We start from the raw sequence: 54,966 nt of genomic DNA on the forward strand, positions 1-54,966 counted from the left end.
GACGGCTGGCAGTCTGCCGCCGTCCATAACTACCACTGTGTAAAACAACCCGGCGCCGCCTGCGGGAGGCCCGGAAATGAAGTGACAACGCTGCACTGGCAGGTTGTCTGGAAGGCTGAGGGTAGGTGCAGGGAATGGCCGGTCGAACGTCTGACCCCGCCCTGTATCTGTCACCGCATCTATGAATTTAGCTCAAGGGCATACGCGGGGCTGTGTTCAAGCCACCGGTACTGGAGAAAGAAAGCATGAGCAACTGGTTAGTAGACAAGCTGATCCCTTCGATCATGCGTTCCGAGGTGAAGAAAAGCTCGGTTCCTGAAGGTCTGTGGCACAAGTGCCCATCCTGCGACGCGGTGCTGTACCGCCCAGAGCTGGAAAAGACCCTGGATGTTTGCCCCAAGTGCAACCACCACATGCGTATCGGCGCCCGCGCCCGCATTGATATCTTCCTCGATGCCGATGGCCGCGCCGAGTTGGGTGCTGACCTGGAGCCGGTTGACCGCCTGAAGTTCCGTGATGGCAAGAAGTACAAGGATCGCCTGATCGCTGCGCAGAAGCAGACCGGTGAAAAAGACGCGCTGGTTTCCATCAGTGGCAAGCTGCTGGACATGCCTGTAGTGGTTTGTGCATTCGAATTCTCCTTCATGGGCGGGTCCATGGGGGCTATTGTCGGTGAGCGTTTTGTACGTGCCGCCAACTATGCGCTGGAAAACCGTTGCCCGATGATCTGCTTCGCCGCCTCAGGTGGTGCGCGGATGCAGGAAGCCCTGATTTCCCTGATGCAAATGGCCAAGACCTCTGCGGTACTGGCGCGTCTGCGAGAAGAAGGTATTCCGTTTATCTCCGTCCTGACCGATCCGGTCTACGGCGGCGTTTCCGCCAGCCTGGCGATGCTGGGTGACGTGATTGTCGGTGAGCCCAAGGCCCTGATCGGTTTTGCCGGCCCACGCGTGATCGAGCAAACGGTTCGCGAGAAACTGCCGGAAGGCTTCCAGCGCAGCGAGTTCCTCCTGGAGCATGGTGCGATCGACATGATCATCGCCCGTTCCGAGTTGCGTCCACGGCTGGGTAATCTGCTGGCGCAAATGATGGGCCTGCCGACGCCTGAATATGTCCCGGCTCCTGTCGAACCAATTGTCGTGCCTCCGGTGCCTGCAAACCTATGACCCAACGTACCCTTGGCGAATGGCTCGCCTACCTTGAGCAGTTGCATCCGTCCGCTATCGACATGGGGCTGGAGCGCTCGCAACAGGTAGCGGCCCGCCTTGGGTTGGGCAAGCCTGCGCCGCGGGTGATCACGGTCACCGGCACCAACGGCAAGGGCTCTACCTGCGCCTTGGTCGCAGCCTTGCTGCAGGCCCAGGGCTTGAAAGTCGGCGTCTACAATTCACCGCATTTGTTACGTTACAACGAGCGCGTACAACTCAATGGCGTCGAGGCCACTGACGAGCAACTGTGCGAAGCCTTCGCTGCACTTGATGCCGGGCGTGGCGACATTTCCCTGACCTACTTCGAAATGGGCACCCTGGCGGCGCTCTGGTTGTTCGAGCGTGCGCAATTGGATGTGGTGGTGTTGGAGGTTGGCCTCGGCGGGCGTCTGGATACAGTCAACGTGGTGGATGCCGACTTGGCGCTGGTTACCAGCATTGGCGTTGATCACACGGATTACCTCGGTAATACCCGTGAGTCCGTGGCCTATGAAAAGGCCGGGATCTTCCGTCAAGGCAAGCCGGCGCTGTGTGGTGACCTGGATCCGCCCCATACCTTGCTCGATAAGGTGCAGGAACTGGATTGCCCATTCTTTCTGCGGGGTCGTGAATTCAGTCTCGAGGTTGGCGACCGGCACTGGCAGTGGCGTGGGCGCGATGCGCGTGGCCAGGCCGTTGAACTGCACGACTTGCCGTTGCTGAGCCTGCCGATGGAAAACGCTGCGCTTGCCCTGCAAGCTTATCTTTTGTTGGATTTGCCCTGGAACGTCCCGCAGATTGCCGCGACATTGCAGGCAACCCAGGTGGTCGGTCGTCTGGACCGCCGAACCTTCGAGTGGGGGGGCAGGCGCCTGAACCTGCTGCTGGACGTGGGGCATAACCCCCATGCCGCGCAGTACCTGGCCCAACGCTTGTCGCGCACGCCACCGGTCGGACGTCGCCTGGCGGTATTCGGGCTGTTGTCCGATAAAGACCTGGACGGCGTGGTTGCGCCGTTGTTCGATAATATCCAGGCTTGGGCGGTGGCGCCGCTGGATACGCCTCGAAGTCGCCCGGCCGCCGAGTTGGCAGACGCGTTGCAGAACCTTGGTGCGTCGGTGACGTCGTATGCAAGCGTAACGATGGCCCTTGAGGCCCAGTGTGCTGTTGCGAATCCCGACGATGAGATTCTGTTGTTCGGATCATTTTATTGTGTTGCCGAGGCGCTTGAATGGTTGGCTCGGCGCTCCACGGAGGACGCTGCACATGGCATTACTGAATAGCGCGTACAAGCAGCGAATGGTGGGGGCACTGGTTCTGGTGGCATTGGCAGTGATTTTCCTGCCTATGCTGTTTTCCCGTCAGGACGAGCAACGTCAAGTGGTTGTCGACGCTCCGGCGGCGCCTCAAGCGCCGGTGCTACCTCAGGTTCAGGTGGAACCGGTGGTGGTTCCCGAGCCGCAAGTGCTGCCTGAAGAAGAGCCTGTGCCTACTGATGATGAGATTGCCCAGCAGCAAGCGCCTTCGGTGCCGGTCCAGCCAAGCGTTCCGGTGGTGGAGCCTGCTCCAGCGGCACCTGTGGTGGTGGCCAAGCCTGCTCCTGCGCCAAAACCGGTGGCCCCGCAGCCGGCAGCGCCGGGCAAGCCGGATGTCGGGCAGAGTCGTATTGATCCCAATGGCTTGCCGATCAGTTGGTCGGTCCAGCTCGCGAGCCTGGCCAATCGTGAAAGCGCCGAAAACCTGCAGAAAACCCTGCGTAGCCAGGGTTACAACGCTTATATCCGTAGTGCCAATGGCAAGAATCGGGTATTTGTCGGGCCGCTGATCCAGCGTGCGGAGGCCGACCGCTTGCGGGACTTGCTGGGTCGCCAGCAGAACCTCAACGGTTTTGTGGTGCGTTTTCAGCCAGAGCGGGGCTGATTCGGTACTGATTCGCGAATGCGGTCGAATGTGGGAGCAGGCTTGCCGGTTCCCACATTGGTTTTTTGCTGCCCGCGAGACTCCACCCCCCTTCACTGCAACCCATTGATTTCAAATGCACTGCTAATCGCAGCTTACCGATAGCTCGGCGCTCTGCTAAAATGCGCCGCCTTATCCGTCTGTAGGCTGCACTGTGCCATTTACCTGGGTTGACTGGGCGATCGTTGCAATCATCGCCATCTCTGCTTTGATCAGTCTAAGCCGCGGCTTCGTCAAAGAAGCTCTGTCGTTGCTGACTTGGATCGTTGCAGGGGTTGTAGCCTGGATGTTCGGTGGCTCATTGGCCGTTTACCTTGCCGGATACATCGAAACACCTTCGGCTCGCGTCATCGCGGGCTGCGCCATCATGTTCATCGCCACGCTGCTGGTGGGAGCAATGGTCAATTATCTTATCGGCGAATTGATACGTGTCACCGGCCTCTCCGGGACCGATCGATTTCTCGGCATGGCTTTTGGCGCCGCACGTGGCGCGCTGCTGATCGTGGTGGCAGTCGGGCTGTTGAGCCTGGGGCCGGTACAGCAGGATTCGTGGTGGCAGGAGTCGAGTCTCGTGCCAAAATTTCTATTGGTCGCAGATTGGTCCAAGAACCTCATACTGGGGTGGAGCAGTCAGTGGCTGGCCAGCGGAATCAGCGTACCCGCTGATCTTCCGTTCAAGGAACACCTCTTGCCGGCAAGCACGCCGCAGTAAGCTGTGTTCAGTCAAGATTAATCAAGTAGGGGTTGCGTCGCATGTGTGGCATCGTCGGTATCGTCGGTAAGTCGAACGTCAATCAGGCGCTGTATGACGCGCTAACCGTGCTCCAGCACCGCGGCCAGGATGCTGCCGGTATTGTGACCAGCCACGACGGCCGGTTATTCCTGCGCAAGGACAATGGCCTGGTACGTGACGTATTCCATCAACGTCACATGCAGCGCCTGGTCGGCCACATGGGCATTGGCCATGTACGCTACCCGACGGCAGGCAGTTCGACCTCGGCCGAGGCGCAACCGTTTTACGTCAACTCGCCCTACGGCATCACCTTGGCGCATAACGGTAACCTGACCAACGTTGAGCAATTGGCCAAGGAGATTTACGAATCCGACCTGCGTCACGTCAACACCAACTCGGACTCGGAAGTGCTGCTCAACGTGTTCGCCCACGAGTTGGCCCAGCGCGGCAAGCTGCAACCCACCGAGGAAGATGTTTTTGCCGCAGTCACTGACGTGCACAACCGTTGCGTCGGTGGCTACGCTGTCGTAGCGATGGTGACCGGTTACGGTATTGTCGGTTTCCGCGATCCGAATGGTATTCGTCCGATCGTTTTCGGCCAGCGTCATACCGACGAAGGTGTCGAATACATGATCGCTTCTGAGAGTGTGTCCCTGGACGTGCTGGGCTTCACCCTGATCCGCGACCTGGCGCCGGGCGAAGCGGTGTACATCACCGAAGAAGGCAAATTGCACACCCGTCAGTGCGCCCTTAGCCCGAAACTCACTCCGTGCATTTTCGAACACGTCTACCTGGCGCGTCCGGATTCGATCATCGATGGCGTTTCGGTGTACAAGGCGCGTCTGCGCATGGGCGAGAAACTGGCCGAGAAGATCTTGCGCGAGCGTCCTGAGCACGATATCGACGTGGTCATCCCGATCCCGGATACCAGCCGCACCGCAGCCCTGGAGTTGGCCAACCATTTGGGCGTCAAGTTCCGCGAAGGCTTCGTCAAGAACCGCTACATCGGCCGTACCTTTATCATGCCGGGCCAGGCGGCCCGCAAGAAGTCGGTACGCCAGAAGCTCAACGCAATCGAACTGGAGTTTCGCGGCAAGAACGTGATGCTGGTAGATGACTCCATCGTCCGTGGCACCACTTGCAAGCAGATCATCCAGATGGCCCGCGAAGCCGGGGCGAAGAACGTGTACTTCTGCTCGGCTGCGCCGGCGGTGCGTTACCCGAATGTCTACGGTATCGACATGCCGAGTGCCCATGAGTTGATCGCCCACAATCGTTCGACCCAGGACGTTGCCGACCTGATCGGCGCTGATTGGCTGATCTACCAGGACCTGCCGGACTTGATCGAGGCGGTCGGTGGCGGCAAGATCAAGATTGAGCAGTTCGACTGTGCCGTATTCGATGGCAAATATGTGACTGGTGATGTCGACGAAGCCTACCTGAACAAGATTGAGCAGGCGCGCAACGACTCCTCCAAGATCAAGACCCAGGCGGTCAGCGCGATCATCGATCTGTATAACAATTGAGTAAACACCGGCCCTGAGGGGCCGGTTTTGTATCTTAATAAAGAATTGAGTTGAGGAGTGGCAGCATGAGTCAGGAATGGGATGCCGGTCGGTTGGACAGCGACCTCGATGGCGTAGCTTTCGATACCCTGGCTGTGCGCGCGGGACAGCACCGCACACCGGAAGGTGAGCACGGTGAACCAATGTTCTTCACTTCCAGCTATGTATTCCGTACTGCTGCCGATGCGGCGGCGCGTTTTTCCGGTGAAGTACCGGGCAACGTCTATTCGCGCTACACCAACCCGACTGTGCGTGCGTTCGAGGAGCGTATCGCGGCGCTTGAGGGCGCAGAGCAAGCTGTTGCCACGGCAACGGGCATGGCCGCCATCCTGGCCGTCGTCATGAGCCTGTGCAGCGCGGGTGATCATGTATTGGTGTCCCGCAGCGTGTTTGGCTCGACCATCAGCCTGTTCGAGAAGTACTTCAAGCGCTTCGGCATTGAAGTGAACTACGTGCCGCTTGCGGAGCTGTCCGGTTGGGATGCGGCGATCAAGGCCAATACCAAGCTGCTGTTTGTCGAGTCGCCGTCCAATCCCCTGGCTGAATTGGTGGATATCGCCGCGTTGGCCGAAGTGGCCCACGCCAAGGGGGCGATGCTGGTGGTGGACAATTGCTTCTGCACCCCGGCACTGCAGCAACCGCTGAAGCTGGGCGCAGACATTGTCGTGCATTCGGCCACCAAGTTCATCGACGGCCAGGGCCGTTGCATGGGGGGAGTGGTCGCAGGTGCAAGTGAGCAGATGAAGGAAGTGGTGGGCTTCTTGCGCACGGCTGGTCCGACGCTGAGCCCATTTAATGCCTGGGTTTTCCTCAAGGGCCTGGAGACTCTTAGTCTGCGGATGAAGGCCCATTGTGCCAATGCCCAAGCGTTGGCCGAATGGCTGGAGCAGCAGGAAGGGATCGAAAAAGTCCATTACGCCGGCCTCAAGAGCCATCCGCAGCATGAGTTGGCCCAGCGCCAGCAGCGCGGCTTTGGTGCCGTGGTGAGTTTTGAAGTCCGGGGTGGCAAAGAGGGTGCCTGGCGCTTTATCGACGCGACCCGACTGATTTCGATCACTGCCAACCTGGGGGATAGCAAAACCACCATCACCCACCCAAGCACCACCTCCCATGGTCGCCTGGCGCCGCAGGAGCGGGAAGCAGCGGGCATTCGTGACAGTCTGATTCGTATCGCGGTGGGCCTGGAAGATGTAGCTGACTTGCAGGCAGACCTGGCCCGCGGGCTGGCGGCCCTGTGATCGAGTGGTCCATGGAAGCGGCAGGGGCCAGTAACGGTCGGGTCGCATTGGTCACGGGTGCGGCACGAGGCATCGGCCTGGGTATTGCCGCCTGGTTGGTCAGCGAGGGTTGGCAGGTGGTGCTGGCGGATCTGGATCGCGAGCGCGGCTCCAAGGTTTCCAAGGTACTGGGGGAGAATGCCTGGTTTATCACCATGGACGTGGCCGACGAGCAGCAGGTAGCCCTCGCAATTGCCGAAGTGCTTGGCCAGTTTGGACGCCTGGACGCGTTGGTGTGCAATGCGGCGGTGGCTGATCCGCGCAACATTACTTTGGAGAGCCTGGATCTGGCGTACTGGAATCGTGTAATGGCGGTCAATCTCAGCGGGCCGATGTTGCTGGCCAAGCACTGTGCGCCGTACCTGCGGGCCCATGGTGGTGCCATTGTCAATCTGGTGTCGACCCGGGCACGCCAGTCAGAGCCGGACACTGAGGCTTACGCCGCGAGCAAGGGTGGCCTGTTGGCCCTGACCCATGCGCTGGCCATCAGCCTGGGGCCGGAAGTGCGAGTCAATGCCGTCAGCCCTGGCTGGATCGATGCGCGTGACCCTGCTGCTCGCCGTGCCGAGCCGTTGACGGATGCTGATCACGCCCAGCATCCGGCGGGCCGGGTAGGGACGGTGGAGGATGTGGCGGCGATGGTGGCCTGGTTGTTGTCGCGTAATGCCGGGTTTGTCACGGGCCAGGAGTTTGTGGTGGACGGCGGGATGAGCAAGAAGATGATTTACAGCGAGTAAGGGCGGCGACGTTCTTGACGCTATTTTGTCTTTTTCAGAAAAACTTCAAGCGGGCTATTGACTTAGGTCCGCCACCTGCGTAAATTTCGCGGCCTCAACGAAGCAAAGGGTGATTAGCTCAGCTGGGAGAGCATCTGCCTTACAAGCAGAGGGTCGGCGGTTCGATCCCGTCATCACCCACCACTTCTTGAGAGTTTTACCTTCGGGTAAGACGCAACGTTAAAGGTTGCACCGACGCGCAGCGGTAGTTCAGTCGGTTAGAATACCGGCCTGTCACGCCGGGGGTCGCGGGTTCGAGTCCCGTCCGCTGCGCCATATTTCCAGGTCTGAATGTTCAGGCTTGAGATTGAACAGCCAAGGTTGTCCAGTCAGATGTTTGAAGGCCGTTGAAGGTGACACTTCAGCAGTCTGAGCGATACGCAGCGGTAGTTCAGTCGGTTAGAATACCGGCCTGTCACGCCGGGGGTCGCGGGTTCGAGTCCCGTCCGCTGCGCCATATCTGCATCAAGGCCCACTGAACGCCTTGAAGCACAAAGAAAGCCACTGGCTACTTTGATCCGATAGCAAACACCCTGGTCGAAAGACCGGGGTTTTTTGTGTCTGCGATTTGGCAAGCGTGCTCGGTCTGAGCGTGGAGTCGAAGTTGTTGCACCCCACGCAAGCTGTCCTTGCAATCAAAAACCCAGCTTATCCCGCAACCCGTAATACCAGGCTCCCAGCGCTGCAAATGGCGTGCGCAGCAATTGCCCGCCTGGGAATGGGTAGTGCGGCAGGTCGGCAAACGCATCAAAACGCTCTGCCTGACCTCTCAGCGCCTCGGCCAGTACCTTGCCCGCCAAGTGGGTGTACGTCACGCCATGGCCACTACAGCCCTGGGAGTAATAGATATTGTCTCCCAGGCGGCCGACTTGCGGTAGGCGCGATAAGGTCAGTAGGAAGTTTCCGGTCCAGGCGTAATCGATCTTCACATCCTTTAATTGCGGGAAGGCCTTGAGCATCTTCGGCCGGATGATCGCTTCAATATTTGCCGGGTCGCGCGCGCCGTACACCACGCCGCCGCCGAAGACCAGGCGTTTGTCACTGGTGAGGCGGTAATAGTCCAGCAGGTAGTTGCAGTCTTCGACACAGTAATCCTGGGGTAATAGCGTCTTGGCCAACTCATCGCCCAGTGGCGCAGTGGTGATGACCTGTGTGCCGCACGGCATCGACTTGGCCGCCAGTTCCGGCACGAGATTCCCCAGATAGGCGTTGCCGGCGACGATGATGAACTTGGCCCTGACCTTGCCTTGAGCGGTATGCACCACTGGATTGGCGCCGCGCTCAATGCGTATCGCAGCTGACTGCTCGTAGATCGTGCCACCTAGGGATTCCACTGCCGCCGCTTCGCCCAGGGCCAAGTTGAGTGGATGGATGTGTCCACCGCTCATGTCCAGCAGGCCACCCACGTAGTTTTCGCAGGCAACCACTTCGCGAATGCGACGCTCATCCAGCAGTTCAAGCTGGGTGTGTCCGTAGCGCTCCCACAAGCGCTTCTGCGACTCCAAGTGGCCCATGTGCTTGCTGTTGAGCGCAGCGAACACGCCGCCGTCCTTCAGGTCGCACTGGATCTGATATTTGGCCACCCGTTCACGAATGATCCTGCCACCTTCAAACGCCATCTGTCCCAGCAGCTGCGCCTGCTGAGGGCCGACGCTGCGCTCGATCACATCAATATCGCGGCTGTAGCTGTTGACGATCTGCCCACCGTTGCGCCCTGATGCGCCAAAACCCACCTTGGCGGCTTCCAGCACGGTTACGCGAAAGCCGTTCTCCAGTAGGAACAGGGCGCTGGAGAGGCCGGTATAGCCGGCGCCAATCACGCACACGTCAGTTTCGGCTTCGCCTTGCAGTGCGGGTCGGGACGGAACCGCATTGGCGGACGCGGCATAATACGATTGGGGGTAGGGTGCGTTCGACATCCTGTAACCTCTGTTCTATATTTTTTACGAGTGCGCCGATCCTACCTGAGTTGAAATTCCCCTGCCAGCTACCTGGACGCTATGACCCGGAGGGACGAAAGTAAAAAATTCGCATATTCATAGGGTTAGCTGCAAAAAAGAGGTTGACACCCTTGGTGAATTCCGTAGAATGCCGCCTCACAGCAGGCACGTAGCTCAGTTGGTTAGAGCACCACCTTGACATGGTGGGGGTCGTTGGTTCGAGTCCAATCGCGCCTACCAAACAAAATCCGCTCTGCTGGGCGGTCTAGAAGGGCTCACCGAAAGGTGAGCCCTTTTTTGTTGCTTACGATTTACAAAGCCCCTCCAAATGCCCCTCAGGCAGCGTTCAATCACCGACAAACTTTATTGGTTTGCAGCAACAATTTTTCTTGTTGGACACCTCCGGCTCCGAGCAGCAAAGATGCCTCCACTGACGCTCGACCTTCCGGGTCAATAATAAAAACCGAGCCGAGCTGCGCGCCATTTTCGAGAAGTGAGCCTTTTCACTACCTGCTTTATTGGCCTTGCAGCCCGCACTTAAGGACCTCGCCACTATGCAATCTGTTGTGAACCTATGGCCACTGATAGGCGTGCTCGTCATTGTGGTCGGCTTTGTATTGCGCTTCAATCCGCTACTGGTTGTGACAGCTGCGGCGATAGCCACCGGACTTGCCGCTCACTTTCCATTGGAAAAAATTCTCGCCACCATGGGCGATGGCTTCCTCCAGACCCGAGCCTTGCAACTGATCCTGTTGTTGCCGTTGGCCGTCATTGGCCTGCTGGAACGTCATGGTTTGCGACTGCATGCGCAAAATTGGATTGCGCGTTTCGAGCGGGCTACCGTCGGGCGCTTGTTGATTATCTATCTGTTTGTCCGTGAGTCCACAGCCGCCATGGGGCTGACCAGCCTTGGCGGGCACCCGCAGATGGTGCGTCCGTTGCTTGCACCCATGGCCGAGGGCGCCGCTGAAAAGCGCTATGGCAAATTGCCGGACAAGCTTCGCCACAAGGTCTTGGCCATGTGCGCAGCGACCGACAATGTGGGGCTGTTTTTTGGCGAAGATATCTTTGTCGCCTTTGGCGCGATTGCGTTGATGCACACCTTCCTGCTGGGCTCAGGTATTGATGTCGAGCCGTTGCATATCGCCGTCTGGGGCATACCCACCGCCATATGCGCCTTCATCATTCATGCGATCCGCCTGAACCGCTTTGATCGAATGCTTACCCGTGAACTCTTGCCTGTCGCACCGGTTGTCAACCAGGCGGAGTCAGCACAATGATCATCTCCATTCAATATCTGTACTGGCTGGCCGGGGTTTTGCTGCTGATCACCGCTGGCATGATTCTGGTCGACCGAACCCACCCCAAGCGTTGGTCCAGCTCACTGTTCTGGTTGTTGTTCGCAATTCCGTTCCTGGTGGGGGAGCGCCTGCCACCGGTTGCTATCGGCGTCGGGGTTGTATTGATGGCGCTTATCGCAGGCTTTGGTGGCGTAGGTCGTGGGGCCCATGCGCAGTTGCATGAGAAGGCTGCGCGAGCCAGTGCCGGCCGGTTAGGGCATAAGCTGTTTATTCCGGCCCTGGCGATTCCGTTGACTACGGTAATTGGTTCGGTACTGCTCAAGCACACCGAGATCGGTGGTGTGCCGCTGCTGGATCCGAAAAACACCACCTTCGTATCGCTGGGGCTTGGCTGCCTGATTGCCTTGGGGTTGGCCTGCTGGCTGACCCGGGACACCCCGGTGCAGGCCTTGCGTGAATCCCGGCGCCTGACCGAGGCGCTTGGCTGGGCGATGGTGCTGCCACAGATGTTGGCGATGCTGGGGTTACTGTTCAATGAAGCGGGCGTTGGTACTGCCGTGGCCCACGTCACCACCACCTATATCAACATGGACTTCAAGTTGGTGGCGGTGATGGTCTATGTATTGGGTATGGCACTGTTCACCGTGATCATGGGCAATGGTTTCGCGGCTTTTCCGGTGATGACCGGTGGCGTCGGCGTGCCGGTGCTGGTGGGTATTTACGGTGGCAACCCGGCGGTTATGGCCGCTATCGGTATGTTTTCCGGCTATTGCGGTACGCTGATGACGCCCATGGCGGCGAACTTCAATATCGTCCCGGCGGCACTGCTGGAGCTGCCGGATAAAAACGCAGTGATCAAGGCGCAGATGCCCACCGCGCTGATGATGCTGGTAGTCAATATCGTTCTTCTCTACCTGCTGATGTGAGGTGACAATGCGTACTGTATTGCTGACGGGTTTTGAGCCCTTTGATCAGAGCCCGGTCAACTCTTCCTGGGAGGCGGTACGGCAGTTGGATGGGGTGCTGTTGATGGATGATGTGCGAGTTGTGGTCGAGCAATTACCCTGCGCCTTTGCCACTGCGGGCGTTTGCTTGAAAGCGTTGCTGGATGAGCATCGACCGCAGATGGTCATCGCGACCGGCCTGGCTCCGGGGCGCAGTGAGATGTCCATTGAGCGGGTGGCGATCAACCTCAACGATGCGCGGATCCCGGACAACCTTGGCGAGCAACCCATCGACACGCCTGTAGTCCCGGGTGGTCCGGCAGCCTACTTCAGCACGCTGCCTATCAAGGCTATGGTGCAGGCGCTGCGCGAAGCGGGAATACCCGCCTCGGTCTCGCAAACGGCTGGTACCTTTGTGTGTAATCAGGTGTTCTACAGTTTGCAGCATGCTCTTGCCGGGTCGACGGTGCGCAGCGGGTTTATCCATGTGCCACCCCTGCCTGAGCAGGCGACACGTACGGTATCGGGACAGCCTTTGTTGGCGCTGGCAGCACAGGTTGAAGGGCTGCGGATGGCGGTGCTGACAGCGTGGAATACCCGCGTGGATATAGCGCAAACGGGAGGGCAGATCAGCTGATGAGTATACCTCTCATGCTTCCCGATCCATCTGGCATGTTAACTGGGCGACACCCATAGCCGACTAGCAGGACCATGCCCAGGTTGCAATAAAGGGCTTGAGGTGGATGCCCGCAGGATTCGCCTGCCGTGAGTTTACAAGCTGGCGGTCGAGCCGTAGATTGCCTCAAGCAAGTGATTCGCCAGGACCCAGATCGGGTGACGAAAGCAAGAGGAAGCCGAGCAGTGTCCACTAAAGGTTCAGCCGTATTTGATAAGCGGTACCGCGCATTCCTGTTTGACATGGACGGGACCCTCCTCAACTCCATTGCCGCCGCCGAGCGGGTCTGGACCACCTGGGCCGAGCGCCATGGCCTGGATGTACCGGCCTTCCTGGCCACCATCCATGGCGCGCGGGCCATCGATACCATTACGCGGCAGGCCTTGCCCGGTGTCGATGCACGTACTGAGGCCCAATGGATTACCGAGGCTGAAATCGCGGATGTGGAAGGCGTGGTGGCGATTGCTGGTGCCGTTGAGTTTCTGCAGACGCTGCCCGCTGATCAATGGGCACTGGTCACGTCTGCACCCAAGGCTTTGGCTCTGCGGCGCCTGCAAGCGGCCGGTATCACCCCGCCGGCAGCCATGGTGACGGCCGAGGATGTTGCCAGTGGTAAGCCTGATCCTGCGTGCTATGTGTTGGGGGCGCAACGATTGGGTGTGGCGGTGCAGGATTGCCTGGTGTTCGAGGATGCGACTGTTGGCATTCATGCCGGTGAGGCATCGGGCGCGGACGTCATGGTTGTTACGGCTGTGCACTTGACACCCTTGGTGACGGAGCATCCGTCGATTGCCGGGTATGAGTTTGTGCAGGCTTCTCGTGATGAGTCTGGACTCTTGCAATTACAGTGTCCGGTGTCATAGCGGTCTTGGGTGATGGAAAGAAAATCAGGGTGAGGTTTTCTGGTGGTCGTCGCCAAAGGCGCGACGGTACAGTTTTCGATGAATGGCAGACTGGATCGGCTTGAGGCAGAAAAAAAACAAATAGCCACACAACAACAGTGTCAAGTTCAGCCATGAGCGGGCGTCGGGGTTGTCAACATTGTCAATTTCGAGCGTGAGGCTATACCCCACTGCGACGAAGAGCAGCCCGATCAAGAGGACAATGATCCAGGATCTTGAGAAATAAGGCTGTTTGGGGGGTCGCCTCATCAACGTGCTCCTGAGCACTCAGCAGGTTTTAAATGACTTGTAACGAGATTTGGCTGCTAAATTGGCCGCAAGTTCCCTTGGTGTCCTGGCGGCTTTCGTGCGCGATGGCTGGCCTGGGCTAATCGGGTAGACGCTTGCCATTAAGTGAGAGGGGGTGCCCATCATGTTGACTCACTGGTTTCTCGCCGCTGTTCATCTGCTGGCCTTTGCCACGGCCCTGGCGTCAGTGCTGGCCCGCGGCAAGGGGTTACGTGGCCTGGCGAATACTGGGCCCTCGGCGGTACCGAGCGTATTGCTCGCGGACAATGTTTGGGGAATCAGCGCCCTGGTACTGTTGATCACGGGAGGGCTGCGAGCCTTCGGCGGATATGAAAAGGGCACCGAGTACTACCTGCATCAGCCGCTGTTCCACCTGAAGATGACGCTATTGCTTTTTATCCTGTTGCTGGAAATCCAACCGATGATCCGCTTGATCAAATGGCGTATCGCGTTGGCTCGCGGCGGTGCACTGGATTTGCACAAGGCAGGATTTTTTGCACGCATCAGCCATGTGCAGGCATTACTGATTGTGCTGATGCTCGTCGCCGCAACCGGCATGGCGCGTGGCATCGGGCTCGGCTAAGCGGGCAATGAACTTTTTTGAGGGGGGAGAGCAGGTTCCTGTGCTTCGGCCTGGCCAAACCGAAGAGGCTTTCGCCAGCCGTTACAGTGAACGAAAAGGCTGGCTACTGGAGGCGCTTTAAGATGTTTAGTTTTTCTCCGGAGCCGTCAGGCCTGCCTGGATACGTTGGTAAATTTCCTCGCGGTGCACGGCAACATCTTTGGGAGCATTGATGCCGATTCGTACTTGCTGGCCGCTAACGCCCAGAATGGTGATCGTGATGTCATCACCGATGTTTATGCTTTCACCGACTTTGCGGGTGAGTATCAGCATGATCTTCTCCTTGATTACTTTGAAGGACACACGTTCAGACAGTGCAGATGTCGGCTGTGTATAGATTACTGTGGAGTTGCTTCCCTGTGGCTGCTTTTTTCAGACGCATAAAGGCAGTATTAATTCCCATGGCGCCATCATACAGGTCTGCGAAACATCATTTGCATTGTTTAAGGCAGCGTTTATGAGGGTCAGAATAGGTAGTGAATGATAAAGTTGCCTTTTTGATCCTCAAAGGAGCAGGGCAGTGCGTAAAGTAGCGATGGCAGTTGTGGTATTGGCATTGACCGGTTGCGGCGAGGGCCGAAGTGTCGATGCTCCCAAGACCAAGCCTACCGTTACCGAGGCTCAACCCCAGGCTTCGGCGATTGCGGCCCAGGAGTGGGATGTCTGGGTTGGTCCTCCGGACCATAAGCTGCAGGCGTTGACGGACCTGACTGCGTGGTTGCTTGAGCATGGTTTCAGTTTTTATCTGGTCAAGGAAGACGGTAAGGACCAGGTTCTGCTCGGGCCGTTCAGCACCAAGGCCGAGGCTGAGGCGAAGCAGGCGCAATTAACGGAAAAACTGCTCAAGGCCAAGAAAAACGACACGGTATCGCAAGTCATTGAACATAAGGTCTTACAGTAAGAAGGTGGCGAGCGGGATGTTACTGGTCCCGCTCGCTTATCTCCCTTCAGCCGCAGGCTTTCAGGTTGACCGGGCCGACAAACTCATTGCCCCGCCCCATTACGCACGCCACGGTTTGATTGCGTTGGCGTTCCCAGCGTTGCGCCGGGTAAGTCCTGTTCCACACTTCGTACAGGCGGCGGTCCTGTTTTGACAAGCGCAAGCCGTACTGCTTGCTCATGTAAAAGTAAGTGCGGGCGATCATGCCGCGAATGGAGGGCCGAGGCATGACCTTCCTGGCTTTGAAGTCCACCTGGGTCAAGCAAGAGCCATATTGCCCGCTTTGCACCGGCAACCAGCCAAAGCTGAAGTTATTACGGTCCCCGTTGACCTCGCCGATGCTCGGTACCAAGTTGTGCAGGTCAGCTTCGGCACGTTTGTAGACGTCATCGCTACGGGTGCAGTTCTTGCGTCCGCCGTTCTTCCAGCACTGGCGCTGATGACCGATCTGCCAGGCGGGAACAATATGTTCCCACTCGATTCGCGCCGCCCGGTTGGCGTTCTTGCGCGGAATATAGCCACAGGCCTTCAGGTCCACGCGGTTACCCGTGTATTTGCAGCCGCAATAAAATTCTGTGGATTGCGGGGCGTAGAGTTTCCAGGCGACTTTCTTGGCTTCACTGAATGAACGAGGTGCCTGGGCGTTTGCGGTGACAGCGAAAAACAGACAACACAGAGTAATAAAACGCAGACTCATTGACTCAATCTTCCTTCGGCACAACCCAGAAAATTTGCACGCCGCCGTCATCGCGATGGGCGAGGGTGACGTTGTCGTTTTCCGCAATTTCTTCCAGTAGGCGTGCCCATTCGTCCTCCGGCTCATCCGGCAAGCGAAAGATCAAGGCAGCCTTGGCTTTCTGGGCATTGGTCGAGTTGATGATTTTTTGCACACGGATCGCCAGGCGTTCGTAGGCATCGGGTGGGGTGAGTGCTGCAGAGGAAGGCTTTGCCACGGAGTGATCCTTATTAAGCTGTACGAACATACAGTATTTAACTGTGGGTAAATTCGCAACTGCTTAAAATCCAAGAAGCTCCCTTGGACCGTGGTTTATTTGTTTTTATGCAAAGTGGCTTTGTTTTTTAAAGATTTTTTGAGGAACAAGACCCAGGAAGGTAAACCCACTCACGGTACGCCGCGAGTGGGTGGTGGCCCAACCATCAAGGCCAGGTCGAGGGAGGATCAATATTCCCAGAACATCCGTTGCAACTCTTTGCTGTCCTGAGTCTTGGTCAGGGCGACCATGGCCAGGATGCGAGCTTTCTGTGGGTTCAGGTCATGGGCAACGACCCAGTCATATTTGTCATCAGGCTGTTCGGCGTTACGCAGGACGAAACCGCCAGCATTGACGTGGGAAGAACGAATGATCTGTACGCCTTCCTTACGCAGTTCCTGCAGGGCTGGCACGACTTTGGACGATACTGAGCCGTTGCCGGTACCGGCGTGGATGATGGCTTTGGCGCCAGCCTGGGCCAGGGCTTTATAAGCGGTATCACTTACGTTGCCATAGGAGTAGGCGATTTCGACGTCTGGCAGGCTTTTGATGGTTTTGATATCGAATTCCGAACCCATGGTGTGGCGCTTGGCTGGCAGGCGGAACCAGTAGGATTTGCCTTCTACTACCATGCCCAGCGGGCCCCATGGGCTTTTGAACGCTTCAGTCTTGATGTTGATCATTTTGCTGACATCACGACCCGACTGGATCTCGTCGTTCATGGTCACCAGCACACCCTTGCCGCGAGCGTCTTTGCTGCCGGCGACTGCCACGGCGTTGTACAGGTTGAGCATACCGTCAGCCGACATCGCGGTGCCTGGGCGCATGGAGCCGACGACCACGATGGGCTTGTCGGTTTTTTCCACGAGGTTAAGGAAGTAGGCGGTTTCTTCCAGGGTATCGGTACCGTGGGTGATCACAATGCCATCCACGTCCTTGCTGTCGGCCAATTCGGCGACGCGACGACCCAGCTGCAGCAGGTTTTCGTTGTTGATGCTTTCGGAGGCGATTTGCATTACTTGCTCGCCGCGAACGTTGGCGATCTGGCTAAGCTCGGGAACGCCAGCGATCAACTGCTCGATGCCGACCTTGGCGGCCTGGTAGGTCGCACTGTTGGCAGCGCTGGCGCCAGCGCCGGCGATGGTGCCACCCGTGGCGAGGATCACCACGTTGGACAGTTTGGTCTTGGTTTCAACTTCTTTTGCCTGGGTGGCAACAGGGAGCAGCAGCAGGAGGGCCAACGCGCCCGGAACAAAGCTCTTGAGTGCAGATTTCATTATTTTTCTCTCTGGTTTTTGATGAGTGCTGGTGCAGGCTCATCTAGAAACACCCGGGCAGATCTGAAGCCACGAGGTGCTGTGTAAGAGCAGGATTTGTACCAGTAGGGTTTTGTTCGGTTATTTATTTCAACATATTGATTTATATAGGTATTTTCTAGATTATTGCGATAATTAATCAATGTTCCTGTCCGGCTTTCCGAACAAAGGAGGGGCTTGTGTTCGGTTGTCCGAAAAGCAAGCTGGAAAGTGGTTGGAGTAACCCTCTGAATAAACCAACTGTTGTCACTGCAGAGAACGATTAACTGACAGAAATGTTTATCGAGTTCGGCAACTTGGCTGTAGGGCACGACTTAGAGCGGATTCAGACAAAGGCTTTATCTTTCGTTGACAAATCTCGACAAGATTCGCATAGTTTGTTCAACGCAAACGTTTGCGAGTTGTTTCGCGGGTACTCCATGAGTGCCGTGAACATTCGTATCAGCCATCCTGGATGGGAAGGTTGCCGAAGCGTTCTTCGGTGCAAGCGTTGCTCACAATAATCATAAGATCGGAGTGAACCCATGAAGCTGCCATTTGCTGGACGTCTTCTTGCTGTCGCTGTGCTTGCCGCCGCATCCGCTGCTCTGCCCCTCTCCAATGCATTCGCCGATGACACCGCCGCCAAACCCAAGGTCGGCCTGGTGATGAAGTCCCTCGCCAACGAGTTTTTTGTCACGATGCAAGATGGCGCCAAGGAGTACCAGAAAGCCCACTCCGCCGACTTTGAAATGATCACCAACGGTATCAAGAACGAAACCGATACCTCCGCTCAGATTGATATCGTCAATCAGATGATCCTGGCGAAAGTGAATGCAATCGTCATCGCGCCTGCCGATTCCAAGGCTCTGGTCACCGTACTGAAGAAAGCCTCCGATGCCGGTATCAAGGTCGTCAATATCGATAACCGCCTGGATCCGGATGTACTGAAAAGCAAAAGTCTCACTATTCCCTTCGTTGGCCCTGACAACCGCAAGGGTTCACGCCTGGTGGGTGATTACCTGGCCAAGCAACTGGCCGCAGGTGACAAGGTCGGCATTATTGAAGGTGTACCGACCACCACTAACGCCCAGCAGCGTACCGCAGGCTTCAAGGATGCGATGGATGCTGCCGGCATGAAGATCGTTTCCACTCAATCCGGTAACTGGGAAATCGATCAAGGGCAAAAAGTGGCCTCTGCCATGTTGAGCGAATACCCGGACCTCAAGGCACTGTTGGCGGGTAACGACAACATGGCCCTGGGCGCTGTTTCTGCGGTACGCGCTGCAGGCAAGGCGGGCAAGGTTCAGGTGGTGGGCTACGACAACATCGTGGCCATCAAGCCGATGCTGCAGGACGGTCGTGTCCTGGCGACCGCCGACCAGGCTGCCGCCCAGCAAGCGGTCTTCGGCATCCAGAATGCACTGAAGTTGATCAAGGGTGAAAAAGTAGACGCCGTTGATGGAGTGATCGAAACCCCGGTCGAACTCGTTCTCAAGCAGTAATTCCTGATTGCACCCAACAACGTCCGCTCTACGTGAGCGGACGCCTGGAGACTTTTGTATGTCATCTTGCGCATCGAACGCTGTCCTCTCGGTCAGCGGTATCGGCAAGACCTATACCCAACCGGTCCTGACCGACATCACCCTTACGCTCAATCGCGGGGAAGTGTTAGCGCTGACTGGTGAGAACGGTGCAGGCAAAAGCACGTTGTCGAAGATCATTGGTGGCCTGGTCACACCGACGACCGGGCAAATGCAGTTCAATGGCCAGGCCTTCGCCCCGGGCAGTCGTACCCAGGCCGAGGAGCAGGGGGTGCGCATGGTCATGCAGGAGCTCAACCTGCTGCCCACCCTGACGGTGGCCGAGAACCTGTTTTTGCACAACCTGCCTAACCACGGTGGCTGGATCAGCCGCAAGCAATTGCGCAAGGCTGCCATCGAAGCCATGGCCCAGGTCGGTCTCGACGCTATTGACCCGGACACCCTGGTCGGCAGCCTGGGTATGGGTCACCAGCAGATGGTCGAGATTGCCCGCAACTTGATCGGCGACTGTCGTGTGCTGATTCTCGACGAGCCGACGGCGATGCTGACGGCTCGGGAAGTCGAGATGCTGTTCGAACAAATCACCCGCCTGCAGGCTCGGGGCGTGGCGATTATCTATATCTCCCATCGGTTGGAAGAGCTGGCCCGCGTCGCCCAACGCATTGCGGTATTGCGTGACGGCAACCTGGTGTGTGTCGAACCGATGGTCAATTACAACAGTGAGCAACTGGTCACGTTGATGGTCGGCCGCGAGCTGGGCGAAAAGATCGACCTGGGCCCACGTACGATTGGCGCACCCGCGCTGACGGTAAAAGGCCTGACCCGCTCGGATAAGGTCCGCGATGTGTCCTTTGAAGTGCGTGCCGGTGAAATATACGGAATCTCCGGTCTGATCGGCGCCGGCCGTACCGAGTTATTGCGCCTGATCTTTGGTGCGGACCTGGCCGACAGCGGCACCGTCGCCCTGGGCTCGCCTGCTCAGGTGGTGAGCATCCGCTCTCCAGTGGATGCGGTTGGTCACGGCATAGCCCTGATCACCGAAGACCGAAAGGGCGAAGGCTTGCTGCTGACCCAATCGATCAGCGCCAATATTGCTTTGGGCAATATGCCGAAGGTTTCCAGCGCTGGCCTGGTCAACGGTCGCGACGAAACTGCCCTGGCCAAGCGCCAAGTCGACGCCATGCGAATCCGCAGTTCCAGCCCGTCACAGTTGGTGTCCGAGTTGTCGGGCGGCAACCAGCAGAAAGTGGTGATTGGCCGCTGGCTGGAGCGTGATTGTGCGGTGATGCTGTTCGATGAGCCGACCCGTGGTATCGACGTCGGCGCCAAATTCGATATTTATGCCTTGCTCGGTGAGTTGACGCGCCAGGGCAAAGCGCTAGTGGTGGTGTCCAGCGACCTGCGTGAGTTGATGCTGATCTGCGATCGGATCGGCGTGCTGTCCGCCGGGCGCCTGATCGAGACCTTCGAGCGCGATAGCTGGACCCAGGACGAATTGCTCGCCGCCGCGTTTGCCGGCTATCAGAAACGTGATGCGTTGCTCAACGAAGCGGCGCCTAGGAATACCCCATGAAAACTGCACCTTCTGCCGCGAAACGTAGTGGCAACTTCTACGGCCTGGGTACTTACCTGGGCCTGGCCGGCGCATTGCTGGCGATGATTGCGCTGTTCTCGTTCCTGAGTGACCACTTCCTGTCCTATGGCACCTTCAGCACCCTGGCCAACCAGATTCCAGACTTGATGGTGCTGGCGGTGGGCATGACCTTCGTCCTGATCATCGGCGGCATTGATCTATCGGTGGGCTCGGTGCTGGCCCTGGCGGCGTCCGCCGTCAGCGTGGCGATCCTCGGCTGGGGCTGGAGCGTACTGCCGGCTGCACTGCTGGGCATGGGTTGCGCGGCGCTGGCGGGAACCATTACCGGCTCTATCACCGTAGCCTGGCGTATCCCGTCATTTATCGTTTCCCTAGGCGTACTGGAAATGGCCCGCGGTGTGGCGTACCAGATGACTGGCTCGCGTACCGCGTATATCGGCGACTCCTTTGCCTGGTTGTCAAACCCGATTGCCTTTGGTATTTCGCCTTCGTTCATCATCGCCTTTTTGGTGATCATTGCTGCCCAGTTCATATTGACCCGGACGGTATTCGGTCGTTATCTGATCGGTATTGGCACCAACGAAGAGGCCGTGCGACTGGCGGGGATCAATCCCAAGCCCTATAAAGTGTTGGTGTTTAGCCTGATGGGGTTGCTGGCCGGTGTTGCAGCGCTATTCCAGATTTCCCGCCTGGAAGCAGCGGACCCGAATGCCGGTTCCGGCCTGGAACTGCAAGTGATCGCAGCGGTGGTGATTGGTGGTACCAGCCTGATGGGTGGTCGTGGCTCAGTCATCAGTACTTTCTTCGGCGTGCTGATCATTTCGGTACTGGCGGCAGGGCTGGCGCAGATTGGTGCTACCGAGCCAACCAAGCGCATCATTACCGGTGCGGTGATCGTGATCGCAGTGGTGCTGGATACCTATCGCAGCCAGCGCGCCAGTCGGCGGGCCTGAGTCATGGCAACCATCAAGGATGTGGCGGCGTTGGCGGGGATTTCCTATACCACGGTGTCCCATGTAGTGAACAAGTCCCGTCCAGTCAGCGAGCCTGTACGGATCAAGGTCGAAGCAGCCATCAAGCAGCTCGATTATGTGCCCAGCGCCGTCGCACGTTCACTGAAGGCCAAGACCACCGCGACCATCGGTTTGCTGGTGCCCAATAGCCTCAACCCGTATTTCGCGGAGTTGGCCCGGGGTATCGAGGATTACTGCGAGCGTAACGGTTACTGTGTGATCCTCTGCAACTCCGACGATAACGCTGAAAAGCAGCGCAGTTATCTAAGGGTTCTGCTGGAGAAGCGTATCGACGGGTTGATCGTGACCTCGGTTGGCGGCGACGACAGCGGCCTGGCCACGGGATTGAAAGCCGTGCGCACACCTATGGTCATTGTCGACCGGGCGCTGGATGGTATTGATGTCGACCTGGTGCGCATCGATCACGAACAAGGCGCCTACCTGGCGACTTGGCATTTGCTGGAGTTGGGGCATCGAGATATTGCCTGCATCGGCGGGCCAGGGCATACCCGGGTGGCGCAAATGCGTCTGGCGGGCTATTACCGTGCCTTGAGCGAGGCTGGGGTTGAGGTGGCAGGTGGTCGGGTGCTGGAGAGCGACTTCACCAGTACCGGCGGCTATGCAGCTGCGGCACAATTGCTGGCGGACAGCCCTCCCAGCGCAATTTTTGCCGGCAACGACATGATCGGCTTCGGTGTATTGCGCGCCGCTGCCGAGCGCAATATCCGCGTGCCCGGTGAGCTGTCGGTGATCGGTTTTGATGATATTCAGATGAGCCGCTATGTCTATCCGGCACTGACCACGGTGGGCCAGTCAATCCTGCAACTGGGGGAGATGGCGGCAGAGCTTTTACTGCGACGAATTGCGACCCCCCAATTGCCGGTCGATCAACGCATCGTGACGCCAAGTATTGTTTTGCGTGAGTCCACGGCGCCATTGGCCAGTGTGTTCACCCGATATCGCTGAACCGAATTGATGAGTACTGATGTATGCCAGCAAAAAACGTAGTGGTAGTAGGCAGCCTGAACATGGACCTGGTCACCCGGGCCACTCGGCTGCCCCGCGCCGGTGAAACCCTGATCGGCCAATCCTTTTTCACCGTGCCGGGAGGCAAGGGCGCCAACCAGGCGGTCGCGGCGGCGCGCCTGGGTGCAAGTGTTGCCATGGTGGGGTGCGTGGGCACCGATGCGTATGGCGTTCAACTGCGGGATGCGTTGCTGGTGGAGGGTATTGATTGCCAGGCTGTCAGCGAGGTGGACGGCTCCAGCGGTGTGGCGCTGATTGTGGTGGATGACAGCAGTCAGAATGCAATTGTCATTGTTGCTGGCAGTAACGGCCAACTTACGCCTGCTTCATTGCAGGCGTTCGACAGCGTGCTGCAGGCCGCTGACGTGATCGTCTGCCAGCTTGAGGTGCCGATGGACACCGTGGGTCACACTCTCAAGCGCGGCCGCGAACTGGGCAAGACCGTGATCCTCAATCCAGCCCCTGCCAGCGGTCCATTGCCCGAGGAGTGGTATGCCTCGATCGACTACCTGATTCCCAATGAGAGTGAGGCTTGGGCCTTGAGCGGCGTAGTGGTCGACTCTCTGGACACGGCCAAGGCCGCGGCCACGCGCCTGATCAAGGCCGGTGCTGGCAAAGTAATTATTACCCTCGGTGCCCAAGGCGCACTTTTTGCCGATGGGCACGCTTTCGAGCACCTCGAGGCGCCCAAGGTCAAGGCAGTGGATACCACTGCTGCCGGTGACACCTTTGTGGGCGGTTTTGCGGCGGCGCTAGCCAACGGTAAGCGCGAAGCCGAGGCCATTCGTTTTGGTCAGGTCGCAGCGGCGTTGTCGGTCACCCGTGCCGGTGCGCAACCCTCCATCCCGACGCTGCTTGATGTTCAAGGTTTTGATCCCTCATGAAAAAGACACCCTTACTCAATATCGCCCTGTCGCGGCTGATTGCTTCCCTTGGTCACGGCGACATCCTGGTGATCGGGGATGCTGGTTTGCCGGTACCTCCGGGCGTCGAATTGATTGACCTGGCGTTGACAAAGGGTATTCCCGACTTCATCAGCACCCTGCGTATCGTGCTCAGTGAGATGCAGGTGGAAAGCCATGTGCTGGCCGAAGAGATTCTGCTCAAGCAGCCGCCGGCACTGGCTGACCTGAACCTACTGAGTGAACAGGCGGCCCTTGGTGAGCGCCGCTTGCTCAGCCATGAAGCATTCAAGCAACTCAGCCGCAAGGCCAGGGCTGTGGTGCGTACTGGCGAGTGTCAGCCCTACTGCAATATCGCACTGGTCTCCGGTGTGACCTTCTAGAATTTCCCAACGACAAGGAGTGCGTCATGCAACCTGGTACCCAAACCCTGAGACAACTGTTCCGGAGTGTGCTGCTTTTGTCCGTGCTAACTGCTGCAAACGCCCAGGCGGCGGAAAAAATCGACCTGATCATCGACACCGATCCTGGTGCCGATGATGTGGTTGCGCTGTTGTTTGCCATGGCATCCCCGGAAGAACTGAGCATTCGCGCACTGACCACGGTTGCCGGCAACGTGCGCCTGGACAAGACGTCCCGCAATGCGCGCCTGGCCCGCGAGTGGGCAGGGCGTGAGGAAATCCCGGTCTATGCCGGTGCACCGAAGCCGCTGCTGCGCACGCCGATATATGCTGAGAATATTCATGGTAAGGAAGGCATTTCCGGTGTCGCTGTGCATGAGCCCAAAAAAGGCCTGGCCGAGGGTAATGCCGTCGACTACCTGATCAAGACCCTGAGCACTGCCAAGCCCCACAGCATCACTATCGCCATGCTTGGCCCACAGACCAACCTGGCCCTGGCGCTGACCCAGGCACCTGAAATCACCCAAGGCATCAAGGAAGTGGTGGTAATGGGCGGGGCGCACTTCAACGGTGGCAACATTACGCCGGTGGCAGAGTTCAACCTGTTCGCAGATCCTATTGCGGCAGAAATTGTGCTCAAGAGTGGTGTCAAACTGACCTACCTGCCCCTGGACGTGACCCACAAGGTCCTGACCAGTGAAGCGCGCCTGAAGAAAATCGCTGGCCTGAAGAACAACGCCAGCAAGGTCGTCGGCGATATTCTCAATGAATACGTCAAGGGTGACATGGAGCACTACGGCATTCCTGGGGGGCCGGTGCATGATGCCACCGTGATCGCCTATCTGCTCAAGCCGGAACTGTTCAGCGGGCGCCAGGCCAATATGGTAGTGGATAGCCGTGAAGGCCCGACCTTCGGCCAGACCATCGTCGATTGGTACGATGGCCTGAAGCAGGAAAAGAATGTGTTCTGGGTTGAAAACGGCGACGCCCAAGGCTTCTTCGACCTGTTGACCGAGCGCCTTGCGCGTCTGAAGTAAGCTGTTTTCCGGTCGACGCCTGTCGGCCGGGTCTTATTCGCGTTCGGGGTCTTGCGCCCCCATATGATCGGCCGGGTATTTCTCGAATACCTGGTCGATGAACGCTTGCGCAGCTTGGGTTCCCAGCTCCTTGACCAGCAGGTCTATGCCGATGATTGCCAGCTCTTCCGGGCTTCCGGGGCTGTAGGAGCTTTGCCCTTGGGGCCACTTGGCTTTGATGTCAGCATGGAGGGTTACGGTGGTCATGGGGGTCTCGCGGGTCTGGTTGGACGTCGTCTAGCCTGCAGAGTTAAGCATTTTGCGCGGCATTTGGCACTGCTACTTAGGCATGGGGGGAGGGCTGTGCGACACTGTTGCCCTGTTTAATTGCCAGGAAAAGCCGCGTGCAGATCGATTTGAACAACCCCGAGAGCCTGACGCTGGAGGCTGTTCGCCAGTTGCTTGCATCGGCCAGCGACAATGTTCACACCCAGTTGCGGGTCACCAAGGGTGGCATTGCCTATCTATCTTCGGGTGTGGTGGGAGGCGTGGATATCGACGGGCTGCTGTTTCGCCTCGAGACGTGGGCGGCCGGGTCCGGTTATGTCGGCAACGTGGCGGCCAGTGATGAAGTGTGGGTAATGCAGATTTTCAATGCACTCAAGCAGAACTGGCCAAATCCGCCGTTCGACTACATTGACATCTACTAATATTCGTTCATATCTGGTGACGATTGTTTCACAAAGACCAGGCGTCGAGTCAGGCAGACTTGCCGGGCACAGTTACATTTCTGAAACCTATTCTCGAAACCGCTGTCGCACGATCTCTGTCCATTTTTCTCAAAGGAGGCTTCATGCCTTGGAAGCTTGCATCATTCGGTACCTTGTTCGCTGCGCTCGTTTTGGCTGGCTGTAGCACCCCAGGTACCTCTGAGCCGGCCAAAGACGCTGCGGCGTCTGACTCAGGCCATAGCCGCTGTGAGGCGAAAGCTGCCGAGTTCACCATTGGCCAGAAAGCTTCGCCCCAGCTACTGGAGCAGGCCCGTACGCGCGCTGGCGCGCAGAACGCGCGAATCCTCAAGCCCAACGACATGATCACCCTGGAGTATCGCTCCGACCGCCTGAATCTCAATACTGACGATAATCTGGTGATCACCCGCGTCAATTGCGGCTGATGTGCAAGCGGCTTTCGCAGCGCCCATAAAAAACCCCGTCACATGGACGGGGTTTTTTAATTCGCGGAGAAATTACTCAGCGCGAACTTGCTCAGCTTGCATACCTTTTTGGCCTTTCGCAGCCACGAAGGAAACGGTTTGGCCTTCTTTCAGGCTTTTGAAACCGTCGCTTTCGATAGCTTTGAAGTGTACGAACAGGTCGTCACCGCCACCTTGAGGAGTGATGAAGCCGAAGCCTTTTTCATCGTTGAACCATTTAACGGTGCCGGTTTGGCGATTAGACATGGTGTATCTCCAAGAAACATATATTTTCAGTAGTGCTGTGCTGCTCAGGCCAACTGGGCACACCGGGCTATCATAGTCGAAATGTTCGGCTTGGGAGCCCCCCCAAGGCATTGTTTGCTAATCAATCGCGTTGTGTTTCATGCCTTGCCTGGCTGAAAGCCCCGATCTACGGGGCTTTTGTGCGAAATATCAGCTGGTAAAAAAAGCCGTAAAAGCTGCGCAATTTGTGAGAAAAGGCAGTTTTCAGGCTATTTTTTCGTCAAAAAAACAGCCTGAACGGTGGTCGAGGTTACTTTTTCTTCACGACTTTGCAGGACGAAATAGCCGTGACCGCCTTGTTTTTGAGGTCTTGGCTGGCGTTCTGGTTGGTCATGAGTTCCTTGATTTCCGCAGTGCTCAGTTCGGCATTGATCTTGTCAGCGCCGCATTCGCAGTGGGCTTTGGCGGTCTTCACGTCCACGTTCTGGCTGGCGGCTGTGCTGCAGTCATTAACGAAGCTGTCACGGGCGCCGGCTGGCCAGTTCGACGGGGCTGCTGCCTGTGCGCCGAGGGACGCGAGGGTCAGGGAAGCGGCGAGAGCGAGGGTCGAGGTAAAACGCATCATGAAATGCTCCTTTGAGTCGAGGGCGAACGGCGATTCTCAGTGGGTTTGAGGCCCGACGTACAGCTCAAGTTCACTTTTGCAGTTATAAAATCGGGATTTTGTTCTTGCCTGGAATGGTGTCGGCGCGATGACCGTTCATCTGTGCTAGCATCTTGCGCTTGGCAATTTCCAGGCGTGCCATTTGCCGCCTTGCCATGATCTTCTGTTTAACTCCAGTCACTCTGGTTCGATTATCGGTTGGCCGAAAGGCTCCTGCCGCTGTAAGGCAGGCGTTCATCACTGAACGGCCTGGTATTGGATCTTGTACTGGCTCATCCCAACCCACGTGACCTTTGGTAGGGGTCACCACTAGGAGAGGAGGCGCCATGCCAACTATTACTCTTCCCGACGGCAGTCAACGTTCATTCGATCATTCGGTTTCCGTAGCCGAGGTCGCCGCATCCATTGGTGCAGGCCTGGCCAAGGCCACCGTGGCCGGCAAGGTCGATGGCAAGCTGGTTGACGCCAGCGACCTGATCACCGGCGACGCGAGCCTGCAAATCATCACGCCCAAGGATCCAGAGGGGCTGGAAATCATTCGCCACTCTTGCGCGCATCTGATTGGCCACGCGGTCAAGCAGTTGTACCCGACGGCGAAAATGGTCATCGGTCCGGTCATCGAAGAAGGCTTCTATTACGACATCGCCTATGAGCGTCCTTTTACTCCGGACGACTTGGCAGCCATCGAACAGCGCATGCACGCACTGATCGAGAAAGATTACGACGTCATCAAGAAGGTCACCCCACGCGCCGAAGTGATCGACGTGTTTACCGCCCGCGGCGAAGACTACAAGTTGCGCCTGGTGGAAGACATGCCGGACGAGCAGGCCATGGGCCTGTATTACCACGAAGAATACGTCGACATGTGCCGTGGTCCGCACGTGCCGAATACGCGCTTCCTGAAATCCTTCAAGCTGACCAAGCTGTCGGGTGCTTACTGGCGCGGCGACGCGAAGAACGAGCAGTTGCAGCGGATCTACGGCACTGCCTGGGCTGATAAGAAGCAACTGGCGGCCTACATCCAGCGCATCGAAGAAGCCGAAAAGCGCGACCACCGCAAGATCGGCAAGCGCCTGAACCTGTTCCATCTCCAGGAAGAAGCGCCAGGCATGGTGTTCTGGCACCCGAACGGCTGGACGCTGTACCAAGTGCTTGAGCAGTACATGCGCAAGGTTCAGCGGGATAACGGTTACCTGGAGATCAAGACGCCTCAGGTAGTTGATCGCAGCCTGTGGGAGAAGTCCGGGCACTGGGCCAACTACGCCGACAACATGTTCACCACCCAGTCGGAAAACCGCGACTACGCCATCAAGCCGATGAACTGCCCTTGCCACGTGCAGGTATTCAACCAGGGCTTGAAGAGCTACCGCGAGCTGCCGATGCGCCTGGCCGAGTTCGGTGCCTGCCACCGTAACGAGCCATCGGGTGCCTTGCACGGCATCATGCGTGTACGTGGTTTTACCCAGGACGACGCCCACATCTTCTGCACTGAAGAGCAGATGCAGGCCGAATCCGCTGCTTTTATCAAGCTGACCATGGATGTTTATCGCGACTTCGGCTTTACCGAAGTCGAAATGAAGCTGTCCACTCGTCCGGAAAAACGCGTCGGCTCCGACGATTTGTGGGACCGCGCCGAAGCTGCATTGGCCGCCGCCCTTGATAGCGCGGGCCTTGCGTACGATCTGCAGCCGGGAGAGGGCGCTTTCTACGGTCCGAAGATCGAGTTCTCGCTAAAAGATTGCCTTGGCCGTGTCTGGCAATGTGGTACCTTGCAGCTCGATTTTAACCTGCCCATCCGTCTGGGAGCCGAATACGTCTCCGAAGATAACAGTCGCAAGCACCCGGTAATGTTGCACCGGGCGATCCTTGGATCCTTCGAGCGTTTTGTTGGCATTCTGATCGAGCATTACGAGGGCGCGTTCCCTGCGTGGCTGGCTCCGACCCAGGCAGTGATCATGAATATCACTGATAAACAGGCAGATTTTGCCGCTGAAGTTGAAAAAACTCTCAATGAAAGCGGGTTTCGTGCCAAGTCCGACTTGAGAAATGAAAAGATCGGCTTTAAAATCCGCGAGCATACTTTGCTCAAGGTTCCCTATCTCTTGGTTATCGGAGATCGGGAAGTCGAGATGCAGACTGTCGCTGTGCGTACTCGTGAAGGTGCTGACCTGGGCTCGATGCCCGTCGCCCAGTTCGCTGAGTTTCTCGCGCAAGCGGTTTCCCGGCGTGGTCGCCCAGATTCGGAGTAATTACTATTAAGCGTGAAATGAGACAAGATAAACGAGCTGCACCGAAAGCCCCGATCAACGAGAATATCTCGGCACGTGAGGTTCGGTTAATCGGGGCTGAAGGCGAGCAGCTTGGGATTGTGTCAATTGAAGACGCGCTTCTTAAGGCTGAAGAAGCCAAGCTCGATTTGGTGGAAATTTCCGCCGATGCAGTACCTCCTGTTTGCAAGCTGATGGACTACGGCAAATCGATCTTCGAGAAGAAGAAGCAGATTGCCGCAGCCAAGAAAAACCAGAAGCAGATCCAGGTTAAAGAAATCAAGTTTCGTCCAGGGACGGAGGAAGGGGATTACCAGGTAAAACTGCGCAACCTGGTACGTTTCCTGAGTGATGGGGACAGGGCCAAGGTATCCTTGCGATTCCGCGGCCGTGAGATGGCCCACCAGGAGCTGGGGATGGAACTCCTCAAGCGAGTTGAAGGTGACTTGCTCGAGTACGGTTCGGTCGAACAGCATCCTAAGATGGAAGGACGCCAGCTGATCATGGTCATCGCCCCGAAAAAGAAGAAGTAATCAATAGGGCACGGCAGGCCTTCTGATTATGTTTATCAACTGAATGCGGAGTACCGAACATGCCAAAGATGAAAACTAAAAGTGGTGCTGCTAAGCGGTTTCTGAAAACTGCTAACGGTATCAAGCACAAGCACGCTTTCAAGAGCCACATCCTGACTAAAATGTCGACCAAGCGTAAGCGTCAACTGCGCGGTAGCAGCTTGCTGCATCCGTCTGACGTGGCAAAAGTCGAGCGCATGCTGCGCCTTCGTTAATTTTAGTCAAGAATAGAGGAAGTAACTCATGGCTCGTGTAAAGCGTGGCGTCATTGCCCGTAAACGTCACAAAAAAATTCTGAAACTTGCTAAAGGCTACTACGGCGCGCGTTCACGCGTATTCCGTGTTGCCAAGCAAGCGGTAATCAAGGCTGGCCAATACGCCTACCGTGACCGTCGTCAGAAAAAACGTCAGTTCCGCGCTCTGTGGATCGCTCGTATCAACGCTGGTGCTCGTGTTAACGGTCTGTCCTACAGCCGTTTCATTGCCGGCCTGAAAAAAGCCTCCATCGAGATCGACCGTAAGGTTCTGGCTGATCTGGCAGTGAACGAAAAAGCGGCGTTTGCTGCGATTGTCGAGAAAGCTAAAGCCACCTTGGCTTAAGTACCCCCGACAGTCACCCTGGGCCGCTTCCGTGGCCCAGGGTGTTAAACGTCTTAAATAGGGGAAGAGCCTTCAAGCTCTTCCCCTATTTTGTATCTGGAGTCTGTACATGGAAAACCTGGATGCGCTGGTCTCTCAAGCACTAGAGGCTGTGCAAAGCGCAGAAGATATCAATGCCCTGGAGCAAATCCGGGTTCACTACCTTGGCAAAAAGGGTGAATTGACTCAGGTGATGAAGACCCTGGGGAATTTGCCGGCAGAGGAGCGTCCGCAAGTCGGCGCGCTGATCAACGTCGCCAAGGAGCGTGTCACAGAGGTTCTTAATGCGCGCAAGGCGTTGTTCGAGGAGGCCGATCTTGCGGCCAAGCTCGCCGCCGAGTCCATTGACGTGACCCTGCCTGGCCGTGGCCAGACCTCAGGCGGTCTGCATCCGGTTACCCGGACTCTGGAACGTATCGAGCAGTTCTTCACCCATATCGGCTACGGCATCGCCGAAGGCCCTGAGGTCGAAGACGACTATCACAACTTCGAGGCGCTCAACATCCCAGGCCATCACCCGGCCCGTTCGATGCATGACACCTTCTATTTCAATGCGAACATGCTGTTGCGCACCCATACCTCGCCGGTACAGGTCCGCACCATGGAATCGCAGCAGCCGCCGATCCGCATCGTCTGCCCAGGCCGTGTGTACCGTAGCGATTCTGATATCACCCACTCGCCGATGTTCCACCAGGTCGAAGGCTTGCTGGTTGATCGCGACATCAATTTTGCCGACCTGAAAGGGACTATCGAAGAGTTTCTGCGGGTGTTCTTCGAAAAAGAACTGGCCGTGCGTTTTCGCCCTTCGTACTTCCCGTTCACCGAGCCGTCCGCTGAAGTCGACATGGAATGCGTGATGTGCAGCGGTAAAGGCTGCCGCGTCTGTAAGCAGACCGGCTGGCTGGAAGTCATGGGTTGCGGCATGGTTCACCCCAACGTGTTGCGTATGTCCGGGATCGACCCGGAAGAGTTCTCGGGCTTTGCCTTCGGCATGGGCGTTGAGCGTCTGGCCATGCTGCGTTACGGCGTGAACGACTTGCGTCTGTTCTTCGACAACGACTTGCGGTTCCTCGCGCAATTTCGCTAGTCGTAACGAACCTTTAGGAGAGCAGGATGAAATTCAGTGAACAATGGCTGCGTGGCTGGGTAAGCCCGCAGGTAAATCGCGATGAGCTGGTTGCTCGTTTGTCGATGGCCGGTCTTGAGGTCGATAGCGTTACGCCGGCCGCCGGTATTTTCAGCGGTGTAGTGGTGGGAGAGGTGCTGAGCACCGAGCAGCACCCTGATGCCGACAAATTACGTGTGTGCCAGGTCAGCAATGGCGCGCAAACCTTCCAGGTCGTGTGCGGAGCGCCGAACGTGCGCCCGGGCCTGAAGATCCCATTTGCCATGATCGGTGCCGAACTGCCGGGCGACTTCAAGATCAAAAAAGCCAAGCTGCGGGGCGTCGAGTCCAACGGCATGTTGTGCTCCCAGGCCGAACTGCAGGTTGGTGAGGGCAACGACGGCCTGATGGAACTGCCGGCCGACGCGCCAGTGGGCCAGGACATTCGTGCCTATCTGCAACTGGAAGACGCCAGCATCGAGGTCGACCTGACCCCGAATCGTGGCGACTGCCTGTCCCTGGCCGGCCTGGCTCGTGAAGTGGGCGCGTTGTACGCTGCGACCGTCACTCGTCCGGTGGTAGCGGTAGTGCCTGCGGTCCACGATGAAGTTCGTTCGATCGAAGTGCTCGCTCCGGCTGCCTGCCCACGTTACCTGGGCCGGGTCATCCGTAACGTCGACCTGTCCAAGCCAACGCCACTGTGGATGGTTGAGCGCCTGCGCCGTGCCGATGTGCGCAGCATCGATGCTGCTGTCGACATCACCAACTACGTGATGCTGGAGCTGGGTCAACCGCTGCACGCATTCGATCTCGCCGAAATCAACGGTGGCATCCGCGTACGTATGGCCGAGGAAGGCGAGAAGCTGGTCCTGCTTGATGGCCAGGAAGTCACCCTGCGCAGCGACACCTTGGTGATCGCTGACCACTCCCGGGCCCTGGCGATTGCTGGCGTGATGGGGGGCGAGCACAGTGGTGTGTCCGCGACCACCCGCGACGTATTCCTCGAAAGTGCCTTCTTCGACCAGATCGCTGTTGCTGGCAAGGCTCGTTCCTACGGCCTGCATACCGACGCTTCGCACCGCTACGAGCGTGGCGTGGATTGGCAACTGGCCCGTGAAGCCATGGAGCGCGCCACTGGCCTGCTGCTGGAAATCACCGGTGGCGAAGCTGGCCCGATCATCGAGACCGTCAGCGAGCAGCACTTGCCGTCGATTGCCCCGATCACCCTGCGCGCCTCACGTGTTGAACAAATGCTCGGCCTGGTCATTGAGCCCGCTGAAATCGAGCGCCTGCTGTCGGCTCTCGGCCTGGGCATCAGTGCTGATGGGGCAGGGCAGTGGCGCGTAGAAGTGCCAAGCCATCGCTTCGACATCAGCCTGGAAGTGGACCTGATTGAAGAGCTGGCCCGTCTGTACGGCTACAACCGTCTGCCGGTTCGTTACCCGCAAGCCCGGCTGGCACCGCAGCCCAAGGCCGAAGCGCGAGCGCATCTGCCTGAATTGCGTCGCCTGCTGGTAGCCCGTGGGTATCAGGAAGCGGTGACCTATAGCTTCATCGATCCGAAACAGTTCGAGCTGTTCAATCCGGGCGTCGAACCGCTGTTGCTGGCCAACCCGATCTCCAACGACATGGCCGCCATGCGCTCGTCCCTGTGGCCAGGTCTGGTGAAAGCGCTTTCCCATAACCTGAACCGTCAGCAAGACCGTGTGCGCATGTTCGAAAGCGGCCTGCGGTTCGTTGGTCAGTTGGAAGGCCTGAAGCAAGAGCCGATGCTGGCTGGCGTGGTCTGTGGTAGCCGCTTGCCGGAAGGCTGGGCGCAAGGTCGCGATGTCGTGGACTTCTTCGACGTCAAGGCTGACGTGGAGGCGGTGCTGGGCTTTGCCGGTGCACTGGATGCCTTCACCTTTGCCCCGGGCAGTCATCCAGCGTTGCACCCGGGCCAGACCGCGCGTATCGAGCGGGACGGTCGCCTGGTAGGCTTCGTCGGCGCTATTCACCCTGAATTATCGAAAACCCTCGGCCTTGACCGTCCGGTTTTCGTTTTCGAGCTGGTATTGGCTGAAGTAGCCTCGGGCAAAATGCCGAAATTCAGCGAGTTGTCGCGTTTCCCTGAAGTACGACGTGACCTGGCGCTGATAGCCGATCGCGAAGTAGCGGCCAGTGCTGTTCTGGACGTAATCCGTGAAAATGCAGGGGAATGGCTGACGGACCTCAGGCTATTTGACGTCTATCAGGGTAAAGGCATTGATCCGCATAGAAAAAGCCTTGCAGTTGGCTTGACCTGGCAGCATCCATCGCGCACTCTTAATGACGATGAGGTGAATACCACGACACAAAATATCCTCACCTCGCTCGAACAAAGGTTGAACGCCACGTTAAGGAAGTGACGTATGGGGGCTTTGACGAAAGCTGAGATGGCGGAACGTCTGTATGAAGAGCTGGGCCTGAACAAGCGCGAGGCCAAAGAACTGGTCGAGCTGTTTTTTGAAGAAATCAGGCACGCTCTTGAAGACAACGAACAGGTCAAGTTGTCCGGTTTCGGCAACTTTGACCTGCGGGACAAACGTCAGCGGCCTGGCCGCAATCCAAAAACGGGAGAAGAAATCCCGATCACGGCTCGCCGTGTGGTCACCTTTCGTCCAGGGCAGAAGTTGAAGGCCCGAGTTGAGGCTTATGCTGGAACCAAGTCATAACGACGAACTACCCGTCATCCCGGGCAAACGCTACTTCACCATTGGTGAAGTCAGCGAGCTGTGTGCGGTCAAACCGCACGTGCTGCGCTATTGGGAGCAGGAGTTTCCTCAACTCAACCCCGTCAAACGCACTGGGAACCGTCGGTATTATCAGCGCCAGGATGTGCTGATGATCCGACAGATCCGTGCGTTGCTGTACGACCAGGGGTTCACCATCAGTGGTGCGCGCTTGCGTTTGTCCGGTGATGAGGCCAAAGACGACACCACCCAATACAAACAACTGATCCGCCAGATGATCTCGGAACTGGAAGATGTGCTGGTGGTCCTGAAAAAATAATTCAGGCTTTTAAAAATACTTCCACATTTCAAAAGCTTGCGGTATATTCCTGATCGCTTCTTTCTGAAGCGAACCCAGTTTCACGCCTAGTCGGGGCGTAGCGCAGTCCGGTAGCGCACTAGCATGGGGTGCTAGGGGTCGAGTGTTCGAATCACTCCGTCCCGACCATATTTTTCAATGACTTAGCCCAACTTTAGCGAGTTGGGCTTTTTCATGCGTAGGGACTTTTGCGGGGGATCATCCCGTTTTCCTCCTCAAGATTGTTAGGGCCGGCCCGCGAGAGTCGGTCTCTGATACTTTGTTCGCAGCCTCAATCAGATGTTGCAGCTCCGGGGTAGAATAGTGGCTCGTAATGCTACCGTTCTTATGCTCCAACAACGCGTTGCGATCTTCCTCTGTCACGCTTGCTGCACGTAGCTTTCTGCCAAAGGTGTGTTTCAAGTCGTGAATCCTGATCGATCTAAACCCAGGGTGTGCTGGCGCTTGATGGGTCTTTTCCCACTTATCCGCTGCGCGCACCCTGGCTTTCTTCCAGGCCGAGTCGTTCATTCGATGCATTGCCGTTGGCCCGAATTGATCTGGCTGCCCGTATGGGAATACCAGGTGTAGGCCGCGCTGATTGTCGATGATCGACATGGCCACCTTGTTCAGGATCACCAGGCGCTCATCGCCATTCTTCACCCCGGCTTTCTCACTTCGCCCGCCGAACCCGGCAGGTATCAGAAACACGCTGGTGTTCAACGGCGGCACACGTATCTCCCAATCCCACCTCAACTTGCAGATTTCCTGTTCCCGGCAGCCAGTGCTCACCTTGTAGAGGGCCATCCTCAGCAGGTGGTCCGGCAGCTCGGCGAACAGCATTGACTGCTCATCCCATGACAGCGGGTATTCGTGGTTACTATGACAGTTAAATTTCTAGGGCGAGTTCAGACCACAATCTTCAAGCATTCGCATTTTCACGGAAGTAGATTTGGATGGGTTGTCTAACCGAGCCCGCCAAGCCACGGACGTCATTAACCAGATTGAGCGCGGCAAGCCCTGCGGCATGCACCACCCCGCGGGAGTCCTGATCAAGTACTACGTCCATCCCGCCAGCCGTCAGTAATGCACGTGTCGAGTCAGAAATGCCGTGCCCGATGAACACGACCGGTGATTCTGATGGCAAGCCTTCCAACGCCTTTGCCACACCTGCTGCACCATCTCGCGTTACATAGACCCCGGTAACGTTGGCGTAGCGGGGAAGCGCGTCTCTTAGCGCTACATAGGCTTCTTCTTCATCCGTGGGGAAGTCGGGTTCCACCGCCCAGCGCAAATGTTTGAAATCCTCTTCCAGAATTTGTTCGAAACCGGTCCTGCGTTCGCTCTGGTCCGGAAGACGTGATGAATCAGACAGAATGATGACGGTGCCAGATCTGCCTGCAGTGAACTTGCCCATCAGCAGTCCAGCGGTTCTCCCCATCATCCGGTTGTCAGCGCCTAGAAACAGTGCGCGTCGGCTCGCCGGTCGATCCGAAAAAACCGTTATCACCGGTATCCCTACCTCGCAACACGTGTCGATGAATTGATCCACCCACGGATAATCCAATGGTAAAAGCACGACGGAGTCATACCCGCGCAAGGACTCTGAGAGCTGTGCGGTTTTCACATTATCGGAGAAGTCACAACGGTAGAAGGATGGCGTAATCCGGTGCTCTCTAAAGAAGCTGGCTGAGAGGGCAATATCGCGTTCAACCTTGTCGACAAATTTTGACCTGATTACAGGCATCACGAACGCCACTTTTATGGATGTGTGCTTGGCGGGTCGTCCTCGGCTGGCTCGGGTATTACGCAAGCTGTCCAAGGCAGCTTGGACACGCTCGACAGTTTCTGGACGGACCGCAGAGTCGTTGCGAATGACCCGATCGACTGTTGCCACGCTCACGCCAGCAAGCCGGGCAATGCTCACTCGAGTGGCTGCCATCAGTGCCCCTGCTTTGTCGGGGTTGAGAGGGATTTGTCGATTGGTTGCATTTTCATTAAAAGGCTTCGGTTGTTCGGCCTGAAAGTGATCGAAACGCTAGCTGCGTTCGTTCGGACTTTCGTGGGCTGATGTGGAAATGATGAATATTCAAATATAACACCATCGTGTGGCGCGACAGCATCGCAGGTTCCCCATCAGGAACTGATCAAGTGGGGAGCGCAACGATGCATGGAAATGCCGCCATTTACCAACATTCTAAATGTGCGCTTGGTACAGCAGGGCCGCCAGTGCACCCCCTACGAACGGACCTACAACCGGCACCCAGGCATAACTCCAGTTGCTGCCTTGCTTACCCTGGATCGGTAACAGCGCATGCAAGATGCGAGGCCCGAGGTCGCGGGCTGGATTAATGGCAAAACCTGTGGCCCCACCGAGAGACGCGCCTATTCCCATCACCAGTAGCGCAACAGGCAAGGCATCCAGTGCGCCAAGCCCGATACTGGCACTCGCCAGTTGCAGAATGCCGAAGACAAGGACGAACGAGGCTACCGCTTCCGATATGATGTTTGCAGGGAGGTTACGCACTGCGGGGCCGGTAGAAAATGCCGCGAGCTTTGTACCTGCATCCTTGGTTTCGCCAAACTGTTTGTAGTACGCGGCCCAGACAAGCAATGCGCCAAACGCCGCGCCAACCGTTTGTACACCGATATAGGGCAGAACTTCGGCCCAGGGGAACCTGCCAGTCATGGCGAGTGCGACAGTTACCGCTGGGTTGAGATGCGCGCCGCTGTTGTAAGGTGCAGCGCAGAATACCGCGATAAATACAGCCATTGCCCAGCCAACCGTGATAAGGAGCCAGCCACCGCCTAGCGCCTTCGAGCGAGCCAATATCACGCTAGCAACGACGCCATTACCGAGAAGCACGAGCAGTGCGGTGCCGATGAATTCTCCAAGCAGGGGTGTCATGTCGATATCTCCAATATTGTTGTTGTTTTAGGGGTTAAAATATCTTTGGCGCAAATGAGTTTTTACTTGAAGCCCCATATACTTTTGCGCGGAGGCGCTGGGCTAAAAGCCTAGGCACCCCATCGCAACGCAGCGGTGTGCACCGGACTGTCCCAATGTTCCTTGGTCATCTCATCCAATATGCAAAGCGTGAACGATGCGCCAGCCATTTCGAGAGCAGTCGTGTAGTTGCCAACAAGCGAGCGGCTCACTGACAGCCCTTTTTTGTCGAGCCACTTCTGTGCGCAGTTGAAGAGCAGATAGAGTTCGCTGAGGGGGGTAGCGCCGAGTCCGTTGACAACCAGCAAGACTTCAGAGCCCTGAGCGGGTTGTAGATCATTGCAAATGGCTTCCAGTAGCTCGGCAGTAATGGCGTCTGCAGACATTAGTTTGTCGCGACGACGCCCAGGTTCGCCATGTATGCCCACACCAATTTCGACTTCATCGTCACCGATTTCGAATGTGGTGGTTCCTGCTTCCGGGACGATGCAACTTGTCAGAGCAACACCCATTGATGCCGTATTCTTGTTGACCCGGTCACCGAACGCTTTGCAGTGCTCCAGGTCCGCTCCCGTTTCGGCTAGGCTTCCGACTAGTTTCTGCACGATGACGGTACCGGCCAAACCACGCCGGCCGGTCGTGTATCTTGAGTTTTCTACAGCGACGTCGTCATTGATCAGTACCGTGGCCGTTGCCAAGTTGGACATGTCGGATGCCATTTCAAAATTGATCAAGTCGCCGGAGTAATTCTTCACAATGAACAGAACTCCCGCGCCGGTATCGACAGCTTGCGCAGCTGCCATCATCTGGTCAGGGGTGGGCGAGGTGAACACTTCGCCAGGGCAGGCAGCATCCAGCATGCCGCGTCCGATAAAACCGATATGAAGGGGTTCATGGCCGGATCCTCCACCCGAAACAAGGGCGACTTTGCCGGGGGTCAGGACCTTGCGTTCAAGGTATGTCGGCTGCAAGTTCAGGGCGGTCAGGTCCGAGTGTGCAGACGCGAAGCCAGATAGGGTTTCGACGAGGAAATCGTCAACGTGATTGATAAATTTTTTCATTATTTTTTTATCCTTGGAGTGACTTCGTCATCTGTTGACACGCGACTGAAAGGCAGCCGGGCGACCGCTCACAGAGAAATTATGCACTCTCTTTCTTAACAAGCATGTCTCGCATTGACCACATGCCGTGTGCCACTTCCCTAGCCTGCTCAGCAAGGCCTCACAGAAGAAAATCGCCGTTGCTCGCCACCTCATCCCAGTCGTTCTACGACGAGGAGGCAGTGCGCTCATTATCCTGGTGATGCCTTTACTTCTTTCCTGTGCCCTTATCAGCCCCACAGCGCATGCTGCGACTGTTTGGGCTTTCGAGCTTATACTTTTGTCGTGTAATGATGGCTTAGTTTTTTGATATTACATCAGTTGTCATCAAATACAATCTCACGGACCTGTTTTTTCATGGAGCCCACCTCGTTTTCGCAGGCGGCACATCCACGTCAACGACCCGCACTGACAAGAACCGGCTGCCCATGACTTTGCGTGGGTAAACAGTTGGTCTGAAGGAGGTGACGACGCCAGTGACGACTAAGTGATGATATTTTTACCTAAAATGATTTGTTTTTAAAAATTTAATACGTCATTGTTGTGCTCGGCGACACGTTGATTGGCTGTGGAGATCTCCTCTAAGCCTCTTGGCGATGGAAGGTTCGGACATGATCCTGTCTCAATCCGAACGTTGCACGAACCTCGAGTAGTAATATTTTCCAGGCTTGCATCGCTTTAAGGTATCTGCAGGATCAGCAGTGGTTTGTTGATCCCGCCGTCTAATAAAAATTGGTCACCTCTGGTGATTGCTCTGCCCGGCGACTGCCTACGTAGTTCTCCGGACCGGCATAACCAGGTGAGTGACAGTCAACGGAAAACCGCCATGAAAAAACTCATCAATGACCCAAATTCCGTCGTCGAGGACATGCTGGAAGGCGCTGTGTTGGCCAACCGGAATCTAATGCTCCTGGAAGGTGAAAACATCGTAGTCCGCAGAGACTTTCAGGCGCTTGCCGCTGCCAATAAGGTATGTATTGTTTCGGGTGGCGGAGCGGGGCACGAGCCTGCTCATGCCGGTTACGTGGGGCATGGCATGCTCACCGCTGCGGTCGCCGGGTCCGTGTTTACCTCGCCGAGCGTGGACGCAGTTCTCAGCGCAATTATGGCTGTCGCCGGCCCCGCTGGCGTGTTGTTGATCATCAAAAACTATACTGGCGATCGACTCAACTTCGGACTGGCCGCGGAAATTGCTCGTACCGCAGGTGTCCTGGTTGAGATGGTCGTGGTGGGTGATGACGTCGCCCTGGACAATGATGGCGGTTTGGTTGGTCGTCGAGGCATTGCAGGCACTGTATTTATTCATAAAGTAGCGGGTGCCGCCGCCGAAGCCGGGCTTTCCCTCTCTCAGGTGAAGAGTGAAGTTGAAACAGCCGCCACCGGGCTGTTCAGCATGGGCTTGGGCTTAAGCGCCTGTACCGTACCGGCCGCCGGTAAACCGGGCTTCAAAATCGAAGATGACGAAGTTGAGTATGGTCTTGGTATCCACGGTGAAAGTGGCGTACGCCGAGGTCCTATCCAGCGTGCCGATGAAATGATTAAGACGCTGTTGGACAGGATTATTGACCAAGGGCGTTTGCAGGCGGGTGAGCGCGTGGTGCTAATGGTCAATAACCTGGGTGCCACGCCCGCACAGGAGTTGGACATTGTCGCCCGTCGGGCACTCTTGGGATGCATTGAGCACGGTCTCAAGGTCGAAGCTGTCATGGTCGGCACCTTTCTCACCGCACTGGAAATGGCGGGCTGCTCGATTTCCCTTATGCGTGTCGATGACCCCCTGATGTTACGTCTGCAAGCGCCTACTGAAGCGACGGCTTGGCACGGGATGACAGAACCGGCCCGGACCATTTCGCGTCAGCCTTGTAGAGGTCCCGTTGCAGAGTCCGCTTCGATCGCAGGCGCCTGGTCCTCCGACAATGCCAGGCAATTCAAGACCATTCTGCAGTCGGTCACCCTAGCTTTACGCCAACAGGAAGAAGTCTTGACGGAGCTGGACTCCGTGGTCGGTGATGGCGACATAGGTATCAGCCTGGCCCGCGGCGCACGTGCAATTGAAGATTCACTCGGCATCCTGGACCTTGATCGGCCGGCAATCGCTCTCCAACAAATTTCGGCCATTTTGCGCCGCGCATTGGGTGGTACGTCCGGCCCCTTGTATGCGGTCTTTGTTTTGCGGGCCGGAGTTGCGTTATCCGGGGCCGGTAATCTGAACGCGGTGTCAAGCTGGGCCAACGCCTTCCAGGCGGGCTGCGACGCAATCGTCAATCTCGGAAATGCCAGTCTTGGCGACAGGACGATGTTGGATGCGCTACTGCCAGCAGCCTTGGCTTTGCACGCATGCCCCGATGAGCTTGAGGCTGTGGGCGTTGCAAAAAAGGCCGACGCCGCCGCCTCGAAAGGTGCAGAAGAAACACGCAATATGATGCCCCTGAAAGGTCGCTCTTCGTATATCGGTCAACGAGCTCTGGGGCACGTGGACCCCGGTGCCTACGCCGTGACCGTCTGGACTAAAGCCATCGTATCGGCCCTGGAAAGCCCCGGTCGTTGATCATCCAGGGAGCAACCGTAGCGCCCGTTAAATCGTTTAGAGGCCCTCGGCAGCCATCGTGGGCTTTTCTTTGCCTGCGATTTGACCCCCCTCAATCTGGCTATATGCATCGCGCCAAAACCCTGTTCGGGCAGGCTGCATGAGCCCTATTCGCCATCACCACACCTAACTATTTGAACAATAGTAAGTTTTTTGGTTTTTAAAAGTGGCACGGCAAATGCGTCAGCTATTCGTACATTCATGAGGCGCCGGCAAAGATCGGCAGACTCCACACCGTGATAGTGAGGCAAAAAATGAACGCCATTGATCTTCTAAAAGCCGACCACGAAAAAGTCAAAGCTATCCTGACCCAGTTGAGCGAGTCCACAGAGCGGGCCGTAAAAAAGCGTACCGAGCTTCTAGACAAGCTTGAGATGGAGATCACCATCCATACCCAGCTTGAGGAGCAAATTCTCTATCCAGCCTTCAAGGAAGCTGGCAGTAAGGAGCAAGACGAGATGTACTATGAGGCCAAGGAAGAGCATCGAACCGTTGACTCGCTTGTCCTGCCAGACCTGAAGGGGACAGACCCAAGCAGCCCCGAGTTCGCCGGCCGCGCGAAAGTGCTTAAAGAGCTGCTGGAGCACCACATTGAGGAGGAGGAAACAGAAATGTTCCCTCAGGCCAAAAAGCTTCTAGGCAAGGCCAAGCTTGACGAACTTGGCGGGCAGATGCTGGAAATGAAGGCATCACTTAAAAAAAACCTGAGCGCTTCGAAGCTAGCCGCTTAGGCCGCTCAAGCCCACTCCGCTCGGGTGGCAAGCCCGAACAGCTCGCGCAAACCACTGATACCCAGCTTGCGGTACAAGCGTTTGATGTAGGTCGCGGCACTGATGGGCCGTACGCCCAGTCGCTCGGCAATCTCTTCAACAGTATGGCCGGTCACCATCAGGCGCAGTAGCTCTTGTTCACGGGCGGTCAGTTCAACGTGCTGCTGTCTTATCACCCGCTCTGTCAGCAGCAGAGGCATCTCGTTGGCTTGCAGGTAAGCGTGGTAGTGCAGGCGTACTGCTTGAACCAGCAGTGGGGCGATGGTTTCCAGATAGTCCATTTCCTGTTCGCAGAAGTGTCCATGTTCACGACCACGATAGAAGTTCACCGATAGCCAGCAATGGCTTTCGCAGTGTGTGAGTAAGGCCACCCGTTCGCAAATCTGCGGCTGCTCATAGCAGATGCGCCGGTACTCGGTATGGGCAATGTCGTCGATGGACTGGCGCTGCACTATGGTGCTCTCGCCGGTGCCCCACTTGTTCATGGCCTGCCGGTTGCCATCCTGGTCATGAAAGCGTTGGACGTATTTGTTGGAAATCATCGGCAGCGAGACTTCCCGGGCCCGGTCCGCGAAGGAAAACACCTGCGGGTTGCGGCGTTGCGGATAGGCGAAGATGGTGCACTGGGCCAGCGGCACGCTGGGGCCGATGACTTGCAGCAGGTCAGCCGCCAGAAATTTGCTGCGGTTCAGGCCAATCCTCGCCAGCAGGTTGGCGGCGTGACCGATATTAAGGCTGTGTTCACTGCGGCCGGAACGCAAAGGCCAGTATTGCATGGCGTGTTCCCTCTGAGTGTCGGGCAGATGTGTTGTTATTATTGCCAAGGACTTGTGCCCGCCACTTTAGCACTCCACCAGCGTTCAATGGGCCGGCTATGGAGCAGTGCTGGCGATTCGCCCGGCGAGTGGCAGGCGCAACGCCAGCAGGGCACCAATGATCATCAGGATCGCGGCATAGGCAAATCCTGAGCCGAAGCTGTGGGTCAGGTCTTTCAACCAGCCGATGACCAGCGGGTTGAGTGCCGAACCGATATTGCCCACTGCGTTGATTACCGCGATGCCCACGGCGCGGGCGCGGAAACTCAGTGCCTGGTCCGGCGTAGTCCAGAATATCGACATGGCAGTGTACGAGCCGCTCGCGGCCATGCACACACCGACCAACTGCAGCGATGCATGAGTCGACAGCGCCGTGAGGATCCAGCCCGCCGCCGCCAGCAGCATCGGCAGCACCAGGTGCCAACGCCGTTCGCGGGTGCGATCCGAGTGCAGGCCCCAGACGATCATCAGGATGATGGTGCAGATTTGTGGAATGGCCGCCAGGAAGCCAATCGATTCGTTGCTGCCAGCGCTGTTGAAGCTTTTCACGATCAGCGGGGTCCAGACCGCGATCATCGCCAGGGTATTAACCAGGCAGAAGTAGACCACGCAGAACAGCAGGATACGTGGCGAGGCCAGCTCGGCTAACAGGCTGCGATCATGCTCTTGGACGGGCGCGTTAGTGTCACGGTCGGTATCAAGGGCGTGCTGGAGCAGCGTCTGTTCTTCGCGATCCAGCCACTTGGCCTGCTGCGGACGGTCATCCAGGTAATGGAACACCACGAAGCCCATCAGCACCGAAGGCAAGCCTTCGAGCAGGAACAGCCATTGCCAGCCCTTCAGTCCCCAAATGCCATCCAGCCCTAAAATCAGGCCCGACAGGGCTGAGCTGAAACCGGCGGTAAAGGGCATGGCGATCATGAACAGGGCGTTTGCCCGGGCTCGATAGGCGGTGGGGAACCAGAAGGTCATGTACAGCAACACGCCAGGCAGGAAGCCGGCTTCGGTGACTCCAACCAGTGTGCGCAACAGGTACAGGGAGGTGGCATCCGTGGCGAACAGGGTGCAGGTGGAAGCCAGCCCCCAAGCAATCATCAGGCTGCCGATCCAGCGGCGGGCACCCACTCGGGCCAGGGCTATATTGCTGGGAATACCACAGGCGATATAGGCAATATAGAAGAAGGTGGAGGCCAGGCCGAACTGGGTTCCACTCAGGCCCAGGTCGTCCATCATGGTCAGGCCGGCAAAGCCGATGTTGATTCGATCCAGGAACGACAGCACGAAGCAGACGAACAAAAACCCGATCAGTCGTTTGGATACCTTGTTGCACACGCGCTGATAGCGCTCGAGAGACCACGCAGCAGCCGTGCTGGCTACGGTGGCAGTGGTGCTTTGAGTCATTGGGGGACTTCCTGATTATTGTTATAGGAAGGCTCGCCGGCCTGTAATAACAGGCCGGCGGCAAACAGCACGAAAGGTCGGTGGGGCTATAGGTCCTGCAAGGCTGCGCGGGTCAGTTCGCTGAATTGCTCGGCATTTCCCAGCGCCTCAGCGCTGAGCAGGGCCAGTTTCACCAGAAATATTTCGCGCTTGCCTTGTGCTGCCTGGTCGAGGGCGTCAGCGAGTTGGTCATAAACGTTTTCAAGGTCCGAGGTGCTCAGTTGCTTCTGTTTCATGGTCATGCCCTCACTCATTGCCCAAGGCGGTTTCGATGGCGTTACGCAAGGCCAGCCCGCTGAGCTGGTGCCAGCGCGCGCAGACGTGCTGGTCCGGCCGTGCCAGATAGGCACTGCCAGCGACCGCGCCGTATTTGTTGCGCAAATGAGCGCTGCGATCGTCGATCAGTCCATCGGCACCGCTGACTTGGGCTTGCTGGTTGCCGGTAACGGCGAGGATCTGCAGGGGTACACCTTGCTCGCGCAGTGCCTGCGCCTGTGTCTGGATATCCTTCGCAACCTCGGTGGCATCGGTGAAGTACAGCAGGTAAAAAGACGCGCCCAGCTTGTCAAAGAGGAACTGGTCGTCACCCAGCTGAATGTTCAGTAGGGGTGCACCCTGGCGCGGCCCGCATTCGAAGCGGGTGTTGTCGTCGTCTTTGCAGTTCAGGGAAGAGTCGACGTAGTCATGGGCGCGCGAGGTACGCCAATGGTAGAGCGGGCGGACGAATGCCTGGGTCAGCGACAGCGACAGCACCGCATCGCGCACCAGGCAATGGCCCGGGGTTGGCGGGGTCATGAACCGCGTGCTTTTCCCCGCTTCGGCGATGATCTCACGGGCGGCAGCCACACGCTCTGTACTGTACGAGGCGAGTAGGCCCGGGCCGGCCAGGCCCTTGATGGTCAGGGACAGCTTCCAGCCCAGATCATGGCAGTCCTGGAAGCCGGTGTTGGCGCCGCGAACGCCAAAAATCGGCAGCAGGTGCGCGGCATCGCCGGTGAAAATCACCCGGTCATGGATGTAGTTCGGCAAGGTCAGCGCCCGTGCGGAATACACCGAGCACCAGTCCAGTTCCCACTGCGGATTTTCTACCCCGACAATGCCCAGTTGTGCGTTGATTCGCTCGCGCAAGGACTCGGGCGACAAGGCCTGCTCCGGCGTTTCATCCAGCGGTAGCTGATAGTCGATTCGCCAGATATTGCCTGGCTCGCGGTGCATCAGCACGGTGTTGCCGGGGTTCCAGTGTGGGTCGAAGTAGGCCAGTCGCTCAGTCGGCAAATCGAGGTCGATCTTGATATCGGCAATCACGAAGCGACCCTCATAGGCAGCGCCTTCGAGTTTCAGGCCGAGCAGGCTGCGAATGGCCGAGCGAGCGCCGTCGGCGGCGACCACCCAGTTGGCTTGCAGCCGGTAGCTGCCGGCGGGTGTGTCAATGTCCAGGGTGGCGTAATCCTCGGCCTGGGTCAGCTGATCCACCTTGTTGCCCCAGCGCAGCTCGACCAGTGGATTGGCCTGGCAGGCGTCAACCAGAAACTGCTCCAGACAGGGCTGTTGCAGGTTGGTCATTGGCGCGAAGCGGTCATCCGCGTCATGGGGGGCCTCCATGCGAAAGACCCGTTGGTTGCGGTAGAAGGAGTTGCCAAAGCGCCAACTCAGCCCCGCCTCGACGACTCGATCCGCAACTCCGACTTGCTGGAGAATCTCCAGGGAGCGGCGAGTGAATACGATAGCGCGGCTGCCTTCGCTGACCTGTCGTTCGGATTCCAGTACGATCGATGGTATGCCGTAGCGGGCCAGGTCCAATGCCGTGGTCAGGCCAATGGGCCCCGCGCCGACAATGACCACTGGGCGACGTTCAACCTGGCTGGCACCTACGCTGGCGGTGTGGGCAGGGAAAACCTGGTAGTCGAAATAAATAGAGCGGCGTGGCTCGGCGAGTGGTGTGTGCATCGCGATGCGTCTCCGAATTTTTGTGATTGTTGGCCTGAGCCAGTTCGCAATTTCAGGCGACTTTAAGGCCCGCGTGGCAAAGGGATGTCCCCTTGAGGGGACAACTTGCTGGTAGGCCCCGGTATGGCGAACGATAACGGGCGGAACTATTGCTACTCAGCCTGTATACAGCCGGCTCAAGGTGTACGAAGCCTTGCGCTACTGCCCATGTACACATCACGCCGAAAGCCAATTCGACCTGTTCAGCTTCTCGGATGCATCGAGCATGGAACGCTTGAATTTCCACCACGCGATGGTCAACGGCCAATAGCTCTGAACGAACTTTGCCTGGCGGCCATGGCCGTCTTGGGGAGTGAGCGATTCGAGTTGCAATGACGTATCAACCCAAGATCAATGAGAGCGTCGGTAGACCATTGTTATAATGTTTCATTGAGCGTGAATGCCTGACGAAAGTGCTGGCGAAATCCGGATGCCGCTCAAAGAGCGGTATCCAGGTTTATTTTTAGTTATTCAATGGCTGGAGCGTACTGTTTCTTGTCATGCCCTATTTGTTGTTGCTGCAATATTTAAAGATGGCTAGCGACGCTTTAGATTTTTGGAAGCGCACATCACCCACATGACTCTGTCAGCGTTCAATAGCCAGCAAAGGATCCAAAGCTCTGTGATTTGGTGAAGGGAACGATTAAACAGTCATTCATACAGTCGATAGCCGGTATCTCGATATTCAATAGTACTTGTTGCTGCCTCCATGGGTCTCTGATCGCCCAAGAAAATAGGCTGGTTACTCATAAGCTCAAGATTTTAAAGATAAATTTGTCATGTAGGTCTAATTGATAGCCTGCTATCTATGTGTTAGCGTCGCGGCCCTTCAAGTTGTGCGCGCAATACGCCTTCTTCTCTAACACGTAATAGAACGCATCCAGTAAGGCTTCCAGTGAAGATCAAGATCATTCCTGTCAGTGGGTTATTTATAAGCATTGTTGCAACGGGAGCCATGGCGCAGGAGCAAATGTTCTCCGCGAACTCTCGATGGATGACCGGCGATTGGGGTGGTTTGCGAACCGAATTGCTGGGTAAGGGATATGACTTTCAATTCAGTTATCAGTCGGAAAGTGCCTCTAATCTTCACGGCGGATATAACCACGACTCTACGGTCCGTTATACCGATCAATTCAACATGGGCGGTGCATTTGATCTTGAAAAGATTCTGGGTTGGGAGCAGGCCAATCTTCAGTTACTTATTACAGAGCGTAGCGGTCGAGACATAACCAATGATCGTCTTACAGACTCACGCACGGGTACGCTCGGGTCTTCGGTCCAGGAGAACTACGGACGTGGCCAGACCTGGCGCATTACCACATTGGCGTATCAACAAAAATTCTTCGATGACGTTTTGGACATAAAAGTGGGCCGCTTGCCTATCGGCAGTGACTTCGATTCGACAGGTTGTGTTTTTCAGAACAACTCATTGTGCGGCGGCCTGGTTGGTCACGCGTCCACCGTTTGGTACAACTCACCAGTGGGGCAATGGGGAGGGCGAGTCAAGGTCAACTTCACCCCGAAAATCTACGCCCAGGTGGGCGCCTACGAATACAACCCGAGCCTGCTGGAAAGCAACAACGGCTTCAAGCTGAACACATCAGGACGACAGGGAACGACCTATGTCGGCGAATTGGGTTGGACACCGTCGTTGGGTGAGGCCGGGATGGCGGGCAAGTACATGGTCGGAGGCTACTGGAACAGCGCAACGGCCAATGATGTGCTTGAAGATGCCAACGGCCAAAGCAAACAAGTGACTGGCGAGGCGGCAGATCAGCTTGATGGGCGCTATGGCATGTATGCCTATGCTCGCCAGCAAATCACCACCGTGGGCGGTGACGCCAAGCGTGGTCTCAGTGTGTTCGCCCATTACTCCCAGTACGACAAGCGCAGCAGCACTCTGGATTGGCAGGCTCAGGTGGGCGCTATTTATGCCGGTCCATTCGACGCCCGTCCGCAGGATTCGCTGGCGATTGGCTTCAGTGAGCTGCACGTCAATCCGGCGCTGACAAAAAATCAGCACTTGCACAACGAAGCGCGCAATCTCACGGACTATGATAACCCGGCTTATCAGCCGATCCAGCACGCTGAGTACGTGGCAGAAATACATTACGACTTCAAATTGACGCCTTGGTTGATGCTGCGTCCCAACATTCAGTACCTCTCCAATCCCGGCGGCGTTTACGAAGTGGATAACGCCACCGTTGTAGGCTTGACTGTCAATACTGTGTTCTGAGCTGCGGCTTTTCACTCCTTCACACAATAGGAAAACAACGATGATTCTCAGAGTGACAAGTATCGTGATGGCGATACTGGGTATTGCGCTGCTGTACATGGGCGTACAGTTGGTGGCTGTCGGTGGTTCGCCAGCGTATACCGTTATTGCCGTTGGCGTGCTGGTGACGGCGGTTTTGATATTCCTGAAAAAAAGAGCGGCGCTGCCCCTGTACGCACTGATGATGTGGGGGATTCTGATCTGGATCATCTACGAGGTTGGCTTCGATAAGTGGCAGTGGATTCCCCGTGGCGGTCTGTTCGCGCTGATAGGGTTTTGGCTGGCACTCCCTTGGGTGGTGCGTCGGCTTAATCAGACCCAGGCGCCCGCCGATACCCGCGGTTTTCATCCCTTCCTGGGTGGCACGGTAGGGGTAATGATGGTGATCGTGATTGCCGTCATGTTCTACGATCCCTACCCGATACAAGGTCAGCTCAGCAATCCTGTGACGTCACGCAGCACCGATGTAGCAGGGAAGGACTGGGTGGCTTATGGCGGTACCAATAATGGCCAGCGCTTCTCCAGCCTGGACCAAATCAAGCCAGACAATATCAAGAAACTGTCGGTTGCCTGGGAGTACCACACCGGCGACCTGCGCGACGCTGAAAAAGATGCCAGCGAGTACACGTTTGAAGCGACGCCCCTGAAGGTCAATAACCGGGTGTACCTGTGTACCGCTCATAACGAGGTGCATGCCCTGAACCCGCAGACCGGGAAACTGGACTGGAAGTACGCCCCGCAGAAAAACCGCTCCTACCTGCAACAGCATCAGACCTGCCGAGGCGTGAGTTATTACTCTGCGGCTTCCGATAATGGTCAATCCGCTGCGATGCAATGCGAAAAACGCATTATCACGGCAACGGCGGATGCCAAGCTGGTGGCGCTGGACGCGGATACCGGCAAAGTGTGCAATGACTTTGGCCTCAACGGTGTGGTTGATCTGAGTGCCAACATGGGCGAGATTCGCCCACATGCCTTGATGCAAACAGCGGCGCCGCTGGTGGCGGGCAATCTGATTGTTGTCGGTGGCTCGGTCATGGACAACGGTTACAACGATGGCAACCCATCCGGCGTGATCAGGGCCTACAACGTGATCACCGGCCAGTTGGTGTGGAACTTCGACCCCGCCAGTCCGGAGAATACCCAGCCGATTCCGGCGGACAAGACCTATCCCTACGACACCCCTGTCGCATGGGGCACCCTGAGTGCCGACATGAAAAATGGTCTGGTCTACGTTCCTTTCGGTAATGCCTCGCCCGATGAACTTGGCACCCAGCGTGACCCAAACAGCAATACTGAAAAATTCCGCGATACCCTGGTGGCGCTCGACCTGAGCACGGGTGCGTTCAAGTGGAAATTCCAGACTTCGCACAACGACCTGTGGGACCGCGATAATCCTTCGCAGCCTACGCTGGTCGACCTGGGTAAGGAGGGTAGCAAGCAACCGGCACTGCTATTGCCAACCAAAGTCGGTAATATCTTTGTACTCAATCGCCTGACAGGGGAGCCAATTGTCCCTGTCGATCAGGTCGAGGTCTCGACCCAAGGTGGTGTGGAGGGTGAGCACTTTGCTGCAACACAACCGGTTTCCAAGCTCAACTTCATTCCTGAAGCGCTGACGGAAAAATCCATGTGGGGCATGACACCTTTTGATCAGATGTCTTGCCGCATCAGCTACAGGCAGCTGCGTTACGATGGTAATCCATGGACGCCAAGTACCGAGTCTGGCTCGCTCATTTTTCCTGGCAACATCGGTGCCTTCAACTGGGGCTCGGTGGCTGTCGATCCTGACCGGCAGATCCTGATCGCAGCGCCTGTGCGTCTCGCCTACAAATACAACCTGATCAAGCGTACTGCGCAAACAGAAGACAAACGCCTGTTTACCCAGGATGGAACGCCCTACTGGAACGAAAACTTCAAAGGCGACTATGCCATCCGTATTCAGCAGTTCGCCTCTGGTCTTGGGGTTCCCTGTATCGCGCCGCCTTGGGGGCGCATGGTCGGGGTTGACCTGAACACCGGCAAAACCGAATGGATGCGTCGCACTGGAACCACTAAAAACCTGAAAACCAGTTTCCTGCCAGGGCGCTTCCCGATCGGCTTCCCGATGGGCATGGTTGCCCATGGTGGGCCCTTGGTAACTGCTGGTGGCGTGGTTTTCCACGGTGCAACGGCTGATAACTTTATCCGTGCCTACGATATCAATACGGGCGAAACCCTCTGGCAGACCGAACTGCCCGCGGGCGGGCAGGCCACGCCATCGACCTATATGGGCAGCGATGGCAAGCAGTATGTGATCATCTCTGCCGGTGGTCATGGCTCCCTTGGAACAACCCTGGGGGATAGTGTGATTGCGTTCCGCCTGGATTAAGCGATCGGTCTGATAAAGAAGGGCCGGGCACTCAAGTGTCCCGGCCCTTTGTCGCCAGTGCCCACGGCATTGGTCGCTGCGGATCAGTCTTGCGGCAGGTTATTGAATATTTTTTCCAGCGTTGCGTTCAGTTTGGTGATCTGGGCTTCAGTCAGGCCTTTGAAACTGGTGCGGAAGATATCGCTGGTACCCTGCTGGATTTCCTCGATGGCATGGCGGCCTGTGTCGGTGAGCGAAACCTGAGTCACCCGCCCGTCACTGGCGCTGGTACCAGCGCGGGATGTCCATATCGATTTTCTTCAGCGCTTTCTCCATGGCCATTGAGTAGCGGCTATGCAGGCGAGCCAACCAGTAGAAGGGGAATTCGTCCTTATTGAAGTCTTCGCTGGCGGGGTTGTGGGTGAATGCGATGGCGGGGCACGGCCATGCCGATGGCCCGATCACGCCCGGGCAGCGGTTGGTCGGTGCCAGCGACCAGGATCAGGCGACGAATTTGAGGCGTGAGCGGGTCGATCCGTTCGATACGCAAAGACAGGCTGGGCATGCACGATTCCTGAACAGGGCGAGCGCTGCCCGCCGTTGAAGTCGTACACACTGTAGGGAAGGGGGCAGGGGTGAAAAAGCCGATATCGGCAAGTCGATAGCCGCATTTTGCGTAAATAGGCAGGGCTGGGCGTCAGGCGGCTGTGCAGATTAGCTGGCAGCGTCCACCACGTCTCGGTAGTACGCCTTCAGCGTATCGACGAACTCCTCGGCCAGTCGCGTCCGGGTTTGTGCGGCCGGCCATATCACATAGGTCGGAAAGAGGATGTCCGGCCTGAACGGTCTGATCACGATATCCCGATGTTGATAATCCTTGGCGACCAATGGGTGGGCGAGGGTGATGCCCATGCCGAGGGCGACCATTTCGCAGTTGATAGCGCTGTACTGCGCTTCGACGGCCATCACCCGCTCGACGCCTGCCTGTTCGAACAAACCGTCGACCTGTGATCGTGTGCCATCGCCATGACAGAGTGAAATGAACGCTTGCCCTTCGAGGTCTTTGAAGGTGAGGTGCGAGCGTTTCGCCAGCGCATGTGAGCGAGGCAATACACACACGGCTGCTGATTGGGCGAGCAACTCGACTTGATGGCTGTTGACGTCGCCGGGATGCACCACGATGCCGATGTCGCAAAATTGCGACTTTACCCATTGCTCCACCGTAGGCGAGGAGTTCACGTGCAATGACACCGTGAGTTCCGGGCGCGTATCGGTGAAGTGCTTGATCACTTCGGGAAGCACGCTCATGCCGGTCGAGGGCACGGCCGCCACGCGTAAACTTCCCGTGCCCAGGTTGCGAATGTTCTTCGCCGAATGCTTGAGGCTGTCGAGCCCCACATAGGCGCGCTCCACTTCATGAAAGAACGCCTGGCCCTCTTGAGTCGGGATTAGCCGCACGCCCGCGCGCTTGAACAGGGTCAGCCCGGTGCTCAGTTCCAGCTGTGCAATCAACCGACTGACATTGGGCTGCGAGGTGTATAGCACTTCTGCCGCAGCGGTCATGGAGCCCAAGCGCATGACGCTGCGGAATGCTTCTATCTGCCTGAGGTTCATGCTGATCTTCCATGTCAAATATGAATAACTAACCCGGATATTGTGATTTGACCATATGGATAGTGCCTCGCAATACTCCAGGCCAGCAACCCATAGCGCACATGAAGATGCGCCATCCCGTGCTGTATTTGCCGGGAACATGCAGCGCGCTGCATGGTTTCGAGTGACGTCGAAGCAACTGACGCATTGTTCGATCTGCCCCACGCACTTCGGAGATAGTCTGTGAATAACCATGACCTGACCTTGATAACCCCACCGTTTCGCCCGCTGACCCGTATTGCCACTGTTCTCGCTGTTGCTCTTGCCGGGCTGGGCAGTGGCGCGGCATTCGCCGAACCGACGCTGTATGTCGCCGGTGTCGGCGGCTCCACCGAGCAGATGTACAAGAGCAAAGTCATCCCCGCGTTCGAGAAACAGCACAACGTCAAAGTGGTTTACGTCGCAGGCAACTCCACCGAGACCCTGGCCAAGCTTCAGGCCCAGAAAGGTCGTCAACAGATCAATGTGGCGATGATGGACGACGGACCCATGTATCAGGCGCTGCAACTGGGGCTGTGCGAAAAACTCAGCGATGCACCGGTCTACAAGGATCTCTATCCGCTGGCGCGACTCAGCCCTGAAGCGACCGGGGTTGGGGTGGTCGCCACGGGCATCGGCTATAACGAAGAGGCGTTCAGCAAGCGTGGCTGGGCACCGCCCGACTCCTGGGAGAACCTGACTGACCCTCGCTACAAGCAGTTGCTGGGCATGCCGCCAGTGACCAATACCTACGGCTTGCACACGTTGGTGCAAATGGCTCGTTTGCGTGGCGGTGGCGAAAAGAATATCGACCCGGGCTTCAAGGCGCTGAAAGATGAAATCAGCCCCAACGTCCTGGCCTGGGTGTCGGCGCCGGGTGAGATGGACGGCATGATGCAGAACGGCGACGTGGTCATGGCGGTGTATGGCAGCGGTCGTGCGGTGGCGTTGCAGGGTACCGGTTTTCCACTCAAATTCATTTACCCGAAAGAAGGTGGTATTGCCTTGCAGATCGCTGCCTGCGGCATTACGCCCAACGCGCAGCCCGAGCTGTCGCAGCAATTCATTCAATACGTGCTGTCACCTGAAGTGCAAAAAATTCAGGCTCACGAAAACGGCTTCGCACCGGTGAACCAGACCGTCACCCTTACGCCTGACATTGCCGCGCGCATGCCCTATGGCCCGGAGAAGGTCAACGCGTTGATCAAGGTTGATTGGGAGACGATCAACCAGCAGCGCAGCGAGTGGACGACGCGCTGGAATCGCACAGTCGAACGCTAGCCGCTGTATGGCTCCGATCCTTCCCGAAATCATTCTGGAGACGCAGGTCCGTGCCTGCGTGGCAAGCCAATGGCATTTCTTACACTTGAAGGCATCGTCAAGACGTATGGCAGTTTCAGGGCCATCGACGGATTGAACCTGGAAGTCCGCCACGGCGAATTCATCGCCTTGCTCGGGCCTTCCGGATGCGGCAAGACCACCACGCTGCAATCCATTGCAGGCTTCGTCCAGCCAACCGAAGGGCGCATTGTCCTCGATGGCCGCGACATCACCCATGTGCGCCCCGAGCAGCGGGGCCTGGGCATCGTCTTTCAAAGCTACGCGCTGTTCCCGCACATGACCGTGGCGCAGAACATCAGTTTTGGCTTGGAAATGCGCGGTGTACCCAAGACCGAGCGCAGCAAGCGCATCGACGAGGCACTGGACCTGGTGCGCCTTGGCGGCCTGGGCGAGCGTTATCCCAAAGCGCTGTCCGGCGGGCAACGTCAACGGGTCGCCATTGCCCGGGCCCTGGCGATTCGACCGAACCTGCTGCTGCTCGACGAGCCCATGTCCAACCTCGATGCCAAATTGCGCGAAGAGATGCATATCGAGTTGCGGGCGATTCAGCGCGACCTGGGTATCACGACGATTCTGGTGACCCACGATCAGGTCGAGGCCATGACCATGAGCGACCGCATCGCAGTGATGCAAAAAGGCCGGATCGTGCAGATCGACACACCGTTCGAAGCTTACGAACGCCCGCATTCACCGTTCGCCTCGGCGTTCCTGGGCAAAACCAACGCCTTTGCTGGCGCGGTACAAACCCGCAACGATCGTTGCTGCAATGTGCAGGTCAAGGACACGCTGTTGCACGTACCCCATGAAGACCGTGCGCTGGGCAACGAGGTCAACGTCTATATCCGCCCGGAAAAAATCCGTCTGACGGAGGCAGGCAAGGGACGTTTGAACGGCCGCATCCGCTTGCGCGTGTTCCTCGGTAACCTGTGGTTGATCGCGGTGGAAAGTAACTTCGGTGTGGTGCACATGACCCAGCCCAACCTGGGCACGCCACCGCCCGATGAAAGTTGTGAAGTCGGGTTGGACTGGTCCGACGACGACCTGCGCCTGCTGGATCGGGAGGTCGCCCATGGCCAGGTATGATGCCGAACACGTCG

Annotated in this window: 59 protein-coding genes, 5 tRNA genes and 1 pseudogene (2 of these 65 running past the window's edge); 44 read left to right on the forward strand and 21 right to left on the reverse strand. The window is 57.2% G+C overall.

From position 1 onward, the window contains the following. From GIR22_RS10690 to GIR22_RS10740, 11 genes are all read left to right on the forward strand, one after another. Positions 1-2, forward strand: partial view of a phosphoribosylanthranilate isomerase gene (locus tag GIR22_RS10690; RefSeq protein ID WP_154743303.1) — a 2-nt sliver only. The gene continues 631 nt to the left of window position 1, outside the view; only 2 of the gene's 633 nt are visible here; the start codon falls outside the window, past its left edge; its stop codon straddles the left edge of the window (only 2 of its three bases are visible, at positions 1-2). 243 nt (positions 3-245) lie between these two features. Next, entirely contained in the window at positions 246-1,166 is a 921-nt protein-coding gene (accD, locus tag GIR22_RS10695) for an acetyl-CoA carboxylase, carboxyltransferase subunit beta (RefSeq protein WP_154743304.1), read from the forward strand. Beyond that, positions 1,163-2,470 (forward strand): bifunctional tetrahydrofolate synthase/dihydrofolate synthase, encoded by a 1,308-nt coding sequence (folC, locus tag GIR22_RS10700; RefSeq protein ID WP_154743305.1) that lies wholly within the window; start codon positions 1,163-1,165, stop codon positions 2,468-2,470. The genes accD and folC overlap by 4 nt, the downstream gene beginning before the upstream one ends. Further along, the gene (locus tag GIR22_RS10705; RefSeq protein ID WP_154743306.1) at positions 2,454-3,107 is read left to right on the forward strand and encodes an SPOR domain-containing protein; all 654 of its coding nucleotides are present in this window, start codon (positions 2,454-2,456) and stop codon (positions 3,105-3,107) included. The genes folC and GIR22_RS10705 overlap by 17 nt, the downstream gene beginning before the upstream one ends. Before the next feature lie 193 nt (positions 3,108-3,300). Further along, positions 3,301-3,858: a CvpA family protein gene (locus GIR22_RS10710; protein WP_178122195.1), complete on the forward strand. Its 558-nt coding sequence runs from the start codon at positions 3,301-3,303 to the stop codon at positions 3,856-3,858. Between the two features lie 41 nt (positions 3,859-3,899). Continuing rightward, on the forward strand, positions 3,900-5,405 hold the full coding sequence (purF, locus tag GIR22_RS10715; protein ID WP_154743307.1) for an amidophosphoribosyltransferase: 1,506 nt from the start codon (positions 3,900-3,902) through the stop codon (positions 5,403-5,405). Between the two features lie 65 nt (positions 5,406-5,470). Continuing rightward, positions 5,471-6,682: an O-succinylhomoserine sulfhydrylase gene (locus GIR22_RS10720; RefSeq protein WP_154743308.1), complete on the forward strand. Its 1,212-nt coding sequence runs from the start codon at positions 5,471-5,473 to the stop codon at positions 6,680-6,682. A gap of 11 nt (positions 6,683-6,693) precedes the next feature. After that, the gene (locus GIR22_RS10725; protein ID WP_154743309.1) at positions 6,694-7,458 is read left to right on the forward strand and encodes an SDR family oxidoreductase; all 765 of its coding nucleotides are present in this window, start codon (positions 6,694-6,696) and stop codon (positions 7,456-7,458) included. Positions 7,459-7,565: 107 nt separating this feature from the next. Beyond that, positions 7,566-7,641, forward strand: a tRNA-Val gene (locus GIR22_RS10730). A 55-nt stretch (positions 7,642-7,696) separates the two neighbouring features. Then, positions 7,697-7,773, forward strand: a tRNA-Asp gene (locus tag GIR22_RS10735). A gap of 104 nt (positions 7,774-7,877) precedes the next feature. After that, positions 7,878-7,954: transfer RNA gene (locus GIR22_RS10740), tRNA-Asp, on the forward strand. Positions 7,955-8,132: 178 nt separating this feature from the next. Here the strand turns inward: GIR22_RS10740 and GIR22_RS10745 are convergent. Beyond that, positions 8,133-9,416, reverse strand: coding sequence for an NAD(P)/FAD-dependent oxidoreductase (locus GIR22_RS10745; protein WP_154743310.1), 1,284 nt, complete (start codon positions 9,414-9,416; stop codon positions 8,133-8,135). 184 nt (positions 9,417-9,600) lie between these two features. On the opposite strand from GIR22_RS10745, the gene GIR22_RS10750 reads away from it, so the two are divergent. The 5 genes from GIR22_RS10750 (at position 9,601) to GIR22_RS10770 (ending at position 13,221) form a co-directional block, all read left to right on the forward strand. Beyond that, positions 9,601-9,677: transfer RNA gene (locus GIR22_RS10750), tRNA-Val, on the forward strand. A gap of 314 nt (positions 9,678-9,991) precedes the next feature. After that, positions 9,992-10,717 (forward strand): DUF969 domain-containing protein, encoded by a 726-nt coding sequence (locus GIR22_RS10755; RefSeq protein WP_154743311.1) that lies wholly within the window; start codon positions 9,992-9,994, stop codon positions 10,715-10,717. Then, on the forward strand, positions 10,714-11,664 hold the full coding sequence (locus GIR22_RS10760) for a DUF979 domain-containing protein (protein ID WP_154743312.1): 951 nt from the start codon (positions 10,714-10,716) through the stop codon (positions 11,662-11,664). The genes GIR22_RS10755 and GIR22_RS10760 overlap by 4 nt, the downstream gene beginning before the upstream one ends. Before the next feature lie 7 nt (positions 11,665-11,671). After that, positions 11,672-12,319 (forward strand): pyroglutamyl-peptidase I, encoded by a 648-nt coding sequence (pcp, locus tag GIR22_RS10765; RefSeq protein WP_154743313.1) that lies wholly within the window; start codon positions 11,672-11,674, stop codon positions 12,317-12,319. A gap of 224 nt (positions 12,320-12,543) precedes the next feature. Further along, positions 12,544-13,221 (forward strand): HAD-IA family hydrolase, encoded by a 678-nt coding sequence (locus GIR22_RS10770; protein ID WP_178122196.1) that lies wholly within the window; start codon positions 12,544-12,546, stop codon positions 13,219-13,221. A gap of 24 nt (positions 13,222-13,245) precedes the next feature. Here the strand turns inward: GIR22_RS10770 and GIR22_RS10775 are convergent, their stop codons facing one another. Then, on the reverse strand, positions 13,246-13,509 hold the full coding sequence (locus tag GIR22_RS10775) for a hypothetical protein (RefSeq protein WP_154743314.1): 264 nt from the start codon (positions 13,507-13,509) through the stop codon (positions 13,246-13,248). A 163-nt stretch (positions 13,510-13,672) separates the two neighbouring features. Between GIR22_RS10775 and GIR22_RS10780 the strand changes: the two genes are divergently transcribed. Next, positions 13,673-14,131, forward strand: a complete 459-nt coding sequence (locus GIR22_RS10780) for a DUF2214 family protein (protein ID WP_154743315.1) — start codon at positions 13,673-13,675, stop codon at positions 14,129-14,131. A gap of 126 nt (positions 14,132-14,257) precedes the next feature. Here GIR22_RS10780 and csrA read toward each other — a convergent pair whose 3' ends face one another. After that, complete coding sequence (gene csrA / locus GIR22_RS10785) at positions 14,258-14,443, reverse strand: carbon storage regulator CsrA (RefSeq protein ID WP_154743316.1); 186 nt, start codon at positions 14,441-14,443, stop codon at positions 14,258-14,260. Between the two features lie 262 nt (positions 14,444-14,705). Here csrA and GIR22_RS10790 point away from each other — a divergent pair, with 262 nt between their 5' ends. Further along, positions 14,706-15,071, forward strand: a complete 366-nt coding sequence (locus tag GIR22_RS10790) for an SPOR domain-containing protein (RefSeq protein WP_154743375.1) — start codon at positions 14,706-14,708, stop codon at positions 15,069-15,071. A 46-nt stretch (positions 15,072-15,117) separates the two neighbouring features. Here GIR22_RS10790 and GIR22_RS10795 read toward each other — a convergent pair whose 3' ends face one another. From GIR22_RS10795 to GIR22_RS10805, 3 genes are all read right to left on the reverse strand, one after another. Further along, positions 15,118-15,807, reverse strand: a complete 690-nt coding sequence (locus GIR22_RS10795) for an endonuclease (protein ID WP_154743317.1) — start codon at positions 15,805-15,807, stop codon at positions 15,118-15,120. 4 nt (positions 15,808-15,811) lie between these two features. Next, entirely contained in the window at positions 15,812-16,063 is a 252-nt protein-coding gene (locus tag GIR22_RS10800) for a DUF1654 domain-containing protein (RefSeq protein WP_178122197.1), read from the reverse strand. A 227-nt stretch (positions 16,064-16,290) separates the two neighbouring features. Further along, positions 16,291-17,379 carry an asparaginase gene (locus tag GIR22_RS10805; RefSeq protein ID WP_154743319.1) on the reverse strand — a complete coding sequence of 363 codons (1,089 nt, stop codon included), beginning with the start codon at positions 17,377-17,379 and terminating at the stop codon, positions 16,291-16,293. Positions 17,380-17,942: 563 nt separating this feature from the next. Here GIR22_RS10805 and GIR22_RS10810 point away from each other — a divergent pair. From GIR22_RS10810 to GIR22_RS10840, 7 genes are read left to right on the forward strand one after another with little or no spacing between them, the layout of a single operon-like run. Next, positions 17,943-18,902 carry a sugar ABC transporter substrate-binding protein gene (locus GIR22_RS10810; protein ID WP_154743320.1) on the forward strand — a complete coding sequence of 320 codons (960 nt, stop codon included), beginning with the start codon at positions 17,943-17,945 and terminating at the stop codon, positions 18,900-18,902. A gap of 58 nt (positions 18,903-18,960) precedes the next feature. Next, entirely contained in the window at positions 18,961-20,514 is a 1,554-nt protein-coding gene (locus tag GIR22_RS10815) for a sugar ABC transporter ATP-binding protein (RefSeq protein WP_154743321.1), read from the forward strand. Continuing rightward, positions 20,511-21,488 (forward strand): ABC transporter permease, encoded by a 978-nt coding sequence (locus GIR22_RS10820; protein WP_154743322.1) that lies wholly within the window; start codon positions 20,511-20,513, stop codon positions 21,486-21,488. Before GIR22_RS10815 ends, GIR22_RS10820 begins: the two co-directional genes overlap by 4 nt. 3 nt (positions 21,489-21,491) lie before the next feature. Further along, entirely contained in the window at positions 21,492-22,514 is a 1,023-nt protein-coding gene (locus GIR22_RS10825) for a LacI family DNA-binding transcriptional regulator (protein ID WP_154743323.1), read from the forward strand. Between the two features lie 23 nt (positions 22,515-22,537). Beyond that, positions 22,538-23,458, forward strand: a complete 921-nt coding sequence (gene rbsK, locus GIR22_RS10830) for a ribokinase (protein WP_154743324.1) — start codon at positions 22,538-22,540, stop codon at positions 23,456-23,458. Further along, positions 23,455-23,859 (forward strand): D-ribose pyranase, encoded by a 405-nt coding sequence (gene rbsD, locus GIR22_RS10835; RefSeq protein WP_154743325.1) that lies wholly within the window; start codon positions 23,455-23,457, stop codon positions 23,857-23,859. Before rbsK ends, rbsD begins: the two co-directional genes overlap by 4 nt. 26 nt (positions 23,860-23,885) lie before the next feature. Then, complete coding sequence (locus tag GIR22_RS10840) at positions 23,886-24,914, forward strand: nucleoside hydrolase (protein ID WP_154743326.1); 1,029 nt, start codon at positions 23,886-23,888, stop codon at positions 24,912-24,914. 33 nt (positions 24,915-24,947) lie between these two features. Here GIR22_RS10840 and GIR22_RS10845 read toward each other — a convergent pair whose 3' ends face one another. After that, a complete protein-coding gene (locus GIR22_RS10845) occupies positions 24,948-25,160 on the reverse strand; it encodes a hypothetical protein (protein ID WP_154743327.1) in 213 nt (70 codons plus the stop codon). A gap of 137 nt (positions 25,161-25,297) precedes the next feature. On the opposite strand from GIR22_RS10845, the gene GIR22_RS10850 reads away from it, so the two are divergent. Together GIR22_RS10850 and GIR22_RS10855 are read left to right on the forward strand one after the other, a co-directional pair. Further along, on the forward strand, positions 25,298-25,603 hold the full coding sequence (locus GIR22_RS10850; protein WP_178122198.1) for a hypothetical protein: 306 nt from the start codon (positions 25,298-25,300) through the stop codon (positions 25,601-25,603). Positions 25,604-25,746: 143 nt separating this feature from the next. Next, positions 25,747-26,067: an I78 family peptidase inhibitor gene (locus GIR22_RS10855; RefSeq protein ID WP_154743329.1), complete on the forward strand. Its 321-nt coding sequence runs from the start codon at positions 25,747-25,749 to the stop codon at positions 26,065-26,067. Positions 26,068-26,139: 72 nt separating this feature from the next. On the opposite strand, the gene GIR22_RS10860 is transcribed toward GIR22_RS10855, so the two are convergent. The 3 genes from GIR22_RS10860 to GIR22_RS10870 all read right to left on the reverse strand — a co-directional run bounded on the left by GIR22_RS10860 (position 26,140) and on the right by GIR22_RS10870 (position 27,233). Beyond that, positions 26,140-26,352 carry a cold-shock protein gene (locus GIR22_RS10860; RefSeq protein WP_047571823.1) on the reverse strand — a complete coding sequence of 71 codons (213 nt, stop codon included), beginning with the start codon at positions 26,350-26,352 and terminating at the stop codon, positions 26,140-26,142. Between the two features lie 289 nt (positions 26,353-26,641). Continuing rightward, a complete protein-coding gene (locus GIR22_RS10865) occupies positions 26,642-26,956 on the reverse strand; it encodes a hypothetical protein (protein ID WP_154743330.1) in 315 nt (104 codons plus the stop codon). A gap of 82 nt (positions 26,957-27,038) precedes the next feature. Next, the gene (locus GIR22_RS10870; protein WP_154743331.1) at positions 27,039-27,233 is read right to left on the reverse strand and encodes a hypothetical protein; all 195 of its coding nucleotides are present in this window, start codon (positions 27,231-27,233) and stop codon (positions 27,039-27,041) included. 88 nt (positions 27,234-27,321) lie between these two features. Here GIR22_RS10870 and thrS point away from each other — a divergent pair, with 88 nt between their 5' ends. The 9 genes from thrS to GIR22_RS10915 all read left to right on the forward strand — a co-directional run bounded on the left by thrS (position 27,322) and on the right by GIR22_RS10915 (position 34,776). Further along, entirely contained in the window at positions 27,322-29,244 is a 1,923-nt protein-coding gene (gene thrS, locus GIR22_RS10875) for a threonine--tRNA ligase (protein WP_154743332.1), read from the forward strand. Beyond that, a complete protein-coding gene (infC, locus tag GIR22_RS10880) occupies positions 29,244-29,795 on the forward strand; it encodes a translation initiation factor IF-3 (protein ID WP_169857083.1) in 552 nt (183 codons plus the stop codon). The genes thrS and infC overlap by 1 nt, the downstream gene beginning before the upstream one ends. A 59-nt stretch (positions 29,796-29,854) precedes the next feature. Continuing rightward, positions 29,855-30,049 carry a 50S ribosomal protein L35 gene (gene rpmI / locus GIR22_RS10885; RefSeq protein WP_002553160.1) on the forward strand — a complete coding sequence of 65 codons (195 nt, stop codon included), beginning with the start codon at positions 29,855-29,857 and terminating at the stop codon, positions 30,047-30,049. Between the two features lie 28 nt (positions 30,050-30,077). After that, entirely contained in the window at positions 30,078-30,434 is a 357-nt protein-coding gene (rplT, locus tag GIR22_RS10890; RefSeq protein WP_002553161.1) for a 50S ribosomal protein L20, read from the forward strand. Between the two features lie 109 nt (positions 30,435-30,543). Then, positions 30,544-31,560, forward strand: a complete 1,017-nt coding sequence (gene pheS, locus GIR22_RS10895; RefSeq protein WP_047229332.1) for a phenylalanine--tRNA ligase subunit alpha — start codon at positions 30,544-30,546, stop codon at positions 31,558-31,560. Between the two features lie 26 nt (positions 31,561-31,586). Then, the gene (gene pheT, locus GIR22_RS10900) at positions 31,587-33,965 is read left to right on the forward strand and encodes a phenylalanine--tRNA ligase subunit beta (protein ID WP_154743333.1); all 2,379 of its coding nucleotides are present in this window, start codon (positions 31,587-31,589) and stop codon (positions 33,963-33,965) included. A 3-nt stretch (positions 33,966-33,968) separates the two neighbouring features. Further along, on the forward strand, positions 33,969-34,271 hold the full coding sequence (gene ihfA / locus GIR22_RS10905) for an integration host factor subunit alpha (protein WP_002553164.1): 303 nt from the start codon (positions 33,969-33,971) through the stop codon (positions 34,269-34,271). Then, the gene (locus GIR22_RS10910; RefSeq protein ID WP_093414414.1) at positions 34,252-34,608 is read left to right on the forward strand and encodes a MerR family transcriptional regulator; all 357 of its coding nucleotides are present in this window, start codon (positions 34,252-34,254) and stop codon (positions 34,606-34,608) included. The genes ihfA and GIR22_RS10910 overlap by 20 nt, the downstream gene beginning before the upstream one ends. A gap of 91 nt (positions 34,609-34,699) precedes the next feature. Further along, positions 34,700-34,776, forward strand: a tRNA-Pro gene (locus GIR22_RS10915). Positions 34,777-34,845: 69 nt separating this feature from the next. Here the strand turns inward: GIR22_RS10915 and GIR22_RS10920 are convergent. From GIR22_RS10920 to dhaK, 4 genes and pseudogenes are all read right to left on the reverse strand, one after another. Then, positions 34,846-35,496: pseudogene (locus tag GIR22_RS10920) on the reverse strand (tyrosine-type recombinase/integrase); the annotation flags it as partial. A gap of 52 nt (positions 35,497-35,548) precedes the next feature. Beyond that, on the reverse strand, positions 35,549-36,568 hold the full coding sequence (locus GIR22_RS10925) for a LacI family DNA-binding transcriptional regulator (RefSeq protein ID WP_154743334.1): 1,020 nt from the start codon (positions 36,566-36,568) through the stop codon (positions 35,549-35,551). A gap of 255 nt (positions 36,569-36,823) precedes the next feature. Next, positions 36,824-37,534 (reverse strand): MIP/aquaporin family protein, encoded by a 711-nt coding sequence (locus GIR22_RS10930; protein ID WP_154743335.1) that lies wholly within the window; start codon positions 37,532-37,534, stop codon positions 36,824-36,826. Positions 37,535-37,644: 110 nt separating this feature from the next. Beyond that, positions 37,645-38,634 carry a dihydroxyacetone kinase subunit DhaK gene (gene dhaK, locus GIR22_RS10935; protein ID WP_154743336.1) on the reverse strand — a complete coding sequence of 330 codons (990 nt, stop codon included), beginning with the start codon at positions 38,632-38,634 and terminating at the stop codon, positions 37,645-37,647. A gap of 865 nt (positions 38,635-39,499) precedes the next feature. Here dhaK and dhaL point away from each other — a divergent pair. Both dhaL and GIR22_RS10945 read left to right on the forward strand, forming a co-directional pair. Then, complete coding sequence (gene dhaL / locus GIR22_RS10940) at positions 39,500-41,221, forward strand: dihydroxyacetone kinase subunit DhaL (RefSeq protein ID WP_154743337.1); 1,722 nt, start codon at positions 39,500-39,502, stop codon at positions 41,219-41,221. Between the two features lie 293 nt (positions 41,222-41,514). Beyond that, positions 41,515-41,991 (forward strand): PA2171 family ribosome-binding persister protein, encoded by a 477-nt coding sequence (locus tag GIR22_RS10945; protein ID WP_154743338.1) that lies wholly within the window; start codon positions 41,515-41,517, stop codon positions 41,989-41,991. Positions 41,992-41,996: 5 nt separating this feature from the next. On the opposite strand, the gene GIR22_RS10950 is transcribed toward GIR22_RS10945, so the two are convergent. The 4 genes from GIR22_RS10950 to GIR22_RS10965 all read right to left on the reverse strand — a co-directional run bounded on the left by GIR22_RS10950 (position 41,997) and on the right by GIR22_RS10965 (position 46,232). Further along, positions 41,997-42,806, reverse strand: coding sequence for a response regulator transcription factor (locus tag GIR22_RS10950; RefSeq protein WP_154743339.1), 810 nt, complete (start codon positions 42,804-42,806; stop codon positions 41,997-41,999). Positions 42,807-42,902: 96 nt separating this feature from the next. After that, a complete protein-coding gene (locus tag GIR22_RS10955; protein ID WP_154743340.1) occupies positions 42,903-44,246 on the reverse strand; it encodes an MFS transporter in 1,344 nt (447 codons plus the stop codon). A gap of 86 nt (positions 44,247-44,332) precedes the next feature. Next, a complete protein-coding gene (locus tag GIR22_RS10960; protein WP_246208202.1) occupies positions 44,333-44,527 on the reverse strand; it encodes a DUF2783 domain-containing protein in 195 nt (64 codons plus the stop codon). Between the two features lie 4 nt (positions 44,528-44,531). After that, complete coding sequence (locus GIR22_RS10965; protein ID WP_154743341.1) at positions 44,532-46,232, reverse strand: FAD-dependent monooxygenase; 1,701 nt, start codon at positions 46,230-46,232, stop codon at positions 44,532-44,534. Between the two features lie 439 nt (positions 46,233-46,671). On the opposite strand from GIR22_RS10965, the gene GIR22_RS10970 reads away from it, so the two are divergent. From GIR22_RS10970 to GIR22_RS10980, 3 genes are all read left to right on the forward strand, one after another. Further along, positions 46,672-46,812, forward strand: a complete 141-nt coding sequence (locus GIR22_RS10970; RefSeq protein ID WP_154743342.1) for a hypothetical protein — start codon at positions 46,672-46,674, stop codon at positions 46,810-46,812. 354 nt (positions 46,813-47,166) lie between these two features. Continuing rightward, positions 47,167-48,507, forward strand: coding sequence for a carbohydrate porin (locus GIR22_RS10975; protein WP_343039648.1), 1,341 nt, complete (start codon positions 47,167-47,169; stop codon positions 48,505-48,507). Positions 48,508-48,547: 40 nt separating this feature from the next. Beyond that, the gene (locus tag GIR22_RS10980) at positions 48,548-50,917 is read left to right on the forward strand and encodes a membrane-bound PQQ-dependent dehydrogenase, glucose/quinate/shikimate family (RefSeq protein WP_154743343.1); all 2,370 of its coding nucleotides are present in this window, start codon (positions 48,548-48,550) and stop codon (positions 50,915-50,917) included. Positions 50,918-51,000: 83 nt separating this feature from the next. Here GIR22_RS10980 and GIR22_RS26750 read toward each other — a convergent pair whose 3' ends face one another. From GIR22_RS26750 to GIR22_RS10995, 3 genes are all read right to left on the reverse strand, one after another. Beyond that, entirely contained in the window at positions 51,001-51,165 is a 165-nt protein-coding gene (locus GIR22_RS26750; RefSeq protein WP_377663096.1) for a hypothetical protein, read from the reverse strand. Positions 51,166-51,287: 122 nt separating this feature from the next. Beyond that, positions 51,288-51,461, reverse strand: a complete 174-nt coding sequence (locus GIR22_RS26755; protein WP_178122199.1) for a hypothetical protein — start codon at positions 51,459-51,461, stop codon at positions 51,288-51,290. 149 nt (positions 51,462-51,610) lie between these two features. Beyond that, complete coding sequence (locus GIR22_RS10995; RefSeq protein ID WP_154743344.1) at positions 51,611-52,510, reverse strand: LysR substrate-binding domain-containing protein; 900 nt, start codon at positions 52,508-52,510, stop codon at positions 51,611-51,613. Between the two features lie 222 nt (positions 52,511-52,732). On the opposite strand from GIR22_RS10995, the gene GIR22_RS11000 reads away from it, so the two are divergent. From GIR22_RS11000 to GIR22_RS11010, 3 genes are all read left to right on the forward strand, one after another. Beyond that, positions 52,733-53,809, forward strand: a complete 1,077-nt coding sequence (locus tag GIR22_RS11000) for an ABC transporter substrate-binding protein (protein ID WP_343039649.1) — start codon at positions 52,733-52,735, stop codon at positions 53,807-53,809. 69 nt (positions 53,810-53,878) lie between these two features. Beyond that, a complete protein-coding gene (locus GIR22_RS11005; protein WP_154743345.1) occupies positions 53,879-54,952 on the forward strand; it encodes an ABC transporter ATP-binding protein in 1,074 nt (357 codons plus the stop codon). Further along, a protein-coding gene (locus tag GIR22_RS11010) for an ABC transporter permease (RefSeq protein ID WP_154743346.1) crosses the window boundary here: on the forward strand, positions 54,939-54,966 show its 5' portion. It continues 845 nt past the right edge of the window; 28 of the gene's 873 nt are visible here — the first part of the coding sequence; its start codon is at positions 54,939-54,941; its stop codon lies beyond the right edge, outside the window. The genes GIR22_RS11005 and GIR22_RS11010 overlap by 14 nt, the downstream gene beginning before the upstream one ends.

This window comes from Pseudomonas karstica, from assembly GCF_009707515.1.
Classification (GTDB): Bacteria; Pseudomonadota; Gammaproteobacteria; order Pseudomonadales; family Pseudomonadaceae; genus Aquipseudomonas; species Aquipseudomonas karstica.

Excerpts from the sequence above, each read along its gene's own strand:
- rplT (WP_002553161.1), top strand. The coding sequence starts at position 30,078 with ATGGCTCGTGTAAAGCGTGGCGTCATTGCCCGTAAACGTCACAAAAAA.
- GIR22_RS10950 (WP_154743339.1), bottom strand. The coding sequence starts at position 42,806 with ATGCAATACTGGCCTTTGCGTTCCGGCCGCAGTGAACACAGCCTTAAT.
- pheS (WP_047229332.1), top strand. The coding sequence starts at position 30,544 with ATGGAAAACCTGGATGCGCTGGTCTCTCAAGCACTAGAGGCTGTGCAA.
- pcp (WP_154743313.1), top strand. The coding sequence starts at position 11,672 with ATGCGTACTGTATTGCTGACGGGTTTTGAGCCCTTTGATCAGAGCCCG.
- GIR22_RS10930 (WP_154743335.1), bottom strand. The coding sequence starts at position 37,534 with ATGACACCCCTGCTTGGAGAATTCATCGGCACCGCACTGCTCGTGCTT.
- dhaL (WP_154743337.1), top strand. The coding sequence starts at position 39,500 with ATGAAAAAACTCATCAATGACCCAAATTCCGTCGTCGAGGACATGCTG.
- rbsD (WP_154743325.1), top strand. The coding sequence starts at position 23,455 with ATGAAAAAGACACCCTTACTCAATATCGCCCTGTCGCGGCTGATTGCT.
- GIR22_RS10820 (WP_154743322.1), top strand. The coding sequence starts at position 20,511 with ATGAAAACTGCACCTTCTGCCGCGAAACGTAGTGGCAACTTCTACGGC.
- rpmI (WP_002553160.1), top strand. The coding sequence starts at position 29,855 with ATGCCAAAGATGAAAACTAAAAGTGGTGCTGCTAAGCGGTTTCTGAAA.
- GIR22_RS10970 (WP_154743342.1), top strand. The coding sequence starts at position 46,672 with ATGCCTGACGAAAGTGCTGGCGAAATCCGGATGCCGCTCAAAGAGCGG.
- GIR22_RS10980 (WP_154743343.1), top strand. The coding sequence starts at position 48,548 with ATGATTCTCAGAGTGACAAGTATCGTGATGGCGATACTGGGTATTGCG.
- GIR22_RS10855 (WP_154743329.1), top strand. The coding sequence starts at position 25,747 with ATGCCTTGGAAGCTTGCATCATTCGGTACCTTGTTCGCTGCGCTCGTT.
- GIR22_RS10845 (WP_154743327.1), bottom strand. The coding sequence starts at position 25,160 with ATGACCACCGTAACCCTCCATGCTGACATCAAAGCCAAGTGGCCCCAA.
- accD (WP_154743304.1), top strand. The coding sequence starts at position 246 with ATGAGCAACTGGTTAGTAGACAAGCTGATCCCTTCGATCATGCGTTCC.
- GIR22_RS10745 (WP_154743310.1), bottom strand. The coding sequence starts at position 9,416 with ATGTCGAACGCACCCTACCCCCAATCGTATTATGCCGCGTCCGCCAAT.
- GIR22_RS10825 (WP_154743323.1), top strand. The coding sequence starts at position 21,492 with ATGGCAACCATCAAGGATGTGGCGGCGTTGGCGGGGATTTCCTATACC.
- GIR22_RS10760 (WP_154743312.1), top strand. The coding sequence starts at position 10,714 with ATGATCATCTCCATTCAATATCTGTACTGGCTGGCCGGGGTTTTGCTG.
- rbsK (WP_154743324.1), top strand. The coding sequence starts at position 22,538 with ATGCCAGCAAAAAACGTAGTGGTAGTAGGCAGCCTGAACATGGACCTG.
- GIR22_RS10810 (WP_154743320.1), top strand. The coding sequence starts at position 17,943 with ATGAAGCTGCCATTTGCTGGACGTCTTCTTGCTGTCGCTGTGCTTGCC.
- GIR22_RS10955 (WP_154743340.1), bottom strand. The coding sequence starts at position 44,246 with ATGACTCAAAGCACCACTGCCACCGTAGCCAGCACGGCTGCTGCGTGG.
- GIR22_RS10945 (WP_154743338.1), top strand. The coding sequence starts at position 41,515 with ATGAACGCCATTGATCTTCTAAAAGCCGACCACGAAAAAGTCAAAGCT.
- purF (WP_154743307.1), top strand. The coding sequence starts at position 3,900 with ATGTGTGGCATCGTCGGTATCGTCGGTAAGTCGAACGTCAATCAGGCG.
- GIR22_RS10840 (WP_154743326.1), top strand. The coding sequence starts at position 23,886 with ATGCAACCTGGTACCCAAACCCTGAGACAACTGTTCCGGAGTGTGCTG.
- GIR22_RS10725 (WP_154743309.1), top strand. The coding sequence starts at position 6,694 with ATGGAAGCGGCAGGGGCCAGTAACGGTCGGGTCGCATTGGTCACGGGT.
- GIR22_RS10720 (WP_154743308.1), top strand. The coding sequence starts at position 5,471 with ATGAGTCAGGAATGGGATGCCGGTCGGTTGGACAGCGACCTCGATGGC.
- GIR22_RS10755 (WP_154743311.1), top strand. The coding sequence starts at position 9,992 with ATGCAATCTGTTGTGAACCTATGGCCACTGATAGGCGTGCTCGTCATT.
- GIR22_RS11005 (WP_154743345.1), top strand. The coding sequence starts at position 53,879 with ATGGCATTTCTTACACTTGAAGGCATCGTCAAGACGTATGGCAGTTTC.
- GIR22_RS10965 (WP_154743341.1), bottom strand. The coding sequence starts at position 46,232 with ATGCACACACCACTCGCCGAGCCACGCCGCTCTATTTATTTCGACTAC.
- folC (WP_154743305.1), top strand. The coding sequence starts at position 1,163 with ATGACCCAACGTACCCTTGGCGAATGGCTCGCCTACCTTGAGCAGTTG.
- csrA (WP_154743316.1), bottom strand. The coding sequence starts at position 14,443 with ATGCTGATACTCACCCGCAAAGTCGGTGAAAGCATAAACATCGGTGAT.
- GIR22_RS10925 (WP_154743334.1), bottom strand. The coding sequence starts at position 36,568 with ATGGCAGCCACTCGAGTGAGCATTGCCCGGCTTGCTGGCGTGAGCGTG.
- GIR22_RS10860 (WP_047571823.1), bottom strand. The coding sequence starts at position 26,352 with ATGTCTAATCGCCAAACCGGCACCGTTAAATGGTTCAACGATGAAAAA.
- GIR22_RS10865 (WP_154743330.1), bottom strand. The coding sequence starts at position 26,956 with ATGATGCGTTTTACCTCGACCCTCGCTCTCGCCGCTTCCCTGACCCTC.
- GIR22_RS10790 (WP_154743375.1), top strand. The coding sequence starts at position 14,706 with ATGGCAGTTGTGGTATTGGCATTGACCGGTTGCGGCGAGGGCCGAAGT.
- GIR22_RS10995 (WP_154743344.1), bottom strand. The coding sequence starts at position 52,510 with ATGAACCTCAGGCAGATAGAAGCATTCCGCAGCGTCATGCGCTTGGGC.
- pheT (WP_154743333.1), top strand. The coding sequence starts at position 31,587 with ATGAAATTCAGTGAACAATGGCTGCGTGGCTGGGTAAGCCCGCAGGTA.
- GIR22_RS10780 (WP_154743315.1), top strand. The coding sequence starts at position 13,673 with ATGTTGACTCACTGGTTTCTCGCCGCTGTTCATCTGCTGGCCTTTGCC.
- GIR22_RS10815 (WP_154743321.1), top strand. The coding sequence starts at position 18,961 with ATGTCATCTTGCGCATCGAACGCTGTCCTCTCGGTCAGCGGTATCGGC.
- ihfA (WP_002553164.1), top strand. The coding sequence starts at position 33,969 with ATGGGGGCTTTGACGAAAGCTGAGATGGCGGAACGTCTGTATGAAGAG.
- GIR22_RS10910 (WP_093414414.1), top strand. The coding sequence starts at position 34,252 with ATGCTGGAACCAAGTCATAACGACGAACTACCCGTCATCCCGGGCAAA.
- GIR22_RS10960 (WP_246208202.1), bottom strand. The coding sequence starts at position 44,527 with ATGACCATGAAACAGAAGCAACTGAGCACCTCGGACCTTGAAAACGTT.
- thrS (WP_154743332.1), top strand. The coding sequence starts at position 27,322 with ATGCCAACTATTACTCTTCCCGACGGCAGTCAACGTTCATTCGATCAT.
- dhaK (WP_154743336.1), bottom strand. The coding sequence starts at position 38,634 with ATGAAAAAATTTATCAATCACGTTGACGATTTCCTCGTCGAAACCCTA.
- GIR22_RS10795 (WP_154743317.1), bottom strand. The coding sequence starts at position 15,807 with ATGAGTCTGCGTTTTATTACTCTGTGTTGTCTGTTTTTCGCTGTCACC.
- GIR22_RS10705 (WP_154743306.1), top strand. The coding sequence starts at position 2,454 with ATGGCATTACTGAATAGCGCGTACAAGCAGCGAATGGTGGGGGCACTG.
- GIR22_RS10870 (WP_154743331.1), bottom strand. The coding sequence starts at position 27,233 with ATGAACGCCTGCCTTACAGCGGCAGGAGCCTTTCGGCCAACCGATAAT.
- GIR22_RS26755 (WP_178122199.1), bottom strand. The coding sequence starts at position 51,461 with ATGCCCAGCCTGTCTTTGCGTATCGAACGGATCGACCCGCTCACGCCT.
- GIR22_RS10775 (WP_154743314.1), bottom strand. The coding sequence starts at position 13,509 with ATGAGGCGACCCCCCAAACAGCCTTATTTCTCAAGATCCTGGATCATT.
- GIR22_RS10805 (WP_154743319.1), bottom strand. The coding sequence starts at position 17,379 with ATGAAATCTGCACTCAAGAGCTTTGTTCCGGGCGCGTTGGCCCTCCTG.